Here is a 55533-nt window from a genome sequence, read left to right as displayed (position 1 = left end):
GAGATTAGCTGCAGTCTCGGGGGCTCGGAGATGGGTATAAGAGACAGGTACTGGTTCTGGCTCTGGAACCGGTACGGGTTCCGGTTTCGGTTCCACTACAGGCTCCGGCTCCACTACCGGCTCGGGAACAGGCTCAACCGGTTTCTCGATCGGTGTCACCACCGGGGCGACCGGTTCGACCGGGACAACTTTTTCCCGGTGCATAAACCACCAGTAAGCCCAGAGCGCCAGGAGCAACAACAGCAGTGCCAGCAATGCCGCGGCGATCCACCATCCACGGCGCGAAGGCGCCACGGCGGCCACCGGAGCCAGCGGAACCACCGGTGGCACCACCGGTTTTGGCGGGCGCTGGTTCCAGCGCACCACCAACGGCTCACCGTTGAGGCTGTAGAGTTTGTCCAGCTCGGGAGCGCCGAGCAGGCTGCGCAGGTCATCCGCTTCCGTGGGCTGACCGCGTTTTTGCAGTTCGTCCGCCAACTGTCCAAGGGACGTCTGACGCACTTCATAGGTTTCCAGCAATCGCCGTTGAGCGTCCTCGTTGAGGTCGGCATAGGGCGTGGGTTGGCCACCCAGTTCGGTCCACCATTCCAGCACCTCGCCGCTGCCCATTCGCGGGATGGCGAAGAGGCTGGAGACGGTCGGCGGAAAGTGTTTCTGGATGAGGGCGACTTTGGCTTGCAGCGCACTCATCCCCTCTGGTGTGGCTTGCGCATCCCTGATGACCCGCTGCATGACGTCGATTCCTGAAAAGGCTGCAGGCCTCCGGCGGGAGGCCTGCGGGTGAAAAGTTACTCTTCGTAACCGAGGCTGAATTGCAGTTGATTGACCTTTTTCTGCAGCGCCTTCAGTTGTTCCTGCTTGGCGGCCAGGGCCGCCTTTGAAGGCTTGGCCACCGGTGCAGTCTGCGAGTCCTTGAGCTGCTGTTCGAGCCCGGCGATCTGCTTTTGCACCTGGCTTTCATTGCCATGGCGCGCCTTCAGTGAGGTCAGCAACTTGCCCAGCGACTGGTTCAGTTCAGCCTGGGATTTCTGCTGGCTGGCCAAATCGGTTTTGGTGCTGAGCTGCTGGGCCTGAATGTTCTCGTACACCTGACGGAACATCGCGTTTTGCTGGCGGGACTCGGCCAGGGCCTGTTCCTTTTGTTTGACCTGATCGCTGTAACCACCAGAGTAGTCGCAGTTCATCTTGGTCAGCATGCTGCTGTCGCGATTGGTCGCATCGCATTCGCCCGGCTGGGTCGCGCAACCGCTCAAGGCGAGGACGGCGGTCAGGACCGCCAGTTGTCGTAACGTCATGTGCTTAACCCAGAGTGATTGCGGAGCGCTGGCTGTAGAGACCGTCGACTTCCTTCTGCAAGGCAGCGACTTTCTCGTTCATTTTCAGAATGCTCACATCCACCTGCTTCATCTCGGCGCTGGAGCCTTGGGCGCGTTCGGCATCGGCCACTTTGCTGTACTCGGTGACTTTTTTGCGCATGTTGCTGAGGTCTTTGCGCAAGATTGCGATGTTGTTGTCGATCTCGGCGATTTGCGTCTGGGCTTTGGTCTTGTCGACCTTTTTGCTGGCGATGTCCTGTTTGATCTTGGCGATACGCGCCTGGTCATCCTTGATCACTTGCTGAGCGGTCTCGGTGCGGGCAATCACATTGCGCGTGTCTTGCTCGACTTCGCTGTTCATCTTCGCCAGACGGGTGGAGGTGTCGGCGTATTCGCTGCGACGTTGATCCAGATAATAGTTCGCGCCCATGGCCACGCCACACGCGGTAATACCGGCGGCGATGGCGCAGACCGCCTTGTTGCTGCTGTTGGACAGCGCGCAACCGAGGATGCCGACACCGGCGCCGACGGCGCAGGCCTGGTAACCGGACTTGCTGAAGAACTCCGCGTCATTGCCCTGGGTCAGGCGCGGGTCTGCGCCGTCGCTGCCGCCGAGCATCGAACTGCCGGTGTTGGCGCAACCAGTCAGCAACAGGCTGCCGGCAACGACGAATGCGATCTGTAGTTTGAAGCGAGTCCAAAGGCTGCGCGACATGGTGAAACTCCTCGATGACGGTGTTGACGTGTTGTTATTGAGTGACGGTCTTGCAGCTGGTCAGCCAGGCGTCAGTGTCGATCTTCTGTTTTTGCAGGAAGGTCTTCTGATTCGCCCAGTGCGTGCGCAAGTAGGGTTTGAGGTCCTGAAGCTGTTTGTTGCGAGTAATGATTTCTTCCATCACCGGAACCTGTGCCTCGAGCAGCGGCTGACCGTACAACGTCGCCGACTCCACCAGGCTGCTGGCGTAGTAACGGCTGAGTTTGTGCAGGCGATCCTTCTGCTCGTCGAGCTTGCCCTTGCGCATGTCGCAACTGGCGTCTTTTTCGGCGGCTTCGCAATTGAGCTTGTAGTTTTTTTGCAGGAAATCCACGTACTGGCCGTCGTCGAGCATCTTGGTGCACAGGAACGCACCCAGATTGAGGCTGGCGCGAATCGCCTGGTCGCGGGTTTCTTCCTGCTGCTGGTTGCTGGCGCGCAGCTGGTTTTCCAGGGCCTGGAGTTTTTCCTTCAGCGCTTTATCTTCAACACCCGAGGCCAGCGTGTTCAGCGACTGAACCGTGCCTTTGTCGGCGGATTCGGTTTCCTTGCTGCCGGTGCCGAGTTTCTTCCAGCTGTTTTCGATGCTGGCCACGCGTTCGCGAGAGGTCAGGGTCGGCGAGACCAGTACCAGGCGCAGGCCGGTGGTCTTGTTTTTTACCTGGCCTTCGGCGTTGTAGTACGGCTCTTCCTTGCGCAACGCGGTGCGCAGGTCAGCCTGGGCGGTCAGGTAATTGCCGCCCCGCACGACGTAGCCACCGGCCTGGCCATGCTGGCGGTCGAGTTTGTTCAGGCGAAACGGCTCGAACATCATTTCGTCAACGTTGCCGAGCATGTCGTGAAGGCCCAGCGGATTGGGCTTTTGCAGGCCGGACAACTGCAATTTGCCGTTGGACGATTGCGCCCCGGCAAACCACTCGTAAGCGTTGATGCCGTCGGGCATCGGGTAGCGTGTATCGCGGAATTCCGCCGCACCGACTTCCAGGCCACCGCGCGCGGCGAACTCCCACTCGACTTCCGTCGGCAAACGCAGGAAGCCCAGGGCACCGTCTTCTTTCGGCAGCTTGCCGGCGGCGTTCTTGCGGAGCCACAGGTTGTACTTGTCAGCCGCTTCGACGGCTTGCACCCAGCTCACGGCCACTTGCGGCAGGCGCATCTTGGTCGCTGCGGTGGGGCAGGTTTCATCGGTCAGGGCGGCGTACTGCAACTGACTCATCTCGTACTTGGCCATCAGGTAGTAGCGGGATTTGTCGTTCTTGGCGCCGGTGAAACTGCCGGCGATAAACGTCGGTCGAGTCTGTTCGACATAGCCGTATTCCGCGCCGTCCTGACCGATGTTGATCGGGTAGTCGTCGAGTGGTCCGGTGACTGGAATGAACACCTTGCGAAACACCATCGAGCCTTCGCACGGCATCGGCAAAACGACGTCGCTGGCTTCGGGCATCGGGTTGTAATACTTCTCTTCCCAGCCCGCCGCCGAAGCGTCGAGCAAGTAGCCCAGGCTCAGGGGCAACAGCAAGCCAAAACGTTTATAGCTCACGCAGACTCTCCGCAGGTTGGATGCTGATGGCGCGCACGGCGCCGATCACGGCCACCAGTGTAGCGACCAGAAAGGTCAGAAGCAGGGCGGCGAGGCCATGCCAGAGTGTGATGTGGCAGACAAAGGTGCCGGTGGCCTGGCTGCTGCCGAGCAAGTAGTCGAACAGATGACTGCCGACAGCGTAAAACCCCAATCCGCCGAGGTAGCCGGCCAGGCTCAGCAACAGCGCTTGCACGACCACGAAACCGGCGACCGCCGTGCGCTTGAACCCCAACAGGCGCAGGACCGCGAGGCTTTTACGCTTGCGGTCGATGTTGGCCAGGAACGCGCCGACCATCGACGCCACACAGCCAATCAATGCCGCCAGGGCAATAACACCGAAGATCAGCCCCAGCACATGGTTGATGGCTTTGACGTTGTCGATGTCGGCCAGTCGGCTCGACGTTTCGATGTGTTGTTCGTTGAGCCAGCGCTCCAGCGGCGCCACTTGGTCGATGTCGTGTGCATACACGCGAGCGCGGGCATACAGCGGTTGCAGATCACCCAGAGGCTTGCCGGTGGTGATGCCGAACGCACTGACCTGATAGCCATCGCGAAAGCGCTCCAGGTCCAGCAGCAACGGCGGGGCGACAAACCCGGCAGCGCGGCCGAAACGGGCGCCATCGAGAATCGCCAGCACGCTCAGCGTCATCTCGCCGCGCTCATTCACGCCTTCCAGACGACGCAGCACGCGCAGTTGCACGCGATCGCCGACCTTGGCCTGCAAGCGTTGCGCGGCGCGCGCACTGAGGATCACTTGATCGCCGGTGGGGTTGAGTTGCGGCAGGTTCAGTTGTGGGTCGCCGGGTTCGGTGGCGATGATTTCCGCGCCTTCGACGAAGCGTTGCATGCCGATAAGCAAATCTGCCTGGGTGTTGAGCGAACGGGTCTGGCCGAGGGCAAAACCGGTCTCGGGACGCTGGCGCAGACGCTCGATCCAGGCACTGTCGTAGTTGCCGTTGCTGAGCATCTTCACTTCGAGGTTACGCGGGTCGCGCAGCAGTTCGTCCTGCAACTGGCTGACCACCCCGTGCTTGAGGCCGAACAGCAACAGCAACGGCGCGATCACTGCCACCAATGACGCGGCGATGCACAGCGACACCTTGCGGTCGTGCCACAGGTCTTGCAGGGCCAGGGTGCCCAGCAGGCGCAGTCGGTCAGTCCATCGGTTCAAACAGAGTCTCTCCCTGGCGGCTGATAGCGCCGAGTCGCGGCAAGCCGAAATCCTTCAACAAGGCCCAGTCATGGGACACCACGAGCGCACTCAGGCCCATGCTCGACACCAGGCTCAGCAGCAATTCAAACAGGCGCCGGGCGCTGTGCGGGTCGAGCGCGGCGGTCGGTTCGTCCGCTAACAGCAGCAGCGGTTCATGGGCAATGGCGCGAACGCAGGCCACGCGCTGGCGTTCGCCGATCGACAGCGCCTGCGGCTTTTTATCCAGCAGTCCTTGCAGACGCAATACCTCAACCGCGTGGTCGATGTGCGCGCTGTGTGCCGACATGCCGAGCAAACGGCGCGGCAGGCTGATGTTGTCGCGCACGCTCAGAAACGGCAGCAGGCCGCCACTTTGCAAAATGAACCCCAGATGCCGCGAACGCACCGCCGCCAAAGCCGGTTGATCATCCGTGGCCAGCAATCGGGCGATGTCCTGATCCTGCGTTGCGCCCAGGCGAAAGCGCTCAAGCTCGACCGGTGCCAGCAGCAGGCCGATGGCCTCAAGCAATGTGCTTTTGCCGCTGCCGCTCTCGCCGGTGATGGCGAGGATTTCCCCGCCGCCGACCTGCAAGTGCGGCAGGCGCACGTGATGGGCCAGCGCGCCTTCACCACGGCGCACCAGCAAGTTCCTGATATCGAGCATGGGCGTCTCGTTAAGGCATCATTTCCAGAGGCACCGGGTACACGTTGTCCCGCGCATCGCTGTCCTTGGCCAACGCCACCCAACGGTCGACGTCAGCGTTGTAACGCTGGTAGTGCCGCAGTTTGGTGTTGAGCGTACGGATGAATTTCTCCTGCGCCAGACCGTCCCAGCTCTTCCAGGTCTCTTCATCCAGGTTCAGCACTTCGCTCTGGTACGGCAGGTCTTCGATGTACTCGCCGAGCACGCCCATGTCCGCCAGTTTGGCGTTGTTGTTCTGCTTGAGCTGGTTCGGATCTGCGCCCATGGTCGCGGCAACCGAGCGCAGGCGGTCGAACATTTCCGTCGGCGAAATCAGGCCTTCGTTGGCAGCGTCGAGAATCTTCTTCATCACGTCGCTCAAGTCGCTGAGCTGGGACTTGGTCAGCAACACCCGCACGTCGGTGGTGGGGATGTTCTGCTTGATCAGGTCACGGTCGGTGATCCACGCCTTGAACACCGGCGGGGACTTGCTGTTGTTCTTCTCGCCCAGATAGGCCAGTTGCATGGCGTGGCCGATCAGTGCGGCGTCCTCGAGCATTTTCTTCTCGGCCGGGTCCTGCTTGGCGTTCGCCGCGCTGCCGATGGCGTCTTCGCCCATGTAGGCGGCTTTCACCTGTGTAGTGATCGCGGTGGCCAGTGCGTCGACCTTGCGCCCGAACTCCTGCACATCACCCGCATTCACCGGGTAGTAGAGCGAGGTGTTGGTGCCCGGGTAAGTCGACAGGTTCTGGTACTGCGCCTCGGCCTTCGCGTGATCCTTGACCCCGGCCGGGGTTTTCAAGTGCAGGGTGTAAATCGCTACGCCCGGGTTGGCAGCCTCAATACGCACCTGTGCAGCGCTCAAACCGGTTTTCGACAGTTTGTCGTCACCTTCGATGGCACCCGCGTCGGTGATCAACACCACGTAGCGCGCACCGAATTGGCTCCAGTCGACCTTGTCGATACTCTCCATGACGCCGGCAAAGGCATCCTCATCGAAGCTGCTGCTCGACACTTTGGCCTGTTTGAGGTCGGCGATCTTGGCGAAAAAGTCGGCGCTGTCTTTCACCTTGGTAGGGTCGGCGTACATCTTGGTGGTGTATTCCAGCCCCGGCACTGCCTGGGTATTGGAACGGAAAGCCACCATGCCGAACTTGACCTGCTTGCCGAGGTTCTGCGATTCGATCTGCTGATAAACCTTGCGGATCGCTTCGCGGGTACGGTCGATGTATGGGTCCATCGAAATCGTCGAGTCGATGACAAACACCACCGCCGCGCTGAATTCCTTCAGTTGGCTGGCGGCCATGTCTTCTGCCTCTTTGCCACCGGACGCATTTTTGCCGGCCGCGCCCTTGGTGTCTTTTTCGTCGGGCTTGCTGACCGATGCGACATTGAGCAGGCGCGTGCGAAAGCCCGCTTCGGTCATGACTTCTTCGCCGCTGAGCACGGGCAACAGGTAGAACTGCTTTTGCAGGTCGACGAAGTATTCAGGTTCTTCGGCCAGCACGCCGGGTGCTTGCTTGCCCTTTTTCAACGTGGCGCGCAGCGGGGCGACTTTGCTCACCGGGTCCGGTGCATTGAGAATGCCTTCGACCGTGGTGCGTTCCTTGAAGAACAGCAGCCGGTCGCGGTTGGCCGGGTTGGTGAAGGCCAGGGTCAGCTGCATTTTCCAGTCGGTGGTGCAGCTTGCAGGCAGCCAGCCAATGGTTTTGCCATAACTGTCGGGGCCGACTTTCAGCCACTCGGCGTTTGCCGCCTGGGCGCGTTCGTACACGTAGAAACGGCTGAACACCGGTTGCGCCTCGCCTGCCGCACCGCCCGCCGTCGGGCTGATCTTGCAGCCCGGGGTGGTCAATACGCGTTGGAACAAGGTCTTTTTACCGGCCTGGATCAGCGGTTTGTCATCAGCCTGGGACAACGGGCTGATGCACAGCGCCAACAACGCAGCGCTGCTCAGCAGGAAACGACTCACGGGTGAACGCATCACTTCTGCAACTCCTCGAAACGCTGCTTGGCTTCGGCGTTGTTCGGGTCCTGGGTGAGGATCGTTTCGTACCAGTAGGCCGCGGTGGCGTTATCCGCTACCGGGAAGCACTCGCTGGCCTTCAGGTATTTCGGGTCGTATTCGCGGGCATAGGCGTTGGCGATCAGCGCGTCACCGGCCTGGGCACGGTTGGCGTACAGGCGCTGGGCGACACCGCAGTGTTTGCCGGCCTTGGCTTCGTTGATGATTTCCAGCAGCTTGGCGCTGTCGGGTGCCGCCTTGATGCAGGTCTGGACGAAGGTCAGCTCGGGCAGACTGTTCATGCTTTCCAGCGTGCAGGCTTGTGCGTCGGCACCGGCCGGTGCGGCGGCCGCGACCGTCGGGGCAGGCGCCGGCGTGCGTTTGTAGAACCAGAACCCGGCCGCTGCCGCCAGCAGCAATACCAGCACAAGCGCGAGGCCGAGCAGGCCTTTGTTGCTCTTCTTCACCGGTGGCGGAGCAGGCGTGTATTCGCGTTCGTTGGGCACCGATTCCAGTTCGATTTCTGGCTCGGCGGTGGGCAAGATCAATTCCGGCAGTTCCGGGATTTCCGGAATCTCAGGTGCTGGTGCAGCTGGCGCGGTCAAATCTGCGCCGCCATACGTCGAGCGCGTCTGACCACCCGCCGTGGACGGCAACAGCCCGACGCCTGGCCGGACCACGCCTTTGTCGGCATGCCCCAGGCTCTGTTCGCGCAGTTCGATCTGGAATTGCGAGTTGGCGCTGCCTTCCAGCAGCGGGTCGACCACTTCCGGGCCGACCTGGGCTTCAAGAGCTTCGCCACTGGCGGCGACAGTGAAGCGCGAAACCTTGAACCAGAACGGGTTGTTGCTCCAGGCCTGTTGGTCCTGGAGGTAGAAACCGTCCTGGTTACGCTGAATGGAAAATTCCAGCTGTTCTTCGCCACCCTGCCATTTCTTCACAGTAAGGCAGGCCCGGCCAGGCACATTGGGCTCTAAGGCGAGCAGGTCGACACGAATTGGCATTGCTTATCTCGCTGCGAAGGCTGTGAGCACTTGGCCCAGCCGTTCGTTCTGTTCAGGGGTGATTTCGCGACCGGCACCATGGCCGGCATTGTCCTGCGTGATACAGGCCAGGCCCGAAAGCCAGTCGCCGAGATACCGTTGCGCCTGGTTCGCCGGTTGCGGCGGCAGCTCCGGTACTTGTCCCGGACCGATGTCGGTATAGAACGAGAACAAGGGCGCTTTGGCACCGGTCCGGCTAGGTGGGCGTTCGCTCACGGGTTTCTGGAGGTAGCCGAACCAGGACACGAAATCGCGCAGCACGCGTTGTACTTCCAGTACCTGGCGCTCAACCAGTTGATCGCGACGCGCACCGCTCTGGGCACGCTTGAGGACGGCGCGGCTCAGTTGCCCCGGCAAATCCTGGCGATAACCGGCAGTGATCAGCTCGTCGACCACCGCTTCGAGCAAGGCCTTTTCCAGTCCCAGCAGGTTGAGCAGGCTTTGCCGGGTGGTCAGTTCGCGCAAGTGCGCGACCCAGGCCTTGAAGGCCGCTTTGGCAAAACGGTGTTCGTTGCTTTGCAGTTCCGGGACCGGCGTGTGGGGCTTGCTGCTGGCCGGTGGGCTGTCGGGGCTGGCGTCATCGCCGAAATCGAAATCAAAACCGGCGTCGTTGCCGTACAGGCTCTGGCTCGGTGTCAGGGCGACCGGCTCATCGCTGACCGCTGGCTCGTCATCGGTTTCGTACACGCCGCTGAGGTACAGGTCGCGCACCTCTTCGCTCGGCATGTCGAGTTGATCGATGAGTTCGCCCAGCACCGCCGGACGACGGCCCAGGGTCGACAGAATCATCTGCGCCTGGGCTTTCTTGGCAGCGGCGGCGCCGTCACCATCGGCGTGATACCAGGTGCTCAGACCATGCGTGGTCAGGCCTTCAAGGCATTCGTCCAGCTGCTCGCGGATGCGCTGCAGTTTGAATTCGATATTGGCCACGCCCTTGAAACTGCCGCTGAAGTGACTGATGCCACCGTCATCGTTGCGCAGCATTTCTTTCCAGGTATTGGCGGGATTGCTGACGTGTTTGCACACCAGCGCGTTGCTCGCAAAGCTTTCGCCCAGCGCATCGACGCGTTCCTGGTAACTGGCGTTGATCCCGGTTTCGGCGCCGCTGGCGTCCTGGACGATGAATGCCGCGTCCATGCGCGGTTTACGCACCAGGAAGGTGTTCTGGAATGGCGTGCCGGCCCAGTCGTTCATCCAGCTCAGGCTGCCGAAGCGCTCCAGCATGGTCAGCTTGACCATGCCATTCCAGCTCTCGTCGTACTGATCGGGTGTCAGGCTCAGGGAGTTGGTGATGCGCAGGTCGAGCATGGTCAATGCCCAGATCAGACCGGTGTCGCGTTTGCTGCGAGCGGCCGCGTCGGCGCCCTGGGTTTTTTCGATCCAGCGCGTCAGCACCGGGCCAACGTCGTTGACGTCGCTTTGTTTGGTCGAGCCGGTGCACACCACCAGCGCGTTCATTTCCTGATTGTCGGTGTAGCGCTCAAACAGGTAAGCGACCTTGCCGCGCAGAATCAGCTGCGAGACGGAGTTGTCCTTGGTGGCGGATTCCGGGTCGCTGGAGTTGGCGATCTCGTGCAGCTTCTTGCGTCCGCGATAGCCGGGGAAGTCGAGCAGATCGACCTGGTTGACGATGTCGTCGGCCGGGGCTTCGATCAGGCCGAACGTCATTTCCGCCGTGAGTGCCGCCAGTTGCGCAACGGGAATGCCCTGGCTGTTTTGCAGGCGACCGTCGATGCGTGGCCGCACGTCGATCGGCAAGTCCCGCGGGCTGCCGAAGCGCTCGAGGATGTCGACGTTCATGATGCTGTCGCGCTGGCTGTAAGTGTCGTTTTCGAAACTCACCAAGGCCTTCAACGGCGCGAATACGGTCTCGGGCAGGCCCAGCTTGTGCAGCGCGCCGGCCAGTTGCTGATACACACGCGTCAGCTCGCTTTGCTCACCCCAAAGAATGGCGAACAGCTCGGCACGTTCCTGGAAATTCAGGCGCGGCGCGAGCTGCAAGGCTTTCGGCCAATACAGGTGCTCGAGTTTTTTCACCGAGTTGCGGAAGTTGTCCCGCAGGTAATCCCACAGCGACACCAGATCGTCGGCGCTGACACCCGGCTGCATCGGCCCGGTCTCGCGACCTTCGAACGGCTTGAGGACTCGCTGGATGCGTTCTTCGTCAATCTCGTAGGAAATCCGTTCAAGGTCGAAATCCTTGAACCAGGAGTTGGCGAGAATCTTCGCCAGCTCGATTTCCTTGAACAGCGTCAGCTCCACCGGGAAATCCGGGTCCTGGCTCGGTGTGGCCCGCCGGCTGAAGCGCGTCACCAGGCCGGTGGCTTCCTTGCCGCCACCCACCGGGTTGATGTGCTTGATGAAGTCCAGGCGCTGGCCACCGAAATCGGTTTCCAGTTTGCCGTTCTGCCCGGCCGCGAGGGCCGAGATCAGGTAGGACTTGCCCGCCTGGGACAAACCGAAAAAGCCGATGGTCATCGGCGTGCAGGCCACGCGACCGAGGCTGTGGGCCAGGTTGCGGGCGCGATGCAGGCGGATGTTCAGGTTGTCGGCTTCGCTGTCCAGACGTGGCGCGTTGACACGGGTCTGGCCAATCCATTCCAGCGCCTGACCGGCACCTTCATAAACAGCGGCCCAGCGGGTAGAGAGCTGATGTTGATCGGGGGTCAGGTCATTCATTTGCGTTTCACACTTCCACTGTCGAGCCAGTACTTGGTCTCGCTCAGGCCGGCGTCGAGCATGGTGTTGAGTTCCAGCTCGAGGTCGCTGCGCGGGTTGAAGTTGACGTTGCTGCAGTTGGATTCGATGTTGCGTACCGAGAGGCGGTCGCTGACCAGATCCTGCTTGCGTGTGTACTTGTCCGCCGGTTTGACCTCGAAGCGCACCTTGAGCAGCGGCGCGCTGCCGTTTTCACCGATCGCACGGGAGAACTTCTCCCGACCGGCCTTGGTGAAGCGCAAGGTGTACAGCGGCGAAGCGGCCCAGCGGTCGGCGGCCAGCTGACGGAAACCGAGGCGCAGATCGCCGCGCATTTCCAGCTGAGGCGTGTCGGCGGCGTCGCCCGTGCCGATTTCCGGCAGCTTGATTTTGTAGTCTTCGGACTGAATGTCGCGGTACAGCACGTCGGCATCCTTGATCACGTTGTTCAGGTCGATAACGCCGATGTTTTTGACCGTCGAATACGGTTTGAGTGCCGAAGCGCGGAAGTAGAAGTTCGGCACACTGTGGTTGGCGCACAACAGGCACAGCATCGCGCCGACCGAAGCGGTGCTTTTCGGGTCGTCGATCAGGCCGTTCTTGTGGAACGGGTACCAGCCGCCAGTGCGGTAGTTCTGCAACGCCAGGATGCGCCCCGGTGGCAGCGGCAACACCTTGCGGATGAACGCCTGAATGCCGGGCAGGCGCGAAGGGCGGCCGGTCAGCAGCAGGACGTCGCACGGGTAATGCGCGACCACTTCACACAGCGCACCGAGGATCTTGGTGATGTTGATCTGATCGTTGAGGAATGCGGCATGGAGCTTTTGCAGGTCGAAGCTGATCAACGATTCGTACAGGTCAAAGGCGCTTTGGCTGCCGACATCACGACGCACGGCGGCATTGACGTAATCGAGCACGGTCTGGCTGATTGCGTTGTCACCCAGCAATTGGCGGTACGTCTGGGTGCTCACTTCCTGCTGGTCTTGCGGGTCGTAATGCTCGTAGGCCTTGAGCAGCGCCAGGCCCAGCGGGGCAAAAACCTGCAGGTTCAGTTGCTGGCGCAGGATCATGTCCTGGGCGCTGACCGATTCATCGCCACACAGCCGCGACATCAGCGAGACGGGCGATTTGACGCCTGAGATCTGCAAGGCTTTTTCGAAGCTCGGCAGGACGAAGTCCTGAATCACGTCCAGCAGAATGTCGTCGCCGGCCACTTTGAAGCCATCGCGAAAACGCTGCTCGGGCACGATGTGCACGTTGCTGCCGCTGCCGGTGTTGCCGGCGCGGTCGAGGCGATAGTCGGTGATCACCAGGTCGGTGGTGCCACCGCCGATGTCGATGGTCGCCAGAGTGATGCGTTCACGGTCGGTTTTGTCCGGCCGGGCGAGGGTGTCGAAAAACTCTTCCGGATGACCGGCGAAGTTCTCGTTGACCTCGGTGTACAGGTACACCAGCTGGCCGCAGGAGGCTTCGTCCCATTCGACGCGGATGCTCGGGATCGGCGTGCGCGGGCTGACGGCCTGGTCCTGATGCGGGTCTTCCTCGCCGGCATGCCAGCCGAGGCTTTTCCACACCAGGCCGATGGCTTGCTGCATGCGTTCGTTGAGGATGCTGCGCTCGGCCTGCGGCATGCCCGGCGGCACGGTCAGGGTGATGCTGTTGAGCTGGCGCGGCACACGGGTGTGACCCTGGCGCGAGCGCTGGGCCGGGCTGTTGATTTGCGACAGCGCCTGGGCCAGGACCTCGGCGAGCATGAACGTCATCAGCGAGCTGCGCGAATAACGCGGCATGAACACCGGCAGACGATCATCTTCTTCGAGGCTGTAAAGCGCTTCGCCGGTTTCGTTGATCAGGTGCGAGAACGGCGCGGCAGTGGCGTACGGCTCGCTGTCGGTCTTGATGTACGAGCAGTTGAAGCGCCAGCCGTGGCCGTAGGCGTTTTCGTCCCACAGGTAGCGTTTCGGGCTGGACAGCCCGGTCGAGCCTTCGGTGCCGCGACGACGGCTGGCCAGACGGCTGGCCTCGTTGCCGACACGGGCAATCGTCGCCCACTGGAACGCATCATGCCGGCCGCTTTTGACCGAGCAGTGGTCCTTGCCGAAATACGCCTGGGCGAATTCCACACGGCTTTCGAATGGCAGGTTGTAAGTGTGTTCGGGGGTGATCAGGTCGCGCAGTTCCAGCACGTAGTTCTGTTTCAACCCGGAACCGGCCTGACCGTGGTTCTCGATCAGAATGCCGCAGGTGCGAGAGTTGCCGACGTCCAGCACCAGGTCCACCGGAATCGGTTTGACCAGGCCATTGCTGTCGTTGGCAACCACCTTCAATTCAGGGATTTCAACTTTCGGCCGGGCAGTCGACTGCTCTGCCGCCGATGGCTTGCTCAGAAGGCTCAGCAAGTTGAGGTAGTGCGCCAAGTGATAGTTGGCGCGGATGTCGGTGTCCAGTTCTGCGCGCGAGCGGTGGGCATTGCCCTCGTTGAATACTTCCAGCAGCCATTCGTTGACCCACGGCTGGGCCAGGAACCAGCGGGTTTCGCTGGCCTTGGTCGCCAGTTTGAAGGACACGCCGGAACTGATGTCTTCTTCGTTTGGCGCCAGGTAAGCGGTGCCGTCACGCTTGGGCATCACGCGGCTGTCGAAGGCCATCGTCAGGCGGTGGGTGTTGCCGTCGATGTCGGGCGTCGCCAGTTTGACCAGGCGCATGCGCGACCAGTTGGTCGGGCCTTCGTCGAAGCGGTGCGGCGGCATGAAGCGGAAAAACGGCGTCGGCAGCCAGACACCGTCGAGCAGCTCGAGGCTGCTTTTCATGTCGACACTGAACGCCGGTTTGGCTTTTTCGACCTTTTCCGGCTCCGGCTCGTAGAAAAAGAAGTCTTTCTCTTCGTTGTATGACAGGCGGCAGATCAACCCGCTGATCATCGGCGCGAACTCGCCCGCCGGTTCTTTGCGAGGGTCCAGGCGCAGGGCGAAATCCATGAACTGGATGCCGGTGTCGCTGACCAGCGTGACGGTGTCTTCGAATTGGGTGACTTCAGGCAACATGTCGGGTTATTCCGTTTTTATTCGGCCACGTGCCGCATGGACATGGGGAATTGTTCTTTGCCGTAACCGCCGGTGCAGTCTGCGACTGTGGTCGCCCCTTTGCGGCAGTTGACCTTGGGCATGTCGTAAGTGCTGCCATCGCCACACACGGCCTGGCCCTGACTGTCGATGGCCAAGCTGCCACCCTTCATAGTAGCGCTCACCGGCCCGGTGCATTTCGTGCCGTCGGCCTGGTGTACGGTGACTTCGCCCTTACCGTCCTTGAGCTGGTATTCCAGACGCAGCGGTTTGCCGGTCCGGCGGTCCTGAATACCGGCGCCGGCGCGGAACTGACCGTCGAGGAACTTGGCGGCACCGTCGGCGGCGTCCGGTGGAATGCTCAGGGGAGGGCCGGGTTTTGCGGCGGCGGATTTTTCGGCCTCGGGCGATGTGATATCCGGCGGCGCGGTTTTGTTTTCGGGCGGGGTGGCGGGCGATTCGGCTGCCGGGTCTTTGGCTGGGTCTTTGGCCAGGTCGGCCGGCGCTGCATCTGCCTCGTTGCCCTCGACCGCCGGCGCTTCCACTCCTTGGGTTTCGGTCACGGCGGTACCGGTGCCGGTTCCAGTGGTAGAGCCTACAACGGTGCCCGTCACCGGAACGCCGTTCAGCGTCGTGGCATTGCCGGTCAGTTGCGGTTCTTCCAGCTGTTTTTCCACCGGCACGATGCCCTCAGGCAGCAGGTCTACCGCCACCAACGGAATCGGCACGCAACCACGCAGACCAAGCAACAGCCACAAAAGCAGTAGCAGGAACGGCAGCAGCAACAGCCACCACCAGCGACGCCACCACGGACGAGCAACCACCGGCACGACGGGCGCAACGACGGGCGCAACGACAGGCGCGGCTTCGACCACCGGGGGCAGCGTAAACGCGGGCGGAACCTGATAGAGGCAGTGCAGGGGATCGCGATTACCGGTACCGGCATGCTCGAAACCCCAAAAGGTCAGCACCGGCTTGCCTTGCACCAGGTAGACGAAATTCTCATCGGGGAAATGAATCACGCGCTTGAGCAGCTTGCCGAACACGGCTTTGTCGCCTTGCTGCTGTTCGCCGGATTCAGTGCCCAGGAAACGCTGGCTCAATTCCTCGAGCGCGGTTTTCAGCGCTTCAAGTTGGCGGCGGGCAGGGACGCGTTCTTCTTCGGTCGCACTGCTCCACGGGATCACATCACCGTCGAGGCCGCTGTACCAATCGATCTGGTTACCGAGCTCATCGCTTTGAGGGATGGCCAGATGATCGACCATTTCGGGGTTCTTGCGGCGAATGGCTTCGCGCAATTGCAGGGCCGCCCGGTATACCGGTTGACCTGTTTCGCCCAAGGCTGTGAATGACCCGCTCTTACCGCTGCGTAATAGTGCCCCGCGCATTCAAACTCCATATGTTCTGTTGCGCAAAAATGACAGACAAAGGTGTCTGTTCTTGCTCCTGCAATTAGCTGGCGACCTTAATGTCATAATGATGTCGCCGTCAATCATCCGGAGGTCCAAAACCGTATGAGACTAGCGTAAGCGTGCGGAGGTTGCATGGGGTCAATTTAAATTGGCTTGGGAAGGCTTGGGTGTAAGCTTTTTAAGCTTGCTGAATCGTTTCATCAGCGCTATAAAAAATGCACAACTCCAAGAAAGGCCTCCCCATGACTCCGCTCAAATTCGTCGTTGCCTTTGGCGCTCTGTCCGCCTCCCACGCCATGGCTTGGGATTACGTCCTGCTCGACAGCGACAAGGCTGCTCAAAACTGGCAGATCACCAGCCAGCAACTCGGTGTGAAAACCGACAAACCCTTCTCCGTGACCCTTCGTAACTTGCACGGCGGTCGGCAGGAGGGCGTCAGCATCGTCGACATCGATAACGGCACGATGAAACTCTCGGTGGTGCCGACCCGTGGCATGAACGTCCTGCAGGCATCGGTCGGCAATGTGCGCATGGGCTGGGATTCGCCGGTCAAGGACGTGGTCAATCCGTCCTTCATTGAGCTCAACGGTCGCGGCGGACTCGGCTGGCTCGAAGGTTTCAATGAACTGGTCACCCGTTGCGGCTACGAATGGGTCGGCCACCCCGGCGTCGACAACGGCGAACTCCTGACCCTGCATGGCCGTGCTGCCAACATTCCGGCCAGCACAGTCACGCTGCACATCGACGAAAAACCGCCGTATGCCATCAGCCTGCGCGGCGAGCTCAAAGAACAGGCCTTCAAGAAAGTCGACTTCTCGGTGAGCACCGAGCTGGTCACTGAGCCCGGCAGTACAGCATTCACTCTCAACGATACCCTGACCAACAACGGCGACTATCCGAAGGAATATCAGGCGCTGTACCACAGTAACTTCAGCACGCCATTCCTGGAGCAGGGCGCGCGTTTCGTTGCACCGGTCAAACAGGTGTCGCCGTTCAACGACAAGGCCAAAGGTGATCTGCCGGACTGGCAGACTTACCGTGCGCCGACCAAGGACTACGACGAAACGGTTTACAACGTGGTGCCGTATGGCGACGCCAAGGGTGACACGTTGACGGTGTTGCATAACAAGGCAGGTAGCCTCGGCGTTTCGGTCGGCTTTAACACTAAAACGCTGCCCGTGTTTTCGCTGTGGAAAAACACCGATACCCAAGGCCAGGGCTATGTCACCGGTCTCGAGCCGGGGACCAGCTTTTCCTATAACCGGCGCTATCAACGGCCGCTGGGGCTGGTGCCGACGATTGCGCCGAAGGAGCACAAGCAGTTTCAGATCAGTTACAGCTTGTTGGCGGACAAGGGCACTGTGGACCAGGCGCTGAAGCGGGTGAGTGACATACAGGACGGGCGGGAAACCGAGGTTCGGCAGACGCCGTTGGTGGATCTGACGAAGGAGTGATTTCATCCGCTGGAGGTTGGCCGGTATTGCAGCGCTTCAGCCAGATGACCACGGGTGATGCCATCGACCTGCTCAAGGTCTGCGAGGGTTCGTGCGACCTTGAGCAGTCGATGCGCAGACCTCAACGACAGGGTCAGTCGTTCGCACGCTGTTTCCAGCCAGGTTTCGTCGATTGTGGATAACGTGCAGTGTTTGCGCAGGCCCGGCAGATCAAGGAAAGCGTTCGCGCAGCCCTGGCGTTTGTGTTGCCGCTCTCTGGCGTCGGCGACCAGCAGTGCGGCAGTGGCGGTGTCATCGCCGGGTTTGAGTGCAGGATTCAGCGCCGTGGCTTCCCGGGCGACGGTCAGGTGCAGGTCGATGCGATCCAGCAGTGGCCCCGACAATTTATTGCGGTAGCGCTGGACCATGTCCGGTGTACAACTGCATTTGCCGCTGGGTTCGCCAAGATATCCACAGGGACACGGGTTCATCGCCGCCACCAATTGAAAGCGGGCCGGAAACCTCACGCGATCCTTGGCGCGGGAAATCACGATATGGCCGGACTCCAGCGGCTCTCGCAAAACCTCCAGCACCTTGCGGTCGAACTCCGGCAGTTCGTCGAGGAATAGAACGCCATGGTGGGCGAGGGTGATTTCGCCGGGTTGTGGCTTCGAACTGCCGCCCACCAGCGCCGGGCCGGAGGCGGAGTGATGGGGTTGGCGGAAGGGCCTTTGCGGCCAGTGGCTCAAGGGCACGCAACTGGTGACGGATTGAATGGCGGCGACTTCCAGCGCTTCATGTTCGGCCAGGGGTGGAAGCAGTCCTGGCAAACGACTAGCCAGAAGGGTTTTTCCGGTGCCTGGTGGTCCGCTGAACAGCAGGTTATGAGCGCCCGCCGCCGCGATCAGCAATGCGCGCTTGGCTGAAAGTTGGCCCTGTACTTCGTTCAAGTCTGGATAGGGTTTGCTGGCGTAAAGCAAACCGTTGGACACGTAAGGCTCGACCGGTGTGTGCCCATTGAAGTGCGCGACCGCTTCCAGTAAATGATCCACCGCGATCACCTTCAACCCCGACGCCAGGCATGCCTCCTCGGCATTCGCCCGCGGCACCATCAGCGAGCGCCCGGCCTTGCGTGCCGCCAGTGCGGCCGGCAACACGCCCCGCACGGCACGCACCGCGCCTGATAGCGCCAGTTCTCCCAGACATTCCACATCATCCAGTGTCAGCGTTGGCACCTGCACGCTGGCGGACAGAATCCCCAAGGCAATCGCCAGATCGAATCGTCCGCCGTCCTTCGGCAAATCAGCGGGGGCGAGATTCAGCGTGATGCGCCGCGCCGGGAATTGCAGGCCTGAGTTGATGATCGCGCTGCGTACCCGGTCCTTGCTTTCCTTCACCGCCGCTTCGGGCAGACCGACCATGGTCAGCGATGGCAGGCCGTTGGCCAGGTGGACTTCGACGGTGACGGCGGGCGCATCCACGCCGATTTGGGCGCGGCTGTGGACGATGGAGAGGGACATGGTCGTTCCTTGAGCTGAAGAGCACCGCTTCCTGCGGGGTTTTTGAAGGGTAGTCGGGAGGTGATGATTTGGTGCGGCGGCTGAGGCGCGAAACTTTCGCAGGATGTTGCGAGCTTTGTTGCGCTGCTTTGGATGCGAAAAAAAACGCCACTTGGACGGTTTATTCGGGGAGCCTGGTCCGACTCGTGCCTGCAAGCCAGCCATCAGGTTCGAGCTCTTTGCCATACATTGCTGCCACTTTAAAAAAACGATGTTGGCTGGCAGAAACGCTTCCGGCTAAACGGAGCGCCTCGGCATGAAGCTCAGCGATGAGTAACAGTTTTGTTTGCCGTTTTTTGGGCTTCACAGCGACCTGCCTTTGATTGATGGTTTAGTTGTTAGGCCAGTCAACTTAAGCGCCGAAGACAGTTTTGATGCAATCAGAATTGCCCCATATTTTTGTAGGACCAAGCTTGGTTTTTGGGGCCTTCTGAAGGGCGTGGGTAGTCCTTTTCCTAGAGTTTTGAAAGAGGGGGAAATACTCATAGCAGCGAGTTTGCATTCATGAATTTGCCTTATACACTCAAGCTTAATGCATAACGTTAAGCTTTAAATTATGATCGTTAGCTTTAAGTGTTCTGAGACCGAGTACCTGTTTTGCAACGGTAAGACCCGTTTGTGGTCAGCCATTCTGAGTGTCGCGGAACGAAAGCTGACGATGCTTGATGATGCTGTCGTGCTGAAAGACCTTCGATCTCCGCCGGGCAATCGCCTGGAGGCGTTGGAGGGAAATCGAAAAGGTCAGCACAGCATCCGCATCAACGCTCAATGGCGAATTTGCTTTGTCTGGGGCTGCAACGGGCCGGAGAATGTAGAAATCGTCGATTATCACTGAGGTGAGTAATGACTAAAAATGGTATGCGCCCGGTGCACCCTGGCGAGATCCTCAAAGAGGAATACCTGGAGCCTCTGAGCCTGACGGCTGCCGCTCTGGCCAGAGCGTTGAACGTGTCGACACCTACGGTCAACGATATTGTGCTTCAGCGTCGGGGTGTCAGTGCTGATATGGCTCTACGGCTATCTATCTGTCTGGACACGACCCCGGAATTTTGGCTCAACCTTCAATCGACCTACGATTTGCGTAAAGCCGAGATTGAGCGAGGGGCCGCGATTCGGGATCAGGTCGAGCGGCTTGCACACTGCGCCTGATTGTTGTTTTGGATTTACCGAACCCCACGCAAAAAGCGTGGGGTTTTTTATTCAGAATGCGTGAAGCATTTTCGCGGCTCTTTTCCACCAAGGTGCACTGATAGCAGACCTTGAAGACTCCTGATCAGGCAGCATCTGCGGCACATCCTGCAGACGAATCCACGGCTGGTTATTCCAGTGCAACAAGTTCAGCGACATCTCCGGCCAGTGCAGCAGGCTCAGGATCGGCCGGTCGATAGATATGGGTTGCTGGGCATCCCTTAGGGCTGGCACTACGTCGTGGGTTAGCCATTCGCGCAGGGCTCGGTATTCGGGGCAGTAGTGGTAGATCAGTAAGGCGTAGACGCCGGATTCGCTGATCAGCAGGGCATCTTCGATGCTGCCGTGGATGAGCATTTGTGCGGACTGGTGTTGGTCGGGGTCGAGTTTTCGGACGGCGCGGTCGTCGAGGTAGAGGCGCAGGAAGCGGCCGAGGTCGCGGGCGCTGAACCAGGGTTGGTTTTGGAGGAGGAGGGCGTGGAGGTGGAGTTTGTGGCGGGTGAAGACGTGGGGGATCAGATAAGCATCATCGCTATTCATTGATACAGCTCCTCTTGCTAAAAGGGCTGCCCGCAATCGTCGCCAAACAATTGGGTGGCAGTTGTACGCGGGTTGGCGAACCGGAGCAAAAGGAACCCGGCAGACCCGAAGGCCTCCCACGCACAACCGCCATGACTTGTGTCGATGGTCGTCATGCTCCTTAAGCTTCCAGGTCGCCAAACCCGGTGCTGAACATTCAGCATTGGGCGAGCTTAGGAACCGGGGCATTGCGACGCAATCGGACGGCGGTGGTTTTGTTGTAGGACGTTGCCGGGATTTTTGCGGGGCTGAAGATCAAATGATCGCAGCCTGCGGCAGCTCCTACAGATGAATCTGAAGGTCGTGCCGACCTTCAATCGCGAGCAGGCTCGCTCCCACAGGGGATTGGGTTTTTACAGTGGGTTTTGCGTGTTACTCGGTTGGCGGATTGAGCTTCGCTTCCAGCTCGGCAACCTTCGCTTCCAGGCTTTCCAAGCGTGCCCGTGTGCGTGCGAGCACAACCATCTGGCTATCAAACTCTTCCCGGCTCACCAAGTCCAGTTTGCTGAAGCCGCTTTGCAGCAACGCCTTGAACTGGCTTTCGATTTCGCTTTTCGGCAATGGGGTGTCGCCGCTGAAGAGGCGGGAGGCTGTGCCGGTCAAGGCGTCGAGGAAATCTTTGGGCGCGAGCATGGGAAAGGTCCTGGAAACAATGGCGGGCAGTGTATCACGCAGTGTCTATAGTCAATCCCGACCGCAGGGATGCACGCTTTTCGCGCATGCGGACGGACGGTGCCGCACCGTTGTTGTGCGTAACGCGTCCGGTGTTGCAGCGATGTGGTGGGCATCTACGGCCAAGAGCTTGAAAACTGAGGGTTTTGTGGAGATGGCAAGCTTTCTGCTTAGACGGTAGTGACCCATGCACTGATGCAGTCGATGTGACGAATGCAGTGCGCCAAGCGAAACGGGGGAAGAGTTTCGTGCGGAGCGGTTAGCTGGCGTCGGACGGGCAGGTAAGGCCGACGATGCGTTACAAAGCCAGGCACTGCGCTTAGACTTGAGCCGGGTTTGTTTTCCTGGGGCAAGTCCACCAATTCGGGAGAGAGTTTTCATGAAGCTAGTCACTGCCATCATCAAGCCGTTCAAGTTGGACGACGTGCGCGAATCGCTGTCCGAGATCGGCGTGCAGGGCATTACCGTTACCGAAGTCAAAGGCTTCGGGCGGCAGAAGGGTCACACCGAGCTGTATCGCGGCGCGGAATATGTGGTCGATTTCCTGCCCAAGGTGAAGATCGATGTCGCCATTGACGACAAGGATCTTGATCGGGTTATCGAGGCGATAACCAAGGCAGCCAACACCGGCAAGATCGGTGACGGCAAGATCTTCGTGGTCAATCTGGAACAGGCGATTCGCATCCGTACCGGCGAAACCGATACCGACGCGATTTAAGCCGCCACAAACCCCAACGCCCCAGGAGAAAACAATATGACTCTGCGTAAATTCGCAGGGCTAGGAGCCCTGTTGTCCCTCGTAATGCCCAGCCTGGCCATGGCGGCAGACGAAGTGGCGGCCCCAGTCCTCAATTCCGGCGACACCGCCTGGATGCTGACCTCGACAGCCCTCGTGCTGTTCATGACCATTCCCGGCCTCGCGCTGTTCTACGGCGGCATGGTTCGCTCCAAAAACATTCTTTCCGTGATGATGCAGTGCTTTGCCATTACCGGTCTGATCAGCGTCCTGTGGGTCATTTATGGCTACAGCATCGCGTTCGACACCACCGGCATGGAACAGGGCGTCGTCAACTTCAACTCCTTCTTCGGCGGCATGGGCAAGGCTTTCCTCGCCGGTGTCACCCCCGCCAGCCTGACGGGGCCTGCGGCGTTGTTCCCTGAGGCGGTGTTCATCACCTTCCAGATGACGTTCGCCATCATCACCCCGGCGCTGATCGTCGGTGCCTTCGCTGAGCGGATGAAGTTCTCCGCGATGCTGATCTTCATGGGCATCTGGTTCACTCTGGTTTATGCACCGATCGCGCACATGGTCTGGTCCGGCAACGGCGGCCTGATGTGGGACTGGGGCGTGCTCGACTTCGCTGGCGGCACCGTGGTGCACATCAACGCCGGTGTGGCCGGTCTGGTGGCGTGCATCGTGCTCGGCAAGCGCAAAGGCTTCCCGACCACCCCGATGGCCCCGCACAACCTCGGTTACACCCTGATGGGCGCGGCCATGCTGTGGGTTGGCTGGTTCGGCTTCAACGCCGGTTCCGCCGCAGCAGCCAACGGCACTGCCGGCATGGCGATGCTGGTTACCCAGATCGCAACCGCCGCCGCTGCACTGGGCTGGATGTTTGCCGAGTGGATCACTCACGGCAAGCCAAGTGCACTGGGTATCGCCTCTGGTGTGGTCGCCGGTCTGGTTGCAATCACCCCGGCCGCTGGCACCGTGGGCCCGATGGGCGCGCTGGTGATCGGTCTGGCAGCGGGCGTGGTGTGCTTCTTCTGCGCCACCACCCTGAAACGCAAACTCGGTTATGACGATTCCCTGGACGCCTTCGGCGTGCACGGTATCGGCGGTATCCTCGGCGCGATCCTGACCGGTGTGTTCGCCGCACCGTCGCTGGGTGGCTTCGGCACCGTCACCGACATCGCCGCACAAGTCTGGATTCAGTGCAAAGGCGTGGGCTTCACGGTGATCTACACCGCAATCGTCACCTACATCATTCTCAAGGTGCTGGACGCTGTCATGGGTCTGCGTATCACCGAAGAAGAAGAGGCTGTCGGCATCGATCTGGCGCTTCACAACGAACGCGGCTACAACTTGTAAGACGCGCATAAAAAACTTGCCCGGCTTGCCGGGCATTTTTTTGTCTGGAGTTTGTCAGTGTGAGGACTGCTGAAAGGTTTTTTCGTACACGTTTAGTGGTGTTTACGGCGGGCGTTTTTCTGCGGCCAATGGCTTACATGATTGAAGGAATATTAGGGCCTTTGTTTTTTCCCAGAGCGCGCTAGAATGCGCCCCGAACGTGCGGAGAACTGTATGTGGCAACAGACTCTGATTACCCTGCGGGCGAGGCCCCGGGGCTTTCATCTGGTAACGGACGAGTTACTCGCCGGCCTGCCTGAACTCAAGGCGTGTCGGGTCGGTCTGTTGCATTTGTGGCTGCAGCATACCTCGGCGTCGTTGACCATCAACGAGAACGCCGATCCGGCGGTACGTCGCGACTTCGAACGATTTTTCAATCGTCTGATCCCACAAGGAACAGACGGCTATGAGCATAACGACGAAGGCCTGGACGACCTCCCGGCGCACTTCAAGGCCAGCGTGCTTGGCTGTCAGCTCAGTTTGCCGATTTCGGCGGGCCGACTGGCGTTAGGGACCTGGCAAGGCGTTTATCTGGGCGAGCACCGTGATTTTGGCGGTGCCCGTAAAGTCCTCGCCACCGTGCACGGTGAAGAGGCATGAACCGCTGGTCACCAGCGGTTATTGAATTTTTCCGGCAGCCTTCGACAGAGGGCAAAGCTGGGCTATAACTAATCTGCTTTTCGCAAGTCATGAGGTAGAACATGAGCGACGATGATCTGGAAAACGACGACCTCGAAGTAGGCGACGACGACGAAACCGAAGAAGGTCTGGAAGCAGCGGCGGAAGACGTCGCTGAAGACGACGGCGGTGATGCGCCCGTTCCGACCGCCAAAGGCAAAGCCAAGGCAGCGGTATCGGTCGATGAGCTGCCGAGCGTCGAAGCAAAAAACAAGGAACGCGATGCCTTGGCCAAGGCCATGGAAGAGTTCCTGGCCAAGGGCGGCAAGGTGCAGGAAGTGGAGGCCAATGTGGTCGCCGATCCTCCCAAGAAGCCTGACAACAAGTACGGCAGCCGGCCTATCTAAGCGTCTGCCCTTGCTTGCTGAAAAAGCCCGCCGTCGCTGCGGGCTTTTTCATGGGTGATAGATAGGTGGACCGCGTTATCGTTCTTCGCGGGCAAGCCTCGCTCCTACAGGATTTGTGTCGTTCACATAATTGGCGTGCGACACAAATCCTGTAGGAGCGAGGCTTGCCCGCGAAGGCGGCCTCAAAGGTGCTACGAAATTGAATTCCACCGCGCCAACAACGCCGGCAGCTCGGTCAGGCTGCGAATCTCGGCGTCCGGCGCTTTCTGCGCTTCCCACAATTTGCCTTGCGGGTTAAACCAGATCGCCCGCAACCCCGCCTGCTGCGCCCCGGCAATGTCATCACCCGGATGGTCGCCGATATGCACCGCCGTCGCGGCCGTTGCACCGCCACGCTTCAGTGCCTCATGAAACAGGCGTGCGTCCGGTTTGGCGATGCCGATGTCTTCGGCGCACAGCGCAAATTTGAAGTAGTCGGCCAGCCCTAAACGGCGCACATCGGCATTGCCGTTGGTGACGACGCCGAGTGCATAGTGCTTGGCCAGCGTCTCCAGTGTCGGCTCGACTTCCGGGAAGATTTCCAGCTGATGCCGGGCATGCAGAAACACTTCAAAACTCTGATCGGCCAGGTCTGACGCCTGTTCATGGCCGTAACCGGCTTCTTCCAGTGCGTGGAAAAGCACCCGGCGACGCAAGGCGCTGATTCGATGCTTGAGGCCCGGTTCGCTGCCCAGAATGCGCTCGCGAATCCCCCACAAATGCTCCACCGGCACCGCGCCCAGATTCGGTGCATGTTCGGTCAGCCATTCACGCAATACGGCTTCGGCGCTGACGATGACCGGGGCGGTATCCCACAAGGTGTCGTCGAGGTCGAAGGTGATCAATTGGATCGTCATGAATCATCGCCCTTAATGCGTTTGGCCCGTGGATGGGCGCTGTCGTAAACCGTCGCCAGATGCTGGAAGTCCAGGTGGGTGTAGATCTGGGTGGTCTTGATGTCCGAGTGGCCGAGTAATTCCTGCACCGCGCGCAGGTCCTGCGAGGACTCCAGCAGGTGGCTGGCGAAGGAGTGTCGCAACATGTGCGGATGCAGGTTTTGCCCCAGTTCACGCTCACCGGCGGCCTTGACCCGCACCTGAATCGCCCGAGGGCCGAGGCGTCGGCCTTGTTGGCTGACAAACACGGCGTCATCCGCCGGGTTGGTCATGGCGCGCAAAGGCAGCCACAGCTCCAGTGCTTCGCGGGCCTTTTTGCCGACCGGCAACAGGCGCGTCTTGCTGCCTTTGCCGAGCACCTGGACCATGCCGTCGGCCAGGTCCAGTTGATCGAGATTGAGCCCGGTCAGTTCCGAAAGCCGCAAGCCCGAGGAATAGAACAGCTCCAGAATCGCCTGATCCCGACGCGCCAGAAAGTCATCCTCCACCGCACCTTCAAGCAGTTGCAGGGCTCGGTCGGTGTCGAGGGTTTTCGGCAATCGCCGCTCGCCTTTCGGCGGCGCCAGGCCATTGGCCGGATCGTGATCGCAGAGACCTTCGCGGTTCAGATAGTGATAGAGCCCGCGCACGGCCGAGAGCAGGCGCGCGAGGCTGCGCGACGATTGCCCCTGGGAATGCAGGCGGGCGATCAGGCTGCGCAGGCGCTGAATGTCCAGCGCGGCCCAGCTGCCGATGTTCTGTTTGACGCAGAAGCCCAGCACTTTGTCGAGGTCGCGGCGGTAGGCGTACAGCGTATGGGGCGACACCTGCCGCTCACTGCGCAGGTGTTCGCAGTAAGCGTCCAGTTGCCGTTCCACGATCAGCGTACCGAGCGCAGAGAGCTGTTGACCCGTGGCAGCACGCGGCCCATGACTTCGGCGATGTAGCTGAGGAACAGCGTGCCGACCGAGCTTTTGTAGTGCTGCGGATCACGGCTGGCGATGGCCAGGACGCCGAGAATGCCTTGATGGCTGATGGCGACGACAGCGGTCGAGCCGATCTGCTTGCGCTGCTCTTCGCCGAACAGGAAGTCCAGTTCATGCTCGCGCAGGCTGCCGCTGACGCTTTTGTCTTCCGAAAGCAAACCGCCAATGGCCGTTTGCGCGTCGGCGTGGGTCACCCAGCGGCCAACCGGCATCGGGTTGTCGCCCAGCAGGATCAGGCTGACAAAAGGCACCTGAAAGTCCTGACGCAGACTGTCTTCGACGCTGATCACCACATCTTCCAGGCTGGTGGCGTCCATCAGCGCGAGGATCAGGCGGCGGGTCTTGTCGAAGAGACGATCGTTGTCGCGGGCCACGTCCATCAAGTGCGAGAGGCGATGGCGCAGCTCGATATTGCGGTCGCGCAGGATGGTCATCTGGCGCTCGACCAGCGAAATGGTGTCGCCTCGCTGGTGCGGAATGCGCAGGGCCGGGAGCAGTTCTTCGTGCTCGACGAAGAAATCCGGATGAGCCTCCAGGTACGCGGCAATCGCCGCCGCCTCAAGGCTTTCGGAAGGGGATTCGTCGGGCTGTAGGGCGGGAACCTGGGGCTTGTCGGTCATGGGTTTGACTCACTCAAAGACGTACTTGTCCTTCATAAACACGGACTGCCGGGCCGGTCATCAACACCGGTTGGCCAGGGCCTGCCCATTCAATGGACAGACGCCCGCCGGGCAGGTCGATCAATAGCGGCGAATCCATCCACCCCTGGCTGATCGCGGCCACTGCAGCAGCACAGGCGCCGGTGCCGCAGGCCTGGGTTTCCCCGGCGCCACGTTCCCAGACGCGCAGCTGCGCGCGGTTCCGGTCGATGACCTGGAGAAAACCGACATTGACCCGCGCCGGGAAGCGCGGGTGATGTTCGATTTTCGGCCCCAGTTCATGCACCGGTGCGTTGTTGATATCGCTGACCCGCAGCACGGCGTGCGGATTGCCCATCGACACAGCGGCGAGTTCCACCGTGGTGCCGTCGACGTCGAGCGAGTAGCTCGGCGCCTGAGTATCGGCAACGAACGGGATGTCGGCCGGCACCAGGCGCGGTGCGCCCATGTCGACGCTGATCTGGCCGTCACTGCGGATATCCAGCTCGATAATGCCACTTTTGGTTTCGACGCGAATCTGCCGTTTTGCGGTCAGGCGCTTGTCGAGTACGAAGCGGGCGAAACAGCGCGCACCGTTGCCGCACTGTTCCACTTCGGAACCGTCGGAGTTGAAAATCCGATAGCGGAAATCCACGTCCGGGTTGCTCGGCGCTTCGACGATCAGCAACTGGTCGAAACCGATGCCGGTGTGCCGATCGCCCCATTGCTTGGCATGCTTGGGCAGGATGTGCGCGTGCTGGCTGACCAGGTCGAGGACCATGAAGTCATTGCCCAGGCCGTGCATCTTGGTAAAACGCAGCAGCATGGTTTTACTCCGGCAGCAGGCTTTCGCCAGCAAACAACTCGGCTACCGTCTCACGGCGACGCACTTCAAATGCCTGATCACCGTCCACCAACACTTCGGCGGCACGGCCGCGGGTGTTGTAGTTGGAACTCATGACAAACCCGTAGGCGCCGGCCGAATGCACAGCCAGCAGGTCGCCTTCTTCGAGGGCCAGCTGACGATCCTTGGCCAGGAAGTCGCCGGTCTCGCAGATCGGCCCGACGATGTCGTAGGCACGAGCGGCGGTGGCGCGAGGGCGCACGGCGGTGACGTCCATCCAGGCCTGGTACAGCGCCGGGCGGATCAGGTCGTTCATGGCTGCGTCGACGATGGCGAAGTCTTTGTGTTCGGTGTGCTTGAGGTATTCGACCTGAGTCAGCAGCACGCCAGCGTTGGCGACAATGAAGCGGCCCGGCTCGAACACCAGCGCCAGGTCACGACCGTCGAGACGCTCGCGCACGGCTTTGATGTAGTCGGCAGCCAGCGGCGGCTCTTCATCGCGATAACGCACGCCCAAGCCACCACCGAGATCGATGTGGCGCAGGTAGATGCCGCAATCGCCTAGGCGGTCGACCAGGCCCAGCAGGCGGTCGAGGGCATCGATGAACGGCGGCAGGGTGGTCAGTTGCGAACCGATGTGGCAATCGACGCCGACCACTTCCAGGTTCGGCAGCTGCGCGGCACGCACGTACACGTCTTCGGCGTCGGCAATGGCGATGCCGAACTTGTTCTCTTTGAGACCGGTGGAAATGTACGGGTGCGTGCCGGCATCGACGTCCGGGTTCACACGCAGCGAGATCGGTGCGCGAACGCCCAGCTCGGCGGCGACGATTTGCAGGCGTTCCAGCTCATCGGTGGACTCGACGTTGAAGCAGTGCACGCCGACTTCCAGGGCGCGACGCATGTCGTCACGGGTCTTGCCGACACCGGAGAACACGATCTTGTCGGCGCTGCCGCCGGCGGCCAGTACGCGTTCCAGCTCGCCACGGGAGACGATGTCAAAACCGGCACCCAATCGCGCCAGGACATTCAGCACACCCAGGTTGGAGTTGGCCTTGACCGCGAAGCAGACCAGGTGCGGCATGCCGGCCAGTGCATCGGCATACGCCAGGTACTGGGCTTCGATGTGGGCACGGGAGTAGACGTAAGTCGGGGTGCCAAAGCGTTCGGCGATGGCGGACAGGGCAACCCCTTCCGCGAACAGCTCGCCGTCACGGTAGTTAAAAGCGTCCATGGCGTTCCCTTATTGGTAGACGTCGTGCTTGTGTGCTTTCGACGGCTGCTTTTGCGAGGACTGGGCCTGCTCGGCAGGGTCCTGGGAATCGTCAGGCAGGTACAGCGGACCTTTTTGACCACAGGCCGACAATAAACAAGCAACCGCGACGAGCGCAGCAAAGGAAGAGATCAGGCGCTTCATGGCGAAATCCTTGAAAATGCGTTAATTGCGCCGGAGTATACCGGCCACCCGGCAGCTTGCCTATGCGACCAGGGTCCCGTCCGGCGGGGCTTCGCATGAAGCCGGCTAGCAAGGTGCAATCCCTGTGGGAGCGAGCCTGCTCGCGATGGCGGTGTGTCAGGTGACGATGATGTTGAATGTGCCGGCCTCTTCGCGGGCAAGCCCGCTCCCACAGGTGTACCTAAATCGGCCCTTGGTCGTTATCCTTTGCAATCACCGGGGCTCGCCCGTATCTTGCGGCGCTTGAGCCTGATCAGACACTTTTTGAGGTTGCCGTAATGAGTTTGTCCGAAGCGCGTTTCCACGATCTGGTCGATGCCACCCAGCAAACCCTGGAGGACATCTTTGACGACAGCGACCTGGATATCGATCTGGAGAGCTCGGCCGGTGTGCTCACCGTCAAGTTCGAAAACGGCACTCAGTTGATCTTCAGCCGCCAGGAACCCCTGCGTCAGCTGTGGCTGGCGGCGGTGTCGGGTGGCTTCCACTTCGACTACGACGAAGAGAGCGAGCGCTGGATGTGCGACAAGAGCGAAGAGCAGCTCGGCGAGATGCTTGAGCGCATTGTCCAGCAACAGGCCGGCGCTGAATTCGATTTCGAAGGTCTGTGAGATCGTGACCCAGCCGGCCCCTGTTCGACCGCCCAAGCCGCTTTACAGCAATGTCAGCCCGGCGGTGCCTTCGCCGTGCAGCGGCGTGTGTCGGCTGGATGAGCAGAAGGTCTGCCTGGGGTGTTTTCGCCATGTCGAAGACATCCGCGAATGGCGCTCGGCCGATGATGAGCGCCGGCGGGTCATCTGCGCGCAGGCTATACAACGCAAATCCTTGGCTTGATGCACAGACCTGTAGGAGCAGAGCTTGCTCGCGAAGGCGGCGCATCAGTCGATACCCATGTTGGCTGACACGCCGCCTTCGCGAGCAAGCTCTGCTCCTACAGGTTTCATCGGCGTTACCGAAAAATAGGGTCCATCGCGCCCTGCTTGTATATTTTTTGAGCTGTGATAGTGTCCAGAAACGCCTCAACCCATCGAGGCTCGTGAAAACCCCGCCTTTTTCTGGCGGGGTTTTGCTTTTTCTGTGCAGAAGAAAGGAGTCTGCCTCTATCATGACCGCACCTTCCATCACCCTTACTCGTCTGGACGTTCAACGTCTGGAACGCCTGATCGACAGCCTGGACGACACGCTGCCGGGCGTTATCGCGCTGCAAACCGAACTGGATCGCGCCGATACCGTGGTCGGTCACGATGAAGTGCCCGCCGATGTCGTGACCATGAATTCCAGAGTGCATTGCCGCGAAGAAAGCAGCGGCAAGGACTATCACCTGACGTTGGTGTACCCCAAGGATGCCAACGCGGACGAAGGCAAGATCTCCATTCTGGCGCCTGTCGGTAGCGCACTGCTGGGCCTGAAGGTTGGCCAGCACATCGATTGGCCCGCTCCGGGCGGCAAAACCCTCAAGCTGACCCTGCTTGAAGTCGAATCGCAGCCAGCCAATGGCGGCCCCTTCCCGGAATAACTTGCCTCAGACCAGCTCGAGCGCGTCATTCAATGCGCGCTCCAGATCGGCCTTGTAGCGCAGGTACAAATTGCTTGAGCTCTGACCATCACCGAGCAGGCCCGACAGGTCCAGGTCGGTGATGTAGCAGCGATAGCGTTCGGTTTCACGGCGCTGCTCGACGATTTCCCGGGCGACCACACTGAACAGTTGGTCGCCATGCTCCAGCTCTGAAAATTCCCGCTGATTGCAATACAACGTGACTTGCACCTTGCCCGGTGCGGCCTTGCCGACGATCGCCTGCACATCATAGAACGGCTTGTTGACCGGAGTTTGCGGCGCGAGTCGGGCTTCGACCCGCCGAGCTCGTCCGGGACCCGACGGCAGCAGTTGGTAATACAGCGTGTCGAGGCTCAGTGGCTGGGAGGCGTCCATCGGCAGCAAGGCATCGCGTCGGTACTGGATCGATTGCAGGAAGCGTTGCAACGGCACCAGCAGGCTTTGTTCGTCGTGATAGGGTAAGCGCTGCTGCCACAAGGCATTGAATTCATCCAGCACGTACAGATCGGCCTGGTCATCGTGAGTCCGGTAGAACACCTGAATGCACTCGGGCTGACCCATGGGCAGAATCAGTGCCAGGTCCTGATCCTCAAGCGCCATTGGGTCCAGGTGCAGCGGGCTGTAGCTCGCCAGCTCTTCGCCGAGGTAGTCGAACAGCGCCGGCAGGGTGGCGAGGGCGACGTGATTGACCTGCCCCGGCACCAATTCCAGCACGTGATAATGCTGCTGGACCTGAATCAGGTAGCGATGATTGAGTTTGCTCAGCAGCAGGTTCTGCGCGGTGTCGATCACTTCCTCGACCCGTTGCGCAATGAACTGCGCGCGGTTGTGGCAGAAGCAACGCACCCGCAACTTGGGTTGCTGTGGGCCGTTCGGCAGGTTGTTGAGGTAATCGCGCAGGCAGTCGAGCAGGGCGTGAGGGCCGTCGAAGCGATTGACCGAGACCTCGTTCCAGCTGTTGAGCGTGACCTGATCCAGGGTCAACACCAGGTTCTCGCGGACCCCGGCGTAACTCAGCGAGTCAGTGCGCTCGGTGGTCATCAGAATGTTCAGGTCGCGGTGATGCTTGAGCGGATCGACGCCGACGTTCACCAGAATCAGCACTTCGCTCGGCACGCTGGCGCGCAGCAGCGGTTCTTCGGCGACCGTGGGCAGGGGCAGGGCGATGCTCTGTTGCAGGCTGCCGAGCAGGTTGAACAGTTCGAATTCGCTCAGGTCACTGTCGCCGGGATGCAGCGCCAGGCGCGTGCTGCTATCGATCACGCCGTTGCGATGGCACCAGGTCAGCAGTTCCAGCAATTGGCGGCTGCGCTTGATCGGTGCGAAATGCTCCCACTCGAGGGCGGTCAGGCTGCCGTTGTACAAGCCCCACTGGGTTTGCCCCGATTCTTTCTTGTCTGGCGCATGTACCAGGGTCAGGGTGTCTTCGGCCAGGTCCGGGGCGATGCCCGGGTTGATGAACTCGACTTTGTCGGCCTTGCGCTCGAACGCTGCGTACAGGCGTCGGCCCAGTACGTTGAGGTCGCGCTTGTTGATCAGGCTGACGGTCTGTTCGCTGCGGGCGAACTCGGTCAGGAAGCGGTAGCTGTAATTCAGTTCGTTGACCAACGCCCGGCGCTCGGAACTGACCTGACGGACTTTCCATTGGCTACGACTATCAAGCAGCGCCAGTTGACGCTGATCCCAATGCCATTCGTGGGCCAGGCGTTCCAGCAACGAGCGCTGCCAGCTCTGGGTGCGGCTGCTGCCAGTGAGTTTACGATTGACCTTCAGGTACAGCGCGCGCCGCACCAGCTCCAGGCGCTCCGATTCGCCACGGGCGGTGAGGTATTCCTCGATTCGCCGGTAAACCACGACGTACGGGTCCAGCTCATCGAGGTCGAGCTGGTTGGCGAACACCGCTTGTTTGAAACGCAGGCTCAGGCATTGAACCTTGGGGTGTTCGCTGGCGTAGACCTCGGTCAGCAACAGCTTGAGCACCGACTTGTAGGGTGACTCGATCCCTTTGAATAACTGCCAGAGCCCGGCACCGATGAATTCGCCGGGCGGGATGTACGCCAGGTGCCCAAGGTCCAGGGTTTCGTCGGCACGGATGAAGCGTTTGGACAGCAGCGTGTGGGTGTAGCGGTCGTACGCGGCCTCTTCGTACACCGGCACCAGCCACCAGATGGGCGTGCGGCCGGCCAGCCAGATTGCAGTGCGGTAGAACTCGTCCAGCAGCAGGTAATGCTGGGTGGTGCCGCAGTCTTCCGAACTCAGTTGATTGTCCCGCTCGCCGAGCACGAAGCGGGCCGGGTCGATCAGGAAAAAATGCGCCTCGGCGCCCTGGCTCGCGGCCCAGGTTTCGAGCAACTGGCACTTTTTACGCAGCTCGTTGAGTTCGCTTTCGCTCAAGTCCGGTGCGTGACAGACCCACACGTCCATGTCGCTTTGATCGGCCTGCGCCAGGGTGCCGAGGCTGCCCATCAGGAACAGGCCGTGAATCGGTCGCGGTGGATTGCTGCCGTGGCGCGGCTTGTATGAAAACGAGCGGGTCAGGCGCTGGGCTTCGGCCAGGGCGTTGGCGTCAGGCTCGAAGTTCGACAGCCCGGCGGGGGTGCTTCCGGAAACGTAACCCGGCAACAGCGGATGATTGACGTGGAAAAACAGCGGCAGCAGGGTCAACACCCCTTGCTGACGGGTCGACAGCCCTTCCATGGCCCGCGCCATGCGGCCCTCGTTGAGCTTTAGAAAACGTGCGCGCAACTGACCGAGAACCTTGCGGTCGATTCCCTCGTCCAGATCGGGGCGGATTTCATGGGTGCGGGTCATGTCAGCTCAAACCGGCTCGCAGGGCTCGGACGTGGAGGATCTCAGGATGAGGGGCAGTTTAGCGCCTCGGCCCCGGGATATTCAGGCTGATTTTGTTTTTTTGGCGTCAGATTTCTATCGTTGGGCGACAGTTCGTATCGAAGAGTGCCCGCGGAAATCCCGTAGCGGGGGTTTCCGTGGGCGATACGGTGGGTCAGGCTGTTTCCTGGACGCTCAGAATGGTGAGAACGGTTTGCACACTTTGCGCGGCATCACGACCCAGGCTGGTCAGATAACCGCCATCGGGTTGGTCAATCAGTTCTTTTTCGAACAGGCGTTGAGCGGCAGCTATGGCTTTCGGGGCAGCGGTCTGATGAATTTTCAAACCTTCCTGGGAACTGTCCAGGTTGAAGAGTGCGAGGATTTCCAGTTCGGCAACCAACTCAGGGGTAAGCGACATAAGGACTCCAGACTTTCTAGGAATTGGACGACAGCGCCCCTAAGGTGATCCCACTCGCGCGGCATGTCCAGTGCTCACGACAGGGTTTTTTCTCTTCGGGAAGCATTCCCCGACAGCGGGGTGCGTACCAGTGTAGTCAGGGTCTGGGGGAAAGGCCTGGGGATTGTTTGTAGGAGCGAGGCTCGCCCGCGAAGAACGGTAACGCGGTGTTTCAGAGGGACCGCGGTGGATCTTTCGCGGGCAAGCCTCGCTCCTACACTAAGCGGGGGACTACTTCTTTTCCGGCGGCAATTCCGGCAAGGCACGCAGTGCCGCTTCGTACCATTCGGTGTTGAACGCGCGGTCTTCTTCGAGGATCGCGTCGATTTCTACCGCTAAAACGTGAGCCATCAGATTGAGGATTTCCTCACGCTCGTAACCCACCAGGGTCAACTTGTTGAAGGTCGCCTTGGCGGCTGGCGGGTTGTCGCTCTCGATCTGGTTTTCGATCGCTTCGATCAGGGTATTTTCGGTGAATTCTTCTTCGTCGCTATCGATGTCGGTTGGCTCGCTCATGGCAGGCTCCTCAAGTTAAGGCGGGCAGTTTACCTGCATTCAGCGCTGTGATGCTGCTGGCGAGAAACCCCCGGGCGTTCTATAAACAGGCACTGCCAACCCCGCACGGCCTGGAGGCTTCGTGATGCTCAAGCTTTATGGATTTTCCGTCAGTAACTACTACAACATGGTGAAACTGGCGTTGCTGGAGAAAGGACTGCCGTTCGAGGAAGTGCCGTTTTATGCGGGGCAGAGCCCTGAGGCGCTGGCCATCAGCCCGCGTGGCAAGGTGCCGGTGCTGCGCGTCGAGCAAGGGTTTGTCAACGAAACGTCGGTGATTCTCGAGTACATCGAGCAGAGCCAGAAAGGCACGCCGCTGCTGCCGAGCGATCCCTTCGAGCGCGCACAGGTCCTGGCGCTGGCCAAGGAAATCGAGCTGTACATCGAGCTGCCGGCTCGTGCCTGTTATGGCGAAGCATTTTTCGGCTCGCCTTTACCCGACGCCATCAAGGACAAGACCAAAGCCGAGTTGCTGCTGGGTTTTGCCTCGCTTGAACGGCACGGCAAGTTTGCCCCTTATGTTGCAGGCGATAGCCTGAGCATTGCGGATTTGTACTTCCTGTACAGCGTGCCGCTGGCCTGTGCGGTGGGCCACAAGTTGTTTGGTATTGACCTGTTGGCAGACATGCCAGCGGCCAAGGCATTGCTCGAGCGCCTGGAGCAGAACCCGAACGTGCAGCGGGTTGCGGCGGACAAGGATGCGGCGATGCCAGCGTTCCTGGCGATGGTGGCGTCCAAGAAATAAAGAAGTGGCGGCCATTGTGTGTCAGAAGATTCGCAATCTTTTGTCCCATATGGCCGTCGCCCTTGTCCGACGGGCCGTTCAGGCATTTGCGTCTTACGCGGTAATAACCGGGTTCTTCCACGGCCCCGGGTATTGGTTACTTTGAGCATCGATCGTTTCCGATCAGGAAACCTCCACGGTCAAGGAGACCCGACGATGCTCAAACTGTATGGCTTTGCCGCCAGCAATTATTTCAACATGGTCAAACTGGCACTCCTGGAGAAAGGCGTGCCGTTTGAAACGGTTCCGTTTCATGGATGCCAGAACCCGGACATCCTGGCGGTCAGCCCACGCGGGAAAGTGCCGGTACTGGAAACCGAACAAGGGTTCTTGAGCGAAACGGACGCGATCCTCGATTTCATCGAAGAGACTCAACCGGGCATTTCACTGTTGCCGCAAACGCCGTTTGAAAGGGCAGGCGTTCGAGCCATGGCCAAGGAGATCGAGTTGTATATCGAACTGCCGGCGCGAGTCTGTTATGTCGAGGTGTTCTTTGGTGGCAGGCCGACCCCCGAGGCGCTGAAGGCCAAATCCGAGCGAGACCTGATCAAGGGATTTGCCGCCCTGAAACACCGGGCGCGGTTTGCACCGTACGTGGCGGGCGAACAGTTCACCCTGGCCGATTTGTACTTTCTTTACAGCGTCGATCTGGCTGTTGACGTCGGAAAGCGTTTGTTCAACGTCGATTTCCTCGACGACATGCCCGGCGCCAAAGCGTTGCTGGAGCGCCTGGCGGATAACCCGAATGTACAAAAAGTCGCCGCTGACCGGCTGGCCGAGGCGCCTGCCTTTTTGCAGCGGGTGGGAGCCGTTGGGCGCGCGACAGCCTGAGCATAAAAAAGCTCGATGGCCGTTCAGCCATCGAGCTCAGGTGTTACAGAGACCGTTTAACGGCTGGCGAGCAACGCCTGGCCGCGAGCCACCGCCTGCTTGACCTGCGCCGGAGCGGTCCCGCCGATGTGGTCACGGGCGTTCACCGAACCTTCGAGGGTCAGCACGGCGAACACGTCCTGATCGATCTGGTCGCTGAACTTGCGCAGCTCTTCCAGGCTCATTTCCGCCAGGTCTTTACCGCTTTCCACGCCGTACTTCACGGCATGGCCAACGATTTCGTGGCAGTCACGGAACGGCAGGCCACGACGCACCAGATAGTCGGCCAGGTCGGTGGCGGTGGAGAAACCGCGCAGCGCCGCTTCGCGCATCATTGCGTGCTTGGGTTTGATCGCCGGGATCATGTCGGCAAAGGCCCGCAGCGAGTCGCGCAGGGTGTCGGCGGCGTCGAACAGTGGTTCCTTGTCTTCCTGGTTGTCCTTGTTGTAGGCCAAAGGCTGGCCTTTCATCAGGGTCAGCAGGCCCATCAGTGCACCGAATACGCGGCCGGTCTTGCCGCGAACCAGTTCCGGCACGTCCGGGTTTTTCTTTTGCGGCATGATCGAGCTGCCGGTGCAGAAACGGTCCGGCAGATCGATGAACTGGAACTGGGCGCTGGTCCACAGCACCAGCTCTTCGGAGAAACGCGACAAGTGCATCATCGCGATGCTCGCGGCCGAGCAGAACTCGATGGCGAAGTCACGATCGGACACGTTGTCCAGCGAGTTGCCGCCCACGGCGTCGAAGCCCAGCAGTTGCGCGGTGTATTCGCGGTCGATCGGGTACGTGGTGCCCGCCAGCGCGGCACTGCCCAACGGCATGCGGTTGGTGCGCTTGCGGCAGTCGACCAGACGCTCGTAGTCGCGACTGAGCATTTCGAACCAGGCCAGCATGTGGTGCCCAAAGGTCACCGGCTGCGCGGTTTGCAGGTGAGTGAAGCCCGGCATGATGCTGCCGGCTTCGCGCTCGGCCTGTTCCAGCAAGCCTTTTTGCAGGCGGGTGATTTCGCCCAGGATCAGGTCGATCTCGTCACGCAGCCACAGGCGAATGTCGGTGGCGACCTGGTCGTTACGGCTGCGGCCGGTGTGCAGCTTTTTACCGGTCACGCCGATGCGGTCGGTCAGACGCGCCTCGATGTTCATGTGCACGTCTTCGAGGTCGATGCGCCAGTCGAACTGGCCGGCCTCGATTTCACCCTGGATGGTCTTCAGGCCATCGGTGATGCTGTCGCGCTCGGCATCAGTCAGCACGCCGACCTTGGCCAGCATGGTGGCGTGGGCGATCGAGCCCATGATGTCGTGGCGATACAGGCGCTGGTCGAAAGTGACGGAGGCGGTGAAGCGGGCGACGAAGGCGTCGACGGGTTCACTGAAGCGGCCGCCCCAGGACTGATTGGTCTTGTCAGTGCTCATGAATTCGCTCGTATCGGCTGAAGAAAGATGGCGTTGAAAGCTGCGGCGGATAATAACAGGGTTGCCAATCCTGTCGCTGACACTGGTCGATACGTTTTTTTCTCATGCGTCGACCCATACTCAAGGCAGGCATTGTGGAAATTGCGCAACGATATTTTTCAATTGAGCAATAACGTGCCGGCAACCGTCTACAGTTGGACAGTAGGATCAGCGCACTTCCTGGCGCTGCAGCGGACGATAAGAAGAGGGGGTGTTCATATTGTGTATCAGCAAACCCTACGGCGATGCCTCGCCAACCGCCAATTGCCCGGCAAATAAAAATTTAGCAGTCGGACGGGCGGCACTTTTTGGCCCTCGCGCTAGTCTTAGCGTGGATCGCGGTGACAGACGTCACTTCACCTGTCTACGCTATCCTTGTGCGAGACTCACGCAGGAATCCAGCGCAATATGAATGTCCTGATCGTTGATGACGAACCCCTTGCCCGCGAGCGCCTGAGCCGAATGGTCGGCGAACTCGAGGGATACAGTGTCCTGGAGCCGAGCGCCACGAACGGCGAAGAAGCGTTGGCACTGATCGACAGCCACAAACCGGATATCGTGCTGCTCGATATCCGCATGCCGGGCCTCGATGGCCTGCAAGTGGCTGCACGATTGTGCGAACGCGAAACCCCGCCCGCCGTGGTGTTTTGCACAGGTCCCGATGAATTTGCCGTGGAAGCCTTACAGGCCAGCGCCGTAGGCTATCTGGTGAAACCTGTGCGTACAGAACAATTGCATGACGCGTTGAAAAAAGCCGAACGCCCCAATCGCGTCCAGCTCGCGGCTTTGACCCGTCCCGCCGCCGAAACCGGCAGCGGCCCGCGCAGCCATATCAGCGCCCGTACCCGTAAAGGTATTGAACTGATCCCGTTGGGGCAGGTGGTCTACTTCATTGCGGATCACAAATACGTGACCTTGCGCCATGAAGGCGGCGAAGTGCTGCTGGATGAGCCGCTCAAGGCCCTTGAGGATGAATTCGGTGACCGTTTCGTGCGGATCCACCGCAACGCCCTGGTCGCCCGCGAACGCATCGAACGCCTGCAACGCACGCCACTGGGGCATTTTCAGCTGTTCCTCAAAGGCCTGAACGGTGACGCTCTGATCGTCAGCCGACGCCATGTGGCCGGTGTGCGCAAAATGATGCAACAGCTTTAATTCGCCACCCGCAGGCGAACTTCTCACCCGATTGCCGGACGTCCGGGGCCAGGGAGGCCAGGCAATTCCTGATTCAAGTCAAAGCGGATTTGGTTGAGCTGTTATTATCTGCCGTATCTATTCAGTACGGATTGATCCATGTCCTCTCGCGAAATCCGCATCGCCACCCGCAAAAGTGCTCTCGCCCTGTGGCAGGCCGAATACGTCAAAGCCCGTCTGGAAGAGGCCCATCCAGGTCTGCTCGTGACGTTGGTGCCCATGGTCAGTCGTGGCGACAAGCTGCTCGACTCGCCGCTGTCGAAAATCGGCGGCAAGGGCCTGTTCGTCAAGGAGCTGGAAACCGCGCTGCTGGAAAATGAAGCCGACATCGCCGTGCATTCCATGAAAGACGTGCCGATGGACTTCCCGGAAGGCCTCGGTCTGTTCTGCATCTGCGAGCGAGAAGACCCGCGCGATGCCTTCGTCTCCAATACCTATGCCAGCCTGGACGAATTGCCGTCAGGCAGCATCGTCGGCACCTCCAGCCTGCGCCGTCAGGCTCAGTTGCTGACCCGTCGCCCGGACCTGGAAATCCGCTTCCTGCGCGGTAACGTCAACACGCGCCTGGCCAAGCTCGATGCCGGCGAATACGACGCCATCATCCTCGCGGCGGCCGGCCTGATTCGACTGGGCTTCGAGGATCGCATCACCTCGGCGATCAGCGTCGATGACAGCCTGCCGGCCGGGGGCCAGGGTGCCGTAGGCATCGAATGCCGCTCCGCCGACCGCGAAATTCACGCCTTGCTCGCGCCGCTGCACCATCAGGACACCGCCACCCGTGTCACCGCCGAACGTGCCCTCAACAAACATCTGAATGGCGGTTGCCAAGTGCCGATCGCCTGCTACGCCGTGCTGGAAGGCGAGCAGATCTGGTTGCGTGGCCTGGTGGGCGATCCGAGCGGCGGTCTGCTGCTCAGCGCCGAAGCCCGTGCGCCGCGCGGCGATGCCGAAGCACTGGGTGTGCGAGTGGCCGAAGACCTCCTGAGCCAGGGTGCCAACGACATTCTGAAAGCGGTCTACGGTGAGGCAGGTCACGAGTGACGGGCTGGCGCCTGCTGCTGACGCGTCCGGCGGATGAGTCGGCGGCGCTGAGCGCTGTGTTGGCCGAAGTGGGGATTTTCAGCAGCAGTTTGCCGCTTTTGGAAATTGAACCGATTCCGGCCTCTGCCACAATGCGCCTGGTGATTCAGGATCTGGATCGTTATTGCGCCGTGATCGTGGTCAGCAAGCCCGCCGCCAGAATCGCGGTGGACCTGGTCGACCAGTACTGGCCGCAAGCACCGCGCCTGAAGTGGTTCAGCGTAGGCGCGGCGACGGCGCAGATCCTTGATGAACACGGGTTGGACGTGAGTTTCCCGGCCGAGGGTGATGACAGCGAAGCCTTGCTGGAGCTTGCGTCGTTGCGCGAGGCTGTCGAGCAGCCTGATCCACGGGTGCTGATCCTGCGTGGGGAGGGTGGCCGCGAGTTGCTCGCTGAGCGTTTGCGCGAGCTTGGTGCTAGTGTCGACTATCTGGAGTTGTATCGCCGCAAGCTTCCACAGTATCCGCCGGCAACACTGCCTGAGCGGATCAAGGCGGAACGCTTGAACGGGCTGGTGGTCAGCAGTGGACAGGGTTTTGAGCATCTGTATCAATTGGCCGGCGATGCCTGGCCACAGTTGGCGCAGTTGCCGTTGTTTGTACCAAGCCCCAGGGTCGCCGAGCTGGCACGTGCCGCCGGGGCCCAAACAGTTGTGGATTGTCGTGGCGCGAGTGCCACGGCTTTGCTGACGGTGTTACGGGAGCATCCCGAACCCGTTCTCTAATGCAAAGGATGGATACGTGAGCGAAACAGCCTTGCCTAAAGATGACTCCCGGCCATTGATCGATGCGCCGGTAGATGCACCGGTAGAAAGTGCGCCACCTGCTGCAGAGCAGCGCCGAGGCAATGGGCTGGCAATCGTCGCGCTGTTGCTGGGCGCCGCCGGTGTGGCGGTGGGCGGTTGGGGTGTCTGGCAGGTGCGTCACCTGCAAGCCAATACGCAGGAGCAGTTGAGTCAGGTGCAGGCGTTGAACGATCAGGCGCAAAGCCTGAAGCTCAACGAGCAGCGCCTTAGCGCACGCCTTGAGCAAATGCCTGCCGCCGAAGAACTCGATGCCCGCAGCCGTCTGGTGATCCAGCTGCAAGGCGATCAGCAGCGCTTGAATCAACGCCTGGAAACCGTCCTCGGCGCCAGCCGCAAGGACTGGCGCCTGGCTGAGGCCGAACACTTGCTGCGCCTGGCCAGCCTGCGTCTTTCGGCGTTGCAGGACATCAACAGCGCTCAGGCCCTGGTGCAGGGCGCCGACGAAATTCTTCGCGAACAGAACGATCCGGGTTCCTTCGCCGCTCGCGAGCAAGTGGCGAAAACCCTGGTCGCCTTGCGCAGTACCGAACAGCCGGATCGCACCGGCCTGTTCCTGCGACTGGGTGCGCTGCGCGATCAGGTGGTCAGCCTCACCGAGCTGGCTCCCGAGTACAAGGACCGGGGCGATTCGCTGCTGGGCCTGACCGCCGATGGCGACGGCGCCAGTCGTTGGGCGCAGTGGTGGGATCAGATCTCGCGTTACATCCGTATCGATTTCAATGCCGATAAAAATGTCCGTCCGCTGCTGGCAGGGCAGAGCCTGAGCCAGGTGCGCCTGGCCTTGAGCCTGGCGCTGGAACAGGCGCAGTGGGCGGCGCTCAATGGTCAGGCTGCGGTCTACACCCAGGCGCTGGCCGAGGCGCGGGACGTGCTCAAGGGTAATTTCAACCCGGACAACCCGCAGAGCAAAGTGATGCTCGAGCAGGTTGGCGAACTGAGCAAGCAGCCGGTCACCGTGGTCACGCCGGACCTGACCGGCACGCTGAGCGCGGTTCAGGGCTATCTCGAGCGACGTAATGTCAACGCCGAGGACTCGATCAAACCCATGGCCAAACCTGCCGCAAGCACCGCGCAGGAGGCCACGCCATGAAACGCCTCTATGTGATCGTGTTTCTGGCCATCGCCGTTGCCGCCGCGCTGGGACTGGCGATTGCCGAACATGCCGGCTACGTGCTGATCGCCTACAAGAGCTTTCGTTTCGAATCGAGCCTGTGGGCCACCCTGGCGCTGGTGGCGGTGCTGTGGCTGGTGTTCTGGGGCATCAAGGCGTTGATCGAATTGGTGACGACCTCCAGTGGCGTGGTCAACCCATGGTCGCGGCGCAATCGCAGTCGTCGGGTGCAAGTGGCGATCGAGCACGGTCAGCTGGATTTGGCTGAGGGTCGCTGGGCCAGCGCGCAGCGTCATCTGCATCGCGCCGCCGAAGCCGAGCGCCAGCCGCTGCTTTACTACCTCGGCGCTGCCCGCGCGGCGAACGAACAAGGTCATTACGAAGAAAGCGACAACCTGCTGGAGCGCGCACTGGAGCGACAGCCTCAGGCCGAGTTGGCGATTGCCCTGAGTCACGCCCAATTGCAGACCGACCGTGGCGACACCGACGGCGCCCTGTCGACGTTGCAGGCGATGCATGAGCGTCACCCTCACAACGTACAGACCTTGCGCCAGTTGCAACGCTTGCATCAGCAGCGCGGCGACTGGTCAGCGGTGATTCGCCTGCTGCCGGAGCTGCGCAAGGACAAGGTCCTGCCGGCGGCCGAGCTGGCCGAACTTGAGCGCCGGGCCTGGGGCGAAAACCTGTCCCTGGCTGCGCGTCAGGAAGAAGACGGGACGGTGGGTTTGCAATCGCTCAACCGCGCTTGGCAACAACTCACCTCGGCTCAGCGCCAGGAGCCGCAACTGGTATTGGCGTATGCCGAGCAACTTCGGCAACTGGGCGCGCAGGTTGAGGCCGAAGAGGTCCTGCGAACGGCGCTCAAGCGCAACTACGACAGCCATCTGGCACGCCTTTACGGGCTGGTTCGCGGCAGTGACTCTGCGCGTCAATTGCAGACCGCCGAGGGCTGGCTCAAGGATCATCCGGCTGACCCGAGCCTGTTACTGACCCTTGGTCGTCTGTGTCTGCAAAACAGTTTGTGGGGCAAGGCCCGGGACTATCTGGAAAGCAGCCTGCGCGTGCAGCGCAACCCGGAAGCCTGTGCCGAGCTGGCTCGGCTGCTGGCGCAACTGGGCGACACCGAGCGCAGCAATCAGCTGTTTCAGGAAGGCCTTGGTTTGCTGGACGAACGCTTGCTGGCCGCGCCGCTACCGGCGCCGGTTCATGCCTGATTGTGTGGCGAGGGGGGCAAGCTCTCTCGCCACGCAGTAGGTGTTGCAGCGACGTTTTCTTACATTCGTAGAGCCTCGACGGCAAAGTCCTACAGAGGACTACACCTGATCCTCTCGCTTCTGTCGGGAATTCCCTACACCTCTGCTGAAGTGTCCTTGCTGGCTTGCCTTGAAAGGCTGCTGCGCTTTCCTCTACCGTAACCACTTGTCTCTACTGGTACGGAAAAGCCATGACGTTGGCCTGCTCACGCTCCTTGTTTTTCATGGTTTTCATTGCCGGCGCGCTGGCGTTGGGCGTTTCCTACTACCTGGAATATGCAGTCGGCCTCAAGCCCTGCGGGCTGTGCCTTTTACAGCGGATTTGCCTGGCGGTGCTCACGGGTGTCTGCCTGATGGCTTCGGTTCATGGCCCCGGACGCTTCGGTTCGTTCTTGTACTGGCTGCTCGGTTTGCTGTGCAGTCTGGCGGGTACGGTGACGGCGTGGCGTCAGGTGTTGTTGCAAGGCGATCCGGTGCAACAGCTGTCAGCGTGCTCGCTCAGCCTGACGGACCCGTTCGCAAGCACCCCCTTGGTTTATGTGGTGCAGCAGATGTTCAAGGGCACGGCCGAATGCGCACAGATTTCCTGGACGCTGTTTGACCTGAGCCTTCCCGAGTGGAGTCTGCTCTTCTTCATCGCCATGACGATCCTGAGTGTTTACCAGTTGCTGCGCGTGGTCTGGATCGCTTGTCAGCGACCGCTCAGCGGCACGTCGTCGCACCGGGCGCTGGTCGGCGATTAAACACTTGTATGAACTTTATCTGCTGCGTACCTTGAAGCCACAGTCGCGCGGGCATAATCTGGCCCGCACGTGTCATTGGAATTATGTTGCTCGAATGACGCTCTGCCTGGCCGACTCTTGATCTTCAAGTGTGCGACAGGTGTAGAGCAGCATGACCCACAAGGGAAGAGAGACCGCCATGCTCGAAAGTTGTCAGAATGCTCAGGAACGCTGGGGTGGAGTGCATCTGCTGATCGATCGCTGGTTGCAGGAACGTCACGAACTGGTTCGGGCCTATGATGATCTCGGCGCCAAGCCTGAGGCGCTGGGTGAGAACCGCAAGCCATTGCAGGAATTCTGCGGCGTGCTGGTCGATTACGTGTCTGCCGGGCACTTCGAGATCTACGAACAGCTGACGGGGGAGGCCAAGGCTTTCAACGACAAGCGTGGTCTGGAACTCGCCGAGACCATCTACCCGCGCATCGACGTCATCACCGAGAAGCTGCTCGCGTTCAACGACCTGTGTGACGCAGGCAAGTGCGTAGCAGAGAAATTCAAAGAGCTGGGTGGCTTGTTGCACGAACGCTTCGAACTGGAAGACTGCCTGATCGAAGTGCTGCACACCGCTCACAAGGAAGAGGATTCGGTTCAGGCCTGAACCCCTTCCTGCCACACCTCAAAACGGTGCGCTTTGCGCGCCGTTTTTCGTTTCCGCTGTTTAGCTGGTGGCGCCGCGCAATTCGACTTCGAATACCAGCGGCGTGAACGGCTCGATCAAGTCGCCGGCACCGTCGGCGCCATAGGCTTGGGCCGATGGAATCACCAGTCGCCACTTCGCACCGACCGGCATGTTTTGCAGCGCGCTGCGCCATCCGCTGATCACGCTGTCGAGACTGAACCATTGCGGTTGAGTGTTCTGATCGAACACGGTGCCGTCGGGAAGACGACCGACGTACAGCACCTGGACCTTGCCATTCGGACCGGCTTTCGCGCCGGTGCCGGGTGTCAGCTCCGTCAGCAATATTCCATCGGCCAGTTCGCGAACGCCGGGTCTGGTTTTTTCTTCGGCGAGAAATCGGTGCTCTTTTTCGAGGGCGGCTTCGCTTTGTGGCGGAGGCGACTGCAAAGCTGTCTGCGCTTCGTGCTCGGTCAGAATCTGTTCGATCTGCTCATCCTTCAGGGCCAGGGGTTTGCCTTGATAGGCTTGCTGCAAACCTTCGACCAGCGCCTGCAGTTGCAGGTCGGGAACCTCCAGGCGCAAGCGTTCGCCGAGGCTCGCGCCCAGGCTGTAAGCGAGATCGTGAGCTTCATTTTCCTGGGTTTTTTCGGCGGCTTGAGCGATGGAAAAAAACACGCACAGCGATAAAAAAAGGTAGCGCGACATGGGCACTCTCCGACCTGAGATGCGGCAGATTATGCCAGTGTGAATGCGTTCGACAGTGAACTTGTTTTGCGTAAGCGCAGAAGATTTTCGATCCGTTGCAACGCGACGCTTTCGATACTGTCAACATGCCCTAGCGGCGGTAGCAGCAGAGGTCTAGTATGAGCCGCACCCACGTCAGCCAGGAGGTAAACCATGTCGGCCACCAAGAAGCCTGTAAATACCCCGTTGCACTTACTCCAACAACTGTCGGGCAGCTTGCTCGAGCATTTGGAAACCGCTTGTTCCCAAGCCTTGGCTGATGCTGAAAAACTGCTCGCCAAACTGGAAAAACAGCGCGGAAAAGCACAAGAGAAATTGCACAAATCCCGCACCAAATTGCAGGACGCTGCGGCGGCCGGCAAAGCCAAGGCACAAGCCAAGGCGAAGGACGGCGTGCAGCAACTCGAAGACGTGCTCGATGCCCTCAAGGATCGTCAGTCCGACACCCGCGCCTACATTCTGCAACTCAAACGCGATGCCCAAGAAAGCCTGAAACTGGCCCAGGGCGTCGGTCGTGTTCAAGAGGCTGTCGCCAAGGCGTTGTCCTTGCGTGCGGCCAAGCCAGCTGCGGCCCCTGCGAAGAAAGCCGCTGCCAAACCGGCTGCTGCAAAAGCACCGGCCAAACCTGCCGCCAAGGCACCTGTGAAAGCGGCGGCTAAACCTGCAGCTAAACCTGCGGCGAAAAAACCAGTCGCTGCCAGCGCTGCTAAACCGGCTGCAAAACCAGCCGCTAAAACTGCTGCTGCCAAACCTGCTGCCAAGCCAGCCGCTGCCAAAACAGCTGCCGCAAAACCGGCTGCAAAAACCACTGCTGCCAAACCGGCCGTAGCGAAAACTGCAGCGGCCAAACCCGCCGCAAAACCGGCAGTTAAAACGGCTGCAAAACCAGCCGCTAAAACTGCTGCTGCGAAGCCTGCTGCCAAGCCAGTCGCCGCTAAAACCGCTGCCAAGCCAGCGGCAAAACCAGTGGCTAAAACTGCTGCTGCGAAACCTGCTGCCAAACCGGCCGCTACCAGGACTGCCGCTGCAAAACCTGCGACTGCAAAACCTGCCGCCGCTGCCAAGCCAGCCACCGCGGCAAAACCTGCCGCAGCGAAACCAGCAGCGAAACCAGCAGCCAAACCTGCCGCTGCCAAGCCGGCTGCAAAACCAGCTGCCAAGCCAGCAGCCAAACCAGCCGTGAAAAAACCGGCCGCTGTTGCCAAGCCGACCCCGGTAATTGCTGCCAAGCCAGCGACACCGGCGCCATCCGCTTCGGCCGCGCCTGCACCAGCAGCCTCCACCTCGACAGTCACCACGGCGCCAACGCCTGTCGCACCGTCGAGCACCAGCTCCACCCCAACCAGCGCTTCCTAAGTGCCGGTTGCCGCGACGCGCAGCTGATGCAGCGCGTCGCGGTCCAGGTGGGCGGCACCCGCCGCCACACCCTCCAGCCAGGCCGATAAATCGGTCGCCTCACACTGCGGCCAATTCAACGCCGCTCGCTCCAGCCGCATCAGCAAATGCCGCTCGGCTTCCAGCTCCAGCGTTTTTACTTGTTCGCGTAACGCATTCAGTTCGGCGTCCTCAGTCGCGACGACTTTCCATCGCATGCGCAAGGCGCGCAGCGGTTGAACAACATCCGCGTCCCAAGGCTGCGCCACGTTGCGAAGCTGCTGAAGTCGATGCTCGTTGCAGGCGACTCCCCGCTGGCCAAGCCACAACCCGCATAGCAACAGGCACACATTCACCCCCGTCGATTGCAGGGTCAGGCACGCGGCTTCAACGCCGGGACGGGCGTAAGTGCCAAGGGAAAAGCTCCACAGGTCAGAGGACATAGTGCTACTCGCGCCAGTTGCGAGCGAAGCTGGTAGACTCCGCCGCCATTATGATTCGACTTCAGAACCTGACTTTACAGCGTGGCCCGCAACGTCTGCTAGAAGACGCCGAGCTGACCCTGCACGCCGGCCACAAAGCCGGCCTCATCGGTGCCAACGGCGCCGGCAAATCGAGCCTGTTCGCCTTGATCCGGGGCGAACTGCACCCGGACTCGGGTGATTGCTTCCTGCCGGCCGACTGGCGCATCGCCCACATGCGCCAGGAGATCGAGACGCTCGAACGCCTGGCGGTCGACTACGTGCTCGATGGCGACCTGCGCCTGCGCGAGGTGCAACGTGACCTCGCCGCGGCCGAAGCCGCCCATGACGGCACCGCTCTGGCCCGCCTGCACTCGGAACTCGACAGCGCCGACGGTTACACCGCCGACGCTCGTGCCCGCAAGCTGCTGGCCGGGCTTGGGTTCACCAATGAGCAGATGGATCGCCAGGTCGGCGATTTCTCCGGTGGCTGGCGGATGCGCCTGAACCTGGCGCAGGCATTGATGTGCCCCTCGGACTTGCTGCTGCTCGACGAACCGACCAACCACTTGGACCTCGACGCCATCATCTGGCTCGAAGAATGGCTGAAAAGTTACCCCGGCACCTTGCTGCTGATTTCCCACGACCGGGATTTTCTCGACGCCGTGGTCGATCACGTGGCCCACGTCGACCAACGCAAGATCACCCTGTATCGCGGTGGTTACAGCGCTTTCGAACGTGCCCGCGCCGAACGTCTGGCCCAGCAACAGCAAGCCTACGAGAAGCAGCAGGCGCAACGTGCGCACATGGAAAGCTACATCGCCCGCTTCAAGGCCCAGGCCACCAAGGCCCGCCAGGCCCAGAGCCGGATCAAGGCGCTGGAGCGGATGGAAGAGTTGTCCGCCGCCCACGTCGATTCGCCGTTCGACTTCGTCTTCCGCGAGTCGACGAAGATTTCCAGCCCGCTGATCGATCTGTCCGATGCCCGTCTGGGCTACGGCGACAAAACCGTGCTGGAGAAGGTCAAGCTGCAACTGACCCCCGGCGCGCGCATCGGTTTGCTCGGCCCCAACGGCGCCGGTAAATCGACCCTGATCAAAAACCTCGCCGGTGAGCTTTCGCCGCTGGCCGGTCGGCTGACCCGTGGCGAGAACACTGTCGTCGGTTACTTCGCCCAGCATCAGCTCGATTCCCTCGACTCGAAGGCCAGCCCGTTGCTGCACTTGCAGCGTCTGGCGCCAACCGAGCGTGAGCAGACGTTGCGCGACTTCCTCGGTGGTTTCGACTTCCGCGGCGCGCGCATCGACGAACCAGTGCTGAACTTCTCCGGTGGCGAGAAGGCACGTCTGGCCCTGGCGTTGATCGCCTGGGAGCGGCCGAACCTGTTGCTGCTCGACGAACCGACCAACCACCTGGACCTGGAAATGCGCCTGGCGCTGACCATGGCCCTGCAGGAATTCAGCGGTGCGGTACTGGTGGTCTCCCACGATCGTCATTTGCTCAAAAGCACCACCGACAATTTCTATCTGGTGGCGGACGGCAAGGTCGAGGAGTTTGATGGCGACCTGGAAGACTACGCCCGTTGGCTGGTCGACTACCGTCAGCGCAACGCCCCGGTCAGCACCACGCCGGTCAATCCGGACAAGACTGACAAGAAGGCCCAGCGTCAGGCCGCCGCTGCGTTGCGTCAGCAACTGGCACCGCACAAGCGTGAGGCTGACAAGCTCGAAGCCGAGCTCGGCAAGCTCCACGAGAAGCTGGCGAAGATCGATACCAGCCTCGGCGACAGCGACATTTACGAGCCGGCGCGCAAGAACGACCTGCGTGATCTGCTGGCCGAGCAAGCCAAGCTGAAAGTGCGTGAAGCCGAACTGGAAGAAGCCTGGATGGAAGCCCTGGAATTGCTGGAAAGCATGCAGGCGGAGCTGGAGGCGCTGTCCTGATGGAGGCGTTCAAGCTGCCGCTGCCGGCGGTGTGGGTCGAGCCGATCTGGCTCGTCGTGCAAATCCTGCTGATTCTGTTGGCCGGTTACTTCACCCAGCGCTTTGTTGCGAAGTGCCTGACACGCCTGGGCGAGCGCTACCCGTTTCCGCCGCAGTTGCTGATGCCGCTGCGGGGCGGCCTGCGCTGGCTGATCATGGGCAGTGCGCTGATTTTCGTGCTGGAACGCCTCGGGGTGTCGGCGACGGTGCTCTGGACCGCACTGTCCGGCTTCGTCGCGGTCGCGGCGGTGGCGTTTTTCGCCATGTGGAGCGTGCTCTCCAATCTGCTCTGCGCGATCCTGATCTTCACCGTCGGCCCGTTTCGCCTCGGCGATGTGGTCGAGTTGGTGGACACCACTGACAAGCCTGGCGTCAAAGGTCGGGTGGTGGCGATCAATCTGCTTTACACCACGTTGATCGAAGCTGAAGAGCTTGGGACCGGCAGTGCGATGGTTCAGGTGCCTAACAGCCTGTTCTTCCAGCGCTCGGTTCGACGCTGGCGTGGTAGTGATGTATTCCCCTCGAACGGGTTCGAAAAGTAAGCCTTTTGCTGCTGACACACCGCTATCGCGAGCAGGCTCGCTCCCACAGTGGATCTATGGCGCTCACATATTTTGTGTTCGCTGAAGATCAAACTGTGGGAGCGAGCCTGCTCGCGATAGGGACTTCAAGTTGTAACATCCCGCAAAAAAATCGGTAGTCATCGGCCCAAAGCCGCATTAGCTTAGACATCTGTTTACGAGTCTGAGTCGAGGTGTGCGATGGAGCTTCAAACATGGCTGGCGTTTTTTGCCGCCTGCTGGGTGATCAGCCTGTCTCCCGGTGCCGGCGCCATTGCGTCGATGTCCAGCGGTCTGCAATACGGTTTCTGGCGCGGTTACTGGAATGCCCTGGGTCTGCAATTGGGCCTGGCGGTGCAGATCGCGATTGTCGGCGCCGGTGTCGGCGCGATCCTCACGGCGTCGGCCAGCGCTTTTTATGCGATCAAATGGTTCGGCGTGGCGTACCTGGTTTATCTCGCGATCAAGCAATGGCGCGCACTGCCCAGCGACATGAGCGATGACGCGGCGGTGCGTCAGATCGGCAAGCCGATGGCCCTGGTGTTCCGCGGTTTCCTGGTCAACATCAGCAACCCCAAGGCCCTGGTGTTCATGCTGGCGGTGTTGCCGCAGTTTATCGACCCGCATGCGCCATTACTGGTTCAATACCTGATCATCGGCGTAACCATGGTCTGCGTTGACCTGATCGTCATGGCCGGTTACACCGGGCTGGCGTCCAAAGTGCTGCGCATGTTGCGCACGCCCAAGCAGCAAAGACGCATGAACCGCACGTTTGCCGGGCTGTTCATTGGCGCTGCGGCGTTTATGGCGACGCTGCGCAAAGCGGCGGTGTAAAACCGCCAGGCACAAAAAAGGCGACCCTTGAGGTCGCCTTTTTCGTTCAAGGGATCAGCGCAAAATGACCGGCTCTGTATCCTCTGGCAGGTTATTGCTCAACGGCGCCTGCTCTTGCTGCTCATTCCCGCTGCCACCCAGTTGTTCGCTCAACTGACGAGCCACATCTTCCCCCAGGGACTTGGACACCTCTCGTACCAACCGTGGGCGACTCTGTGAGATCTTCGCGTCCCGATGGTTCGTCAACTTGGTGTCCTGGCCTTCGCCCATCGCCGTGAAGGCCGAGGTGATTTCGAAGGTTTTGGTGTCGATCAGGCTGAAATCCGCCACCAGGGTCAGTGCCAGCACCGAGGAATAGCTGTTGGTGTTGGGTATCTCGTTGACATCACTGTTGAAGTCTACGTCCGACAAGGTGCCGAACAGTACATAGTCGGCGCCCTCGAAGTTGCCGGCCTTGATCCGCTCGATCACGTCATAGATATCGACTTTGGATTCGGCGGTGTGCGGCTTGCCTTGCACCAGCTGGAACATTCCGGAGCGCAGCATCTGGCCCTTGATGTCGCCGGTGAATTTGCGCAGCTCGGTTTGCTCGATGTAACTGGTTTTGGATTCGAACGAGTCGTAGCTCGAAGAACCGCTGGAGCTGTACTCACCCTCGCGGTAATTGTCCTTGGACGAAACGGTGTGGATGTACTGCTCCACGCGCTCCTCGTATGCCAGGTCGGTTACTGCGACTTTCGGGGCCGCCTGCACGCTGAACGTGCAAGCCAGGGCCATCATCCCAATCCATGCGCGCATTGATTAATGCTCCGTAGTTTTTCGGATCTCTTTTTCGTCCATCCACTCGGCCAGACCGCTTTCAACGTCGATCAATTGCAGGCTGAATTTGTAGAAGACGTCCTTGTACTCGCTGCTGCGCTTGACGATCGAGCTGATCGAACCTTCAAGGCGGTATTTGGCGGCGATCATGTTGCCGATCTTGGACACGGTGGCTTTCTTGTACAGACCGCTCTGGTTTTGCAGCTGGATCTGATCAACCTGGTTCTGCATGTCGGCGTTGTCGCTGGAGAAGCGTGCCGTGCCCGATTTCATCAGTTGGGTCTTGATGGTGGTGGTGATTTCACGGGTGTCGATGTATTCGCTGGTCTTGTTCTTCACGTCGTAGACCTGGACCACCGGGCGTCCACGCAGAATGCCGGACTGGGCGAGAGAGCGGGTCATGGACTCGGCGATGATCTGCAGGTCGGTGGAGCTGAACTCGTTGGTGATGGTTTCCACAGCCTTGGTGTCGCCATAGCTGGTGTTCTTGCTGCCCAGGGTCGGTGGGTGGTTGCTGGCGCAACCACTGGCCAGGAGGGCGATAGCGGCAATAATCGAAAAGCGTACAAACATGGGAATGCTCTCTGAAGCTGAACGAATAGGGTGTTAAGGCGTATTGATTTCCAGGCGGAAATCCACGGCCTTGGGGGTGGGCGCTATGGCCTGAATGTAGCGGGTCTGCTCGCCGTACATCATCTGGCTCTTCCAGGTTTCTTCTTCGGCAACCGGGAAGCCATCAGGGTCGAGCCAGGCAAAGCGGTAGTAGAAGGTCTTGTTGTCGGAGCTGGTGTTGCTCAGCTGTGTATTGACCGTAATGAAGCCGTTTTCCCGGGCGACACGCATGGCGTCGATCTCAATGTCCCTTAGCTTGCCCAAGGCCACGACCTTGCTGGCGGCTGTTGTGGCGCAACCGGCCAACAAGGCCAGGATGACGACAGCGATGAGTTTGAAGCGCATGGGAAGACTCCGTAATTAAAGTTGTTTGAAGCTGGCCACGGCTGTCGGGCTGGCGCTCGGGGTCGCGTGAACGGCCAGGCCGCTGGCGAAGACCTGGTTGCCCACGGCGCGCAGGCTGATGACTTGATAGTGCTGGTCAACGGTGATCTTGAGCACTGTCGTTCCAACCGCGACCTGGTGCTCGCCTTTCTTCAGGCGCAGGCGCACGACATGGGTGTTGTCCGGCAGGGTGCGCCACGTACGGGTATCGGCACCTTCGAGCACGGTTGAACTGTAACCGACTGCCATGCCCGCCAACTGGCTGACTTGTTGGATCTTTTCCTGCGCCACGCCACGGGTAGCCGCACGAACAGTGGTGCGCACAATGATGCCAGGCATGTCGTCACGCAGTGCGCGGCGGGACATGGTGGTAATGCTGTTGAGTTGCGTCAGGGTGAGTTGCTGACCGTCCACGCCAATCTGGGTGAGCGGGGCGGTGGAGGTATCTGGCTTGATGACCGGGAAGGACAGCGGAGCGATCACCACGCCGGCGCTGATCGGCAGAGTCAGTGGCAAGCGGATCGAACCCCGGGCCGGCGCCAGCCCGCTTTGCACGACGATCAGGATGTCGCTGTCTTCGTCCTCGGCACTTTTCTGGTCCAGATCCTTCAATGCCTGCTCCAGCAGCGGAGTGTTCGGGCGCAGTTCGGCTGCTGTGCGGTAACCCGGTGCGGCCAGGCCTTTTTCGCCCAGGGCTTCGTAGACGAAGCCGGCCAGGTAATGGCTGAAGGCACTCTGGTAGCTGTTTTTCAGCCCAACCACTTCAGGTGCGTCGAGGCTGGCGACGGGATAGCCATACAAGTCTTTTAACTCGGTCTTGATGCCTACCTTATCGGCTTCCTCTTCGCTCTTGAGGTATTCCTTGTCGCGCAGGTCGGCGATCACCGCTTCTCGTTCGTGGGTTTTCTTGATCGCGATACGTGCGCCGTCGAAGTCGTTGACGGCCAGCAGATTCAGGGCCATTTGCGTGGTCAGCATGACTTTTTCGTAGTCGTAGCCTTCGTAGCGGCGGACCTTGTCGTTCACCAGGAAGCTGCCGAACTGAGCGAGGTACTTGCCGGCATCGAGTTTGACCGACTCTTCCCATTGACCGACCACGACATCGGCGCTGCTCCAGGCGCTCTGGCTGCCGGACAGATCGCCCTTGGCGCGCAGCAGTTCACCCTTCTCGAAGTAGTAGAGGAGGTCCTTGTCGGCACCGAAGTTGTTCTTTTCCAGCAGGGTCAGCGCCGCATCGATATTGCCGGAAGCCAGCTGCATGTTGGTTTGTGCGAGCTCCGAGTCGTAGTTGCGAAACACCGAACAGCCGGAGAGGAGTGTGACAGCGCTGACCGCAATCACTGCAAGGGCGCGGGAGGCCATAGGTACTTCTTCCGTGAATGGTGATCAGCCGCGCTTGCTGGTCGGGCTTTTTGGACCTATCGGCGCAGACGGGCGTCCTGCCAATTCCTCATAAGCAGAGGAGCTTTGAGTGCCATATCGATCAATTGAAGGCTCGTCATTATAGACAGGGAAGGTGGCGCAGTAATGGCTTTTTGATTGCTGCTAAACATAAAGATGCCATCATCTGGCAAAAACACCATTCGAGGTCTGCGACGGCGTTTCAGACAACAAAGCTTGAGCGAAACTCATTCGAAGTGAACAATGTGTTACTTCGTATTTCCAATTGAGATTCATTCATGACTGCCCCGTCCCGTTTCTTGGCCTGGCTGGTATTGCCGCTGTTTGCCTTGTGCAGTTCCAATCTGCTGGCCGACACCGTAGAAGGTGCGCCGCAAGCGCTGCATTTGCTTGATTACATCGGCGCCGATTACCCGGAGTCGGTCGAGTCCGGCAAAGTCATCAATGAGTCTGAATACCGCGAGCAGCTGGAATTCAGCAAGGTGCTGCAAGGCCTGATCGCCGGCCTGCCGGCCAAGCCGGAAAAAGCGGTGCTGGAGCAGGGTGTCAGCACACTGCGCAAATCCATCGCTGCGCGGCAGGACGGCTCGGACGTTTCCCGTCAGGCACGGCAGCTCGGTGCGAAGCTGGCGGTGGCCTATGAGGTCAGTCAGGCGCCGATCATTACGCCGGACCCAACCCGTGGTGCGTCGATGTACACCCAGCATTGCTCGGTCTGCCATGGCGATGCGGGGGCCGGTGATGGCCCTGCCGGTGTCGGCCTGACGCCGCCGCCGGCCAATCTGCGCGATGCCGCGCGGTTGGACCGCCTGAGCCTGTACGCGATCTACAACACCTTGGGGATGGGCGTCGAAGGCACTGACATGCCGGCCTTCGCCGACCAGCTGGACGATCGTCAGCGCTGGGACCTGGCGACCTACATCGCCGGTTTCAGTGCCGATCCGGCCGCAGCCGCATCTGAAAAGACCTACAACATCGCCGACCTGGCCCGTCAGACTCCGGCCGAAGTGCTGGCTGCCGAAGGCCCGCAAGCGGCAGCGACTTTCCGTGCGCAGCGTGCGCAACCGCCGCAGGTCAAGCGTGGCCCGGCGCAGTTGCTCGACTACACCGCTGCAACGCTGGACAAAAGTATCGCGGCCTATCGTGCCGGCGATCACGACCAAGCCTATGACCTGTCGGTGGCGGCGTACCTGGAAGGTTTCGAACTGGTCGAAAGCTCACTGGACAACGTCGACGCCAACGTGCGCAAGGACACCGAAAAATCGCTGATGGCGTACCGTCAGTCTTTGCAGGACGGTTTGCCGGTGGCCCAGGCCCAAGAGCGTCTGGAGGCGGCCAAAGCCAAGTTGAAAGAGTCTGCCGGCCTGTTGGGCAGTGATGGCCTGAGTTGGTCCTTGAGTTACATCTCCGGTCTGCTGATTCTGTTGCGCGAAGGTCTGGAAGCGATTTTGGTGCTGGCGGCGATCCTTGCCTTCCTGCGCAACACCGGCCAGCAATCGGCGGTGCGCAGCGTCAACGTTGGTTGGGGCCTGGCGTTGCTGGCCGGTCTGGCGACCTGGGCGCTGGCGGCGTACGTGATTGATGTCAGCGGCTCGCAGCGTGAATTGCTGGAGGGTGCGACGGCGTTGTTCGCCGCGGTCATGGTGCTCTGGCTCGGCGTGTGGATGCACGACCGTCGCCACGCGGCGGCCTGGCAGGATTACATCAAGAGCAGCCTGGTGGGCGGCGGTGGCCGTTTCGGTTTTGCGACACTGGCGTTTTTCTCGGTGTACCGCGAACTGTTCGAAGTGATTCTGTTCTACGAAACCCTGTGGTTGCAGGCGGGGCCGGCGGGGCATAACGC

53 protein-coding genes and 2 pseudogenes are annotated in these 55533 nt (G+C 60.5%); 25 read left to right on the top strand and 30 right to left on the bottom strand.

The genetic code is table 11. The features are described from left to right. The 11 genes and pseudogenes from KGA97_RS13575 to KGA97_RS13525 all read right to left on the bottom strand — a co-directional run. A pseudogene (locus KGA97_RS13575) lies at window positions 1–732 on the bottom strand (hypothetical protein); the annotation flags it as partial. 56 nt (window positions 733–788) lie between these two features. After that, complete coding sequence (locus KGA97_RS13570; RefSeq protein WP_008030533.1) at window positions 789–1295, bottom strand: hypothetical protein; 507 nt, start codon at window positions 1293–1295, stop codon at window positions 789–791. A gap of 4 nt (window positions 1296–1299) precedes the next feature. Then, entirely contained in the window at window positions 1300–2031 is a 732-nt protein-coding gene (locus KGA97_RS13565; RefSeq protein WP_008037967.1) for a hypothetical protein, read from the bottom strand. A 34-nt stretch (window positions 2032–2065) separates the two neighbouring features. Further along, the gene (locus KGA97_RS13560) at window positions 2066–3610 is read right to left on the bottom strand and encodes an SUMF1/EgtB/PvdO family nonheme iron enzyme (RefSeq protein ID WP_008037965.1); all 1545 of its coding nucleotides are present in this window, start codon (window positions 3608–3610) and stop codon (window positions 2066–2068) included. After that, entirely contained in the window at window positions 3600–4823 is a 1224-nt protein-coding gene (locus KGA97_RS13555) for an ABC transporter permease (RefSeq protein ID WP_223480921.1), read from the bottom strand. The genes KGA97_RS13560 and KGA97_RS13555 overlap by 11 nt, the downstream gene beginning before the upstream one ends. Further along, on the bottom strand, window positions 4807–5508 hold the full coding sequence (locus KGA97_RS13550; protein ID WP_223480920.1) for an ABC transporter ATP-binding protein: 702 nt from the start codon (window positions 5506–5508) through the stop codon (window positions 4807–4809). The genes KGA97_RS13555 and KGA97_RS13550 overlap by 17 nt, the downstream gene beginning before the upstream one ends. A gap of 10 nt (window positions 5509–5518) precedes the next feature. After that, window positions 5519–7510 (bottom strand): vWA domain-containing protein, encoded by a 1992-nt coding sequence (locus KGA97_RS13545; protein WP_223480922.1) that lies wholly within the window; start codon window positions 7508–7510, stop codon window positions 5519–5521. Beyond that, on the bottom strand, window positions 7510–8535 hold the full coding sequence (locus KGA97_RS13540) for a hypothetical protein (protein ID WP_223434001.1): 1026 nt from the start codon (window positions 8533–8535) through the stop codon (window positions 7510–7512). The genes KGA97_RS13545 and KGA97_RS13540 overlap by 1 nt, the downstream gene beginning before the upstream one ends. A 3-nt stretch (window positions 8536–8538) precedes the next feature. Continuing rightward, the gene (locus tag KGA97_RS13535; RefSeq protein WP_223480919.1) at window positions 8539–11253 is read right to left on the bottom strand and encodes a putative virulence factor; all 2715 of its coding nucleotides are present in this window, start codon (window positions 11251–11253) and stop codon (window positions 8539–8541) included. Further along, the gene (locus KGA97_RS13530; protein ID WP_008030519.1) at window positions 11250–14315 is read right to left on the bottom strand and encodes a virulence factor SrfB; all 3066 of its coding nucleotides are present in this window, start codon (window positions 14313–14315) and stop codon (window positions 11250–11252) included. The genes KGA97_RS13535 and KGA97_RS13530 overlap by 4 nt, the downstream gene beginning before the upstream one ends. Before the next feature lie 17 nt (window positions 14316–14332). Further along, window positions 14333–15721, bottom strand: a complete 1389-nt coding sequence (locus KGA97_RS13525; protein WP_223415408.1) for an SrfA family protein — start codon at window positions 15719–15721, stop codon at window positions 14333–14335. Between the two features lie 266 nt (window positions 15722–15987). Between KGA97_RS13525 and KGA97_RS13520 the strand changes: the two genes are divergently transcribed. Continuing rightward, complete coding sequence (locus tag KGA97_RS13520; protein ID WP_223480918.1) at window positions 15988–17199, top strand: aldose 1-epimerase family protein; 1212 nt, start codon at window positions 15988–15990, stop codon at window positions 17197–17199. A 2-nt stretch (window positions 17200–17201) separates the two neighbouring features. On the opposite strand, the gene KGA97_RS13515 is transcribed toward KGA97_RS13520, so the two are convergent. Continuing rightward, complete coding sequence (locus tag KGA97_RS13515) at window positions 17202–18698, bottom strand: YifB family Mg chelatase-like AAA ATPase (RefSeq protein WP_223480917.1); 1497 nt, start codon at window positions 18696–18698, stop codon at window positions 17202–17204. A gap of 595 nt (window positions 18699–19293) precedes the next feature. Between KGA97_RS13515 and KGA97_RS13510 the strand changes: the two genes are divergently transcribed. Beyond that, complete coding sequence (locus KGA97_RS13510; RefSeq protein WP_084320214.1) at window positions 19294–19572, top strand: type II toxin-antitoxin system RelE/ParE family toxin; 279 nt, start codon at window positions 19294–19296, stop codon at window positions 19570–19572. Window positions 19573–19580: 8 nt separating this feature from the next. Beyond that, window positions 19581–19886, top strand: a complete 306-nt coding sequence (locus KGA97_RS13505) for a HigA family addiction module antitoxin (RefSeq protein ID WP_007980826.1) — start codon at window positions 19581–19583, stop codon at window positions 19884–19886. A gap of 51 nt (window positions 19887–19937) precedes the next feature. Here KGA97_RS13505 and KGA97_RS13500 read toward each other — a convergent pair whose 3' ends face one another. Both KGA97_RS13500 and KGA97_RS13495 read right to left on the bottom strand, forming a co-directional pair. After that, window positions 19938–20465, bottom strand: a complete 528-nt coding sequence (locus KGA97_RS13500) for a Bro-N domain-containing protein (RefSeq protein WP_223480916.1) — start codon at window positions 20463–20465, stop codon at window positions 19938–19940. Window positions 20466–20876: 411 nt separating this feature from the next. After that, on the bottom strand, window positions 20877–21137 hold the full coding sequence (locus KGA97_RS13495) for an accessory factor UbiK family protein (RefSeq protein ID WP_008030504.1): 261 nt from the start codon (window positions 21135–21137) through the stop codon (window positions 20877–20879). Between the two features lie 418 nt (window positions 21138–21555). On the opposite strand from KGA97_RS13495, the gene glnK reads away from it, so the two are divergent. The 4 genes from glnK to sutA all read left to right on the top strand — a co-directional run bounded on the left by glnK (window position 21556) and on the right by sutA (window position 24332). Then, window positions 21556–21894: a P-II family nitrogen regulator gene (glnK, locus tag KGA97_RS13490; RefSeq protein ID WP_002555808.1), complete on the top strand. Its 339-nt coding sequence runs from the start codon at window positions 21556–21558 to the stop codon at window positions 21892–21894. A 36-nt stretch (window positions 21895–21930) separates the two neighbouring features. Beyond that, the gene (locus tag KGA97_RS13485) at window positions 21931–23268 is read left to right on the top strand and encodes an ammonium transporter (RefSeq protein WP_223480915.1); all 1338 of its coding nucleotides are present in this window, start codon (window positions 21931–21933) and stop codon (window positions 23266–23268) included. Window positions 23269–23481: 213 nt separating this feature from the next. Further along, complete coding sequence (locus tag KGA97_RS13480) at window positions 23482–23907, top strand: secondary thiamine-phosphate synthase enzyme YjbQ (RefSeq protein WP_008030499.1); 426 nt, start codon at window positions 23482–23484, stop codon at window positions 23905–23907. A gap of 101 nt (window positions 23908–24008) precedes the next feature. Beyond that, window positions 24009–24332, top strand: coding sequence for a transcriptional regulator SutA (sutA, locus tag KGA97_RS13475; RefSeq protein ID WP_008030496.1), 324 nt, complete (start codon window positions 24009–24011; stop codon window positions 24330–24332). 191 nt (window positions 24333–24523) lie between these two features. Here sutA and KGA97_RS13470 read toward each other — a convergent pair whose 3' ends face one another. From KGA97_RS13470 to lptM, 6 genes are read right to left on the bottom strand one after another with little or no spacing between them, the layout of a single operon-like run. Then, on the bottom strand, window positions 24524–25228 hold the full coding sequence (locus KGA97_RS13470; RefSeq protein ID WP_008040628.1) for an HAD family hydrolase: 705 nt from the start codon (window positions 25226–25228) through the stop codon (window positions 24524–24526). After that, window positions 25225–26124 carry a tyrosine recombinase XerC gene (gene xerC, locus KGA97_RS13465; RefSeq protein WP_008040629.1) on the bottom strand — a complete coding sequence of 300 codons (900 nt, stop codon included), beginning with the start codon at window positions 26122–26124 and terminating at the stop codon, window positions 25225–25227. The genes KGA97_RS13470 and xerC overlap by 4 nt, the downstream gene beginning before the upstream one ends. A 2-nt stretch (window positions 26125–26126) precedes the next feature. Next, window positions 26127–26852, bottom strand: a complete 726-nt coding sequence (locus tag KGA97_RS13460; RefSeq protein ID WP_008024376.1) for a DUF484 family protein — start codon at window positions 26850–26852, stop codon at window positions 26127–26129. 13 nt (window positions 26853–26865) lie between these two features. Continuing rightward, window positions 26866–27696, bottom strand: coding sequence for a diaminopimelate epimerase (gene dapF, locus KGA97_RS13455; RefSeq protein ID WP_008040630.1), 831 nt, complete (start codon window positions 27694–27696; stop codon window positions 26866–26868). Window positions 27697–27700: 4 nt separating this feature from the next. After that, window positions 27701–28948 (bottom strand): diaminopimelate decarboxylase, encoded by a 1248-nt coding sequence (gene lysA / locus KGA97_RS13450; protein ID WP_008040631.1) that lies wholly within the window; start codon window positions 28946–28948, stop codon window positions 27701–27703. 9 nt (window positions 28949–28957) lie between these two features. After that, entirely contained in the window at window positions 28958–29131 is a 174-nt protein-coding gene (gene lptM, locus KGA97_RS13445; protein ID WP_008040632.1) for an LPS translocon maturation chaperone LptM, read from the bottom strand. Between the two features lie 317 nt (window positions 29132–29448). Here lptM and cyaY point away from each other — a divergent pair, with 317 nt between their 5' ends. The 3 genes from cyaY (at window position 29449) to rnk (ending at window position 30686) form a co-directional block, all read left to right on the top strand. Then, window positions 29449–29781, top strand: coding sequence for an iron donor protein CyaY (gene cyaY, locus KGA97_RS13440; RefSeq protein ID WP_008024366.1), 333 nt, complete (start codon window positions 29449–29451; stop codon window positions 29779–29781). A gap of 4 nt (window positions 29782–29785) precedes the next feature. Further along, window positions 29786–30004 carry a DUF1289 domain-containing protein gene (locus KGA97_RS13435; protein ID WP_081500210.1) on the top strand — a complete coding sequence of 73 codons (219 nt, stop codon included), beginning with the start codon at window positions 29786–29788 and terminating at the stop codon, window positions 30002–30004. A gap of 271 nt (window positions 30005–30275) precedes the next feature. Further along, window positions 30276–30686: a nucleoside diphosphate kinase regulator gene (rnk, locus tag KGA97_RS13430; RefSeq protein ID WP_008024364.1), complete on the top strand. Its 411-nt coding sequence runs from the start codon at window positions 30276–30278 to the stop codon at window positions 30684–30686. Window positions 30687–30692: 6 nt separating this feature from the next. Here the strand turns inward: rnk and KGA97_RS13425 are convergent, their stop codons facing one another. The 3 genes from KGA97_RS13425 to KGA97_RS13415 all read right to left on the bottom strand — a co-directional run bounded on the left by KGA97_RS13425 (window position 30693) and on the right by KGA97_RS13415 (window position 34530). Further along, on the bottom strand, window positions 30693–33536 hold the full coding sequence (locus KGA97_RS13425) for a class I adenylate cyclase (protein ID WP_008040634.1): 2844 nt from the start codon (window positions 33534–33536) through the stop codon (window positions 30693–30695). A 193-nt stretch (window positions 33537–33729) separates the two neighbouring features. Further along, window positions 33730–33975: a TIGR02647 family protein gene (locus tag KGA97_RS13420; RefSeq protein WP_008024358.1), complete on the bottom strand. Its 246-nt coding sequence runs from the start codon at window positions 33973–33975 to the stop codon at window positions 33730–33732. Between the two features lie 270 nt (window positions 33976–34245). Further along, window positions 34246–34530: a hypothetical protein gene (locus KGA97_RS13415; RefSeq protein ID WP_008024357.1), complete on the bottom strand. Its 285-nt coding sequence runs from the start codon at window positions 34528–34530 to the stop codon at window positions 34246–34248. Between the two features lie 124 nt (window positions 34531–34654). On the opposite strand from KGA97_RS13415, the gene KGA97_RS13410 reads away from it, so the two are divergent. Further along, entirely contained in the window at window positions 34655–35314 is a 660-nt protein-coding gene (locus tag KGA97_RS13410; protein WP_223480914.1) for a glutathione S-transferase family protein, read from the top strand. A gap of 195 nt (window positions 35315–35509) precedes the next feature. Then, window positions 35510–36184 (top strand): glutathione S-transferase family protein, encoded by a 675-nt coding sequence (locus KGA97_RS13405; RefSeq protein ID WP_223450037.1) that lies wholly within the window; start codon window positions 35510–35512, stop codon window positions 36182–36184. A 56-nt stretch (window positions 36185–36240) separates the two neighbouring features. On the opposite strand, the gene argH is transcribed toward KGA97_RS13405, so the two are convergent. Further along, complete coding sequence (gene argH / locus KGA97_RS13400) at window positions 36241–37635, bottom strand: argininosuccinate lyase (protein ID WP_008040637.1); 1395 nt, start codon at window positions 37633–37635, stop codon at window positions 36241–36243. A gap of 241 nt (window positions 37636–37876) precedes the next feature. Between argH and KGA97_RS29595 the strand changes: the two are divergent. The 8 genes and pseudogenes from KGA97_RS29595 to rsd form a co-directional block, all read left to right on the top strand. Continuing rightward, window positions 37877–38086 (top strand): annotated as a pseudogene (locus tag KGA97_RS29595) (sensor histidine kinase); the annotation flags it as partial. Then, window positions 38083–38829 (top strand): LytR/AlgR family response regulator transcription factor, encoded by a 747-nt coding sequence (locus KGA97_RS13395; protein WP_008024350.1) that lies wholly within the window; start codon window positions 38083–38085, stop codon window positions 38827–38829. The pseudogene KGA97_RS29595 and the gene KGA97_RS13395, both read left to right, overlap by 4 nt. A gap of 138 nt (window positions 38830–38967) precedes the next feature. Next, window positions 38968–39909 (top strand): hydroxymethylbilane synthase, encoded by a 942-nt coding sequence (gene hemC / locus KGA97_RS13390; protein ID WP_223415419.1) that lies wholly within the window; start codon window positions 38968–38970, stop codon window positions 39907–39909. Then, window positions 39906–40673: a uroporphyrinogen-III synthase gene (locus tag KGA97_RS13385; protein ID WP_223480913.1), complete on the top strand. Its 768-nt coding sequence runs from the start codon at window positions 39906–39908 to the stop codon at window positions 40671–40673. The genes hemC and KGA97_RS13385 overlap by 4 nt, the downstream gene beginning before the upstream one ends. 16 nt (window positions 40674–40689) lie before the next feature. After that, the gene (locus KGA97_RS13380) at window positions 40690–41844 is read left to right on the top strand and encodes a uroporphyrinogen-III C-methyltransferase (protein WP_192227479.1); all 1155 of its coding nucleotides are present in this window, start codon (window positions 40690–40692) and stop codon (window positions 41842–41844) included. Beyond that, complete coding sequence (locus KGA97_RS13375) at window positions 41841–43079, top strand: heme biosynthesis protein HemY (RefSeq protein ID WP_223480912.1); 1239 nt, start codon at window positions 41841–41843, stop codon at window positions 43077–43079. The genes KGA97_RS13380 and KGA97_RS13375 overlap by 4 nt, the downstream gene beginning before the upstream one ends. A 230-nt stretch (window positions 43080–43309) precedes the next feature. Then, window positions 43310–43861 (top strand): disulfide bond formation protein B, encoded by a 552-nt coding sequence (locus KGA97_RS13370; protein WP_008040642.1) that lies wholly within the window; start codon window positions 43310–43312, stop codon window positions 43859–43861. Between the two features lie 178 nt (window positions 43862–44039). After that, window positions 44040–44498: a sigma D regulator gene (gene rsd / locus KGA97_RS13365; RefSeq protein ID WP_150631439.1), complete on the top strand. Its 459-nt coding sequence runs from the start codon at window positions 44040–44042 to the stop codon at window positions 44496–44498. Window positions 44499–44558: 60 nt separating this feature from the next. Here the strand turns inward: rsd and KGA97_RS13360 are convergent, their stop codons facing one another. Beyond that, window positions 44559–45224 carry an FKBP-type peptidyl-prolyl cis-trans isomerase gene (locus KGA97_RS13360; protein WP_207284923.1) on the bottom strand — a complete coding sequence of 222 codons (666 nt, stop codon included), beginning with the start codon at window positions 45222–45224 and terminating at the stop codon, window positions 44559–44561. A gap of 192 nt (window positions 45225–45416) precedes the next feature. On the opposite strand from KGA97_RS13360, the gene KGA97_RS13355 reads away from it, so the two are divergent. After that, entirely contained in the window at window positions 45417–46619 is a 1203-nt protein-coding gene (locus KGA97_RS13355; protein WP_223480911.1) for an AlgP family protein, read from the top strand. Here KGA97_RS13355 and KGA97_RS13350 read toward each other — a convergent pair. Further along, window positions 46616–47080: a TIGR02444 family protein gene (locus tag KGA97_RS13350; protein WP_192227484.1), complete on the bottom strand. Its 465-nt coding sequence runs from the start codon at window positions 47078–47080 to the stop codon at window positions 46616–46618. The two genes, KGA97_RS13355 and KGA97_RS13350, sit on opposite strands and share 4 nt — an antisense overlap. Window positions 47081–47130: 50 nt before the next feature. Between KGA97_RS13350 and KGA97_RS13345 the strand changes: the two genes are divergently transcribed. From KGA97_RS13345 to KGA97_RS13335, 3 genes are all read left to right on the top strand, one after another. Then, the gene (locus KGA97_RS13345) at window positions 47131–49041 is read left to right on the top strand and encodes an ATP-binding cassette domain-containing protein (protein ID WP_008040648.1); all 1911 of its coding nucleotides are present in this window, start codon (window positions 47131–47133) and stop codon (window positions 49039–49041) included. Further along, a complete protein-coding gene (locus KGA97_RS13340; protein WP_008040650.1) occupies window positions 49041–49622 on the top strand; it encodes a mechanosensitive ion channel family protein in 582 nt (193 codons plus the stop codon). The genes KGA97_RS13345 and KGA97_RS13340 overlap by 1 nt, the downstream gene beginning before the upstream one ends. Before the next feature lie 219 nt (window positions 49623–49841). After that, window positions 49842–50474: a LysE family transporter gene (locus tag KGA97_RS13335; RefSeq protein WP_008024319.1), complete on the top strand. Its 633-nt coding sequence runs from the start codon at window positions 49842–49844 to the stop codon at window positions 50472–50474. A gap of 54 nt (window positions 50475–50528) precedes the next feature. On the opposite strand, the gene KGA97_RS13330 is transcribed toward KGA97_RS13335, so the two are convergent. The 4 genes from KGA97_RS13330 to KGA97_RS13315 are packed head-to-tail and all read right to left on the bottom strand — an operon-like array spanning window position 50529 to window position 53651. Beyond that, a complete protein-coding gene (locus KGA97_RS13330) occupies window positions 50529–51272 on the bottom strand; it encodes a hypothetical protein (RefSeq protein WP_008040655.1) in 744 nt (247 codons plus the stop codon). A gap of 3 nt (window positions 51273–51275) precedes the next feature. Then, complete coding sequence (lpoB, locus tag KGA97_RS13325; protein WP_207284919.1) at window positions 51276–51866, bottom strand: penicillin-binding protein activator LpoB; 591 nt, start codon at window positions 51864–51866, stop codon at window positions 51276–51278. A 33-nt stretch (window positions 51867–51899) separates the two neighbouring features. Next, window positions 51900–52250 carry a YcfL family protein gene (locus tag KGA97_RS13320; RefSeq protein WP_192227488.1) on the bottom strand — a complete coding sequence of 117 codons (351 nt, stop codon included), beginning with the start codon at window positions 52248–52250 and terminating at the stop codon, window positions 51900–51902. 15 nt (window positions 52251–52265) lie between these two features. Continuing rightward, window positions 52266–53651: a COG3014 family protein gene (locus KGA97_RS13315; protein WP_223480910.1), complete on the bottom strand. Its 1386-nt coding sequence runs from the start codon at window positions 53649–53651 to the stop codon at window positions 52266–52268. Window positions 53652–53968: 317 nt separating this feature from the next. Between KGA97_RS13315 and KGA97_RS13310 the strand changes: the two genes are divergently transcribed. Continuing rightward, window positions 53969–55533, top strand: a 1565-nt coding sequence (locus KGA97_RS13310) for an FTR1 family protein (RefSeq protein WP_223480909.1), incomplete at its 3' end; no start/stop codon positions are given.

The sequence above is a fragment of the Pseudomonas sp. BF-B-15 genome (assembly GCF_019946675.1).
Taxonomy (GTDB): domain Bacteria; phylum Pseudomonadota; class Gammaproteobacteria; order Pseudomonadales; family Pseudomonadaceae; genus Aquipseudomonas; species Aquipseudomonas migulae.
This window is presented reverse-complemented; position numbering and strand designations above follow the sequence as displayed.

Bases quoted from the DNA above. Each gene is read 5' to 3' on its own strand.
- lpoB (WP_207284919.1), bottom strand. From the start codon at position 51,866: ATGTTTGTACGCTTTTCGATTATTGCCGCTATCGCCCTCCTGGCCAGT.
- KGA97_RS13320 (WP_192227488.1), bottom strand. From the start codon at position 52,250: ATGCGCTTCAAACTCATCGCTGTCGTCATCCTGGCCTTGTTGGCCGGT.
- KGA97_RS13405 (WP_223450037.1), top strand. From the start codon at position 35,510: ATGCTCAAACTGTATGGCTTTGCCGCCAGCAATTATTTCAACATGGTC.
- KGA97_RS13540 (WP_223434001.1), bottom strand. From the start codon at position 8,535: ATGCCAATTCGTGTCGACCTGCTCGCCTTAGAGCCCAATGTGCCTGGC.
- KGA97_RS13425 (WP_008040634.1), bottom strand. From the start codon at position 33,536: ATGACCCGCACCCATGAAATCCGCCCCGATCTGGACGAGGGAATCGAC.
- rsd (WP_150631439.1), top strand. From the start codon at position 44,040: ATGCTCGAAAGTTGTCAGAATGCTCAGGAACGCTGGGGTGGAGTGCAT.
- KGA97_RS13415 (WP_008024357.1), bottom strand. From the start codon at position 34,530: ATGAGCGAGCCAACCGACATCGATAGCGACGAAGAAGAATTCACCGAA.
- KGA97_RS13360 (WP_207284923.1), bottom strand. From the start codon at position 45,224: ATGTCGCGCTACCTTTTTTTATCGCTGTGCGTGTTTTTTTCCATCGCT.
- rnk (WP_008024364.1), top strand. From the start codon at position 30,276: ATGACCGCACCTTCCATCACCCTTACTCGTCTGGACGTTCAACGTCTG.
- lysA (WP_008040631.1), bottom strand. From the start codon at position 28,948: ATGGACGCTTTTAACTACCGTGACGGCGAGCTGTTCGCGGAAGGGGTT.
- sutA (WP_008030496.1), top strand. From the start codon at position 24,009: ATGAGCGACGATGATCTGGAAAACGACGACCTCGAAGTAGGCGACGAC.
- KGA97_RS13345 (WP_008040648.1), top strand. From the start codon at position 47,131: ATGATTCGACTTCAGAACCTGACTTTACAGCGTGGCCCGCAACGTCTG.
- KGA97_RS13525 (WP_223415408.1), bottom strand. From the start codon at position 15,721: ATGCGCGGGGCACTATTACGCAGCGGTAAGAGCGGGTCATTCACAGCC.
- KGA97_RS13420 (WP_008024358.1), bottom strand. From the start codon at position 33,975: ATGTCGCTTACCCCTGAGTTGGTTGCCGAACTGGAAATCCTCGCACTC.
- KGA97_RS13460 (WP_008024376.1), bottom strand. From the start codon at position 26,852: ATGACCGACAAGCCCCAGGTTCCCGCCCTACAGCCCGACGAATCCCCT.
- KGA97_RS13375 (WP_223480912.1), top strand. From the start codon at position 41,841: ATGAAACGCCTCTATGTGATCGTGTTTCTGGCCATCGCCGTTGCCGCC.
- lptM (WP_008040632.1), bottom strand. From the start codon at position 29,131: ATGAAGCGCCTGATCTCTTCCTTTGCTGCGCTCGTCGCGGTTGCTTGT.
- KGA97_RS13350 (WP_192227484.1), bottom strand. From the start codon at position 47,080: ATGTCCTCTGACCTGTGGAGCTTTTCCCTTGGCACTTACGCCCGTCCC.
- KGA97_RS13530 (WP_008030519.1), bottom strand. From the start codon at position 14,315: ATGTTGCCTGAAGTCACCCAATTCGAAGACACCGTCACGCTGGTCAGC.
- KGA97_RS13340 (WP_008040650.1), top strand. From the start codon at position 49,041: ATGGAGGCGTTCAAGCTGCCGCTGCCGGCGGTGTGGGTCGAGCCGATC.
- KGA97_RS13395 (WP_008024350.1), top strand. From the start codon at position 38,083: ATGAATGTCCTGATCGTTGATGACGAACCCCTTGCCCGCGAGCGCCTG.
- KGA97_RS13480 (WP_008030499.1), top strand. From the start codon at position 23,482: ATGTGGCAACAGACTCTGATTACCCTGCGGGCGAGGCCCCGGGGCTTT.
- KGA97_RS13515 (WP_223480917.1), bottom strand. From the start codon at position 18,698: ATGTCCCTCTCCATCGTCCACAGCCGCGCCCAAATCGGCGTGGATGCG.
- dapF (WP_008040630.1), bottom strand. From the start codon at position 27,696: ATGCTGCTGCGTTTTACCAAGATGCACGGCCTGGGCAATGACTTCATG.
- KGA97_RS13485 (WP_223480915.1), top strand. From the start codon at position 21,931: ATGACTCTGCGTAAATTCGCAGGGCTAGGAGCCCTGTTGTCCCTCGTA.
- KGA97_RS13505 (WP_007980826.1), top strand. From the start codon at position 19,581: ATGACTAAAAATGGTATGCGCCCGGTGCACCCTGGCGAGATCCTCAAA.
- KGA97_RS13335 (WP_008024319.1), top strand. From the start codon at position 49,842: ATGGAGCTTCAAACATGGCTGGCGTTTTTTGCCGCCTGCTGGGTGATC.
- cyaY (WP_008024366.1), top strand. From the start codon at position 29,449: ATGAGTTTGTCCGAAGCGCGTTTCCACGATCTGGTCGATGCCACCCAG.
- KGA97_RS13500 (WP_223480916.1), bottom strand. From the start codon at position 20,465: ATGAATAGCGATGATGCTTATCTGATCCCCCACGTCTTCACCCGCCAC.
- KGA97_RS13315 (WP_223480910.1), bottom strand. From the start codon at position 53,651: ATGGCCTCCCGCGCCCTTGCAGTGATTGCGGTCAGCGCTGTCACACTC.
- KGA97_RS13330 (WP_008040655.1), bottom strand. From the start codon at position 51,272: ATGCGCGCATGGATTGGGATGATGGCCCTGGCTTGCACGTTCAGCGTG.
- KGA97_RS13545 (WP_223480922.1), bottom strand. From the start codon at position 7,510: ATGCGTTCACCCGTGAGTCGTTTCCTGCTGAGCAGCGCTGCGTTGTTG.
- KGA97_RS13510 (WP_084320214.1), top strand. From the start codon at position 19,294: ATGATCGTTAGCTTTAAGTGTTCTGAGACCGAGTACCTGTTTTGCAAC.
- KGA97_RS13410 (WP_223480914.1), top strand. From the start codon at position 34,655: ATGCTCAAGCTTTATGGATTTTCCGTCAGTAACTACTACAACATGGTG.
- KGA97_RS13550 (WP_223480920.1), bottom strand. From the start codon at position 5,508: ATGCTCGATATCAGGAACTTGCTGGTGCGCCGTGGTGAAGGCGCGCTG.
- KGA97_RS13565 (WP_008037967.1), bottom strand. From the start codon at position 2,031: ATGTCGCGCAGCCTTTGGACTCGCTTCAAACTACAGATCGCATTCGTC.
- KGA97_RS13520 (WP_223480918.1), top strand. From the start codon at position 15,988: ATGACTCCGCTCAAATTCGTCGTTGCCTTTGGCGCTCTGTCCGCCTCC.
- KGA97_RS13535 (WP_223480919.1), bottom strand. From the start codon at position 11,253: ATGAATGACCTGACCCCCGATCAACATCAGCTCTCTACCCGCTGGGCC.
- KGA97_RS13570 (WP_008030533.1), bottom strand. From the start codon at position 1,295: ATGACGTTACGACAACTGGCGGTCCTGACCGCCGTCCTCGCCTTGAGC.
- KGA97_RS13355 (WP_223480911.1), top strand. From the start codon at position 45,417: ATGTCGGCCACCAAGAAGCCTGTAAATACCCCGTTGCACTTACTCCAA.
- KGA97_RS13370 (WP_008040642.1), top strand. From the start codon at position 43,310: ATGACGTTGGCCTGCTCACGCTCCTTGTTTTTCATGGTTTTCATTGCC.
- hemC (WP_223415419.1), top strand. From the start codon at position 38,968: ATGTCCTCTCGCGAAATCCGCATCGCCACCCGCAAAAGTGCTCTCGCC.
- KGA97_RS13495 (WP_008030504.1), bottom strand. From the start codon at position 21,137: ATGCTCGCGCCCAAAGATTTCCTCGACGCCTTGACCGGCACAGCCTCC.
- KGA97_RS13470 (WP_008040628.1), bottom strand. From the start codon at position 25,228: ATGACGATCCAATTGATCACCTTCGACCTCGACGACACCTTGTGGGAT.
- argH (WP_008040637.1), bottom strand. From the start codon at position 37,635: ATGAGCACTGACAAGACCAATCAGTCCTGGGGCGGCCGCTTCAGTGAA.
- glnK (WP_002555808.1), top strand. From the start codon at position 21,556: ATGAAGCTAGTCACTGCCATCATCAAGCCGTTCAAGTTGGACGACGTG.